Source organism: Variovorax durovernensis (genome assembly GCF_977011995.1).
In genome coordinates this window covers 2,355,878-2,411,497 of record NZ_CDRNCW010000001.1, presented here as the reverse complement: position 1 = coordinate 2,411,497, position 55,620 = coordinate 2,355,878, and the positions used below count along the sequence as shown (strand labels likewise).

Genomic DNA, 55,620 nt, shown 5'->3' with positions numbered 1-55,620 from the left:
GCGGGTGATCGCCAGCAGGGTTCCAAGACCGATACCGGCCGCCATGGCGACCACTACAAGGAAGGCAGTCATCTGCAGGCCCTGCAGCAGGTAGGGCCAGGCGCGCTGCAGGGATACCCAGTCGAAGTCGTAGCCCATCACGCGGTTCCCAGCAATCCGGGCACCCGTGCCCGGCGCTCGATATGGCGCATCAGCACGATCACGCCGTAAGTGATCACCATGTAGATGAGCGTCGCCGCAATGAAGGCCTCGAACGGATGGGCACTGAATTCACTGAGCTGGCGCGTCTGCCCGGTCAACTCCATGAGCCCGATCGTGAGCGCGACGGCTGAGTTCTTGAACACGTTCAGGAAGTCCGACGTCAGCGGCGGGATGACGATGCGCAGGGCCTGCGGCAGGATCACGTGCCGATAGGCCGCCGCGGCCCCCAGGCCGAGTGCCATGGCCGCCTGCTTCTGGCTTCGCGGCACCGACTCGATGCCCGCGCGCACCTGTTCGGCCGCCTTCGCAGCCGTGTACAGGGTGAGACCGACCAGCACGGTCAGGAACTGGTTCGTGGTCGGGTTCATCTGCTTAAGCGCATTGCCCCATTCGAGGGGTAACAGTTCCGGCACGACGAAGTACCAGAGAAACAGTTGCACGAGCAGCGGTGTGTTGCGAAAACAGTGGATGTACACCGTGGACAGGTAGCGCGCGGCCCGATTGGGCAGGGTCCGTGCAACGCCGGCGATCAGGCCGAGGCCCAGGGCCAGTGTCCAGGCCAGCAATGACAGCGCCACTGTCCACAGCAATCCGCGCAGCAGCATCAAGCCGTACAGGCCCTCGCCTGTGACCGATGGTTTGAAGAAGATCAGCCAATCCCAGTTGTAGTGCATCGAGAAAACTACTTAGACGGTTCGTGAGACAGTCGTCGAACGTGTGATGTCGTCGCCTTACAGCGGCTGGTCGTTCGGATGACGCAGGAGCTCTTGCATGTCAGGCGACATCGGGAAGTTGACCGTCACGTTGCCCTTTACGGCAATGGGCTTGAGGAAGTACTTCTCGTACAGCGAGGCGAACTCGCCGGAACGCATCATCCCGGTGATCACGCCGTCGACCAGCTTCTTGAAAGCCACGTCGCCCTTGCGCAGCATGCAGCCATAGGCTTCCTTCTGCTGCGGCACGCCGACCACTTCCCAGTCCGCCGGGTTCCTGGCGCGGGCAATGTTGCTGAAGAGAATGATGTCGTCCTGCGTCGCGGCCACCGCGCGCCCCGTCTCCACGGTCAGGAAGTTCTCGTTGATGTCCTTGGCCAGGATGATCTGGATGCCCCACTTGTTCTTCTCGTTGAGCTGCCGCAGCATGCGCTCCGCCGTGGTGCCCGCGCTGACCACGACGTTCTTGCCGACCAAGTCGGACCAGTGCTTGATGCCGGAGTTCTTGCGCACCAGCAGCCGCGCGCCCACGACGAAGAAGGTCGTCGAGAACGACACCTGGTTCTGTCGCTCCGCGTTGTTCGTGGTCGAACTGCACTCCAGGTCGACGGTCTGGTTGGCCACCAGCGGAATGCGCGTCTGCGGCGTGACTTCCAGGGTCTTGACCTCCAGCTTCGCGAGCTTGAGGTCCTTCTTCACCTGGTCGACCACGCGCTGCGCAATCTCCCAGGCAAAGCCCGCCTGCTTGTTGTTGTCGTCCAGGTAATTGAACGGGATGGAAGCGCCGCGCGTGGCCACCGTGATCGTCCCGGTGTCCTTGATCTTCTTGAGCGTGCCCTCCAGCGAAGGCGCGGTTTGCGCGGCAACACCGGTGCACAGCGCGAGGCCGGCTACGGCGAGAAGGGAGCGAATCAACGCAGTGTGAATGGTCGGCTTGAGAGTCATCGCGGGCTCCAGGTGGCATGGATCAGAGGTTGAAACTCGTTTCGCAGGCGCTCAAGGCGCCCAGCAGTTCGTCAAGCAACGCTTGGGGATCATCCAGGCCGATAGACAGACGAATGACAGGACCTTGGACGTCGCAGAAATTGCGTTTGGCCAGCTCTTCCGCTGGGTAGAAAGCCGCGATGCTGCGCACGCCGCCCCAGCTCGCGCCGATCGAGAACAGCTTCAGTTGCCCGAACAGTGCCCGGTAGGCGTCGTAGGGGCCGTCGAGCAGCTGCAGCGACATCACGCAGCCGGACTGCTTGAAGTCACACGCCCAGAGCGCATGGTCTGGCGCGCCGGGAAGCGCGGGAAAGAGCATCCGGCGCACCAGGGGGTGCGCTGCGAGTCGCTCGGCGATCAACTGTGCGCTGGTGGCCTGACGCTCCATGCGCACCTGCATCGTGTCGAGACCTCGGGCAACCAGAAAGCAGTCCTCAGGGCTCACGGCCAGTCCCATCTGCGACTGCAGGCCGCGCAAGGACTTGTACAGGCCTTCGTCATTGGTCGCGATGCTGCCCATCAACACATCCGAATGACCACCCATGTACTTGGTGCAGGCGTGAATGCACAGGTCGACGTCATGTGCTAAAGCCGCGAAGCCCAGTGGGCTGGCCCAGGTGTTGTCGATGGCCGTAAGTACACCGCGTGTGCGCGCCACGGCAGTGATCGCCGGCACGTCTTCCACTTCCATCGTCACCGTGCCGGGAGACTCCAGCCAGATGAGGCGCGTGTTGGGACGCACGAGCCGTTCGATCTCCGCGCCAATGCGAGGCGGATAGAACTCGACCTCAATGCCGAGCGCCTGCAGCCGCTCCACGGCGAAGGACTTGGCCAGGCCGTAGGCGGCATCGGTCATCAGCAGGTGATCACCCTTCTTGAGCAACGCCAGGAGCGCGCTGCAGATCGCTGCCTGCCCTGAAGGGAAGACAACACAATGTGCGGCGCCGTCCAGTTCGGCGATGCGCGTCTCCAGGGCGCGCTGCGTCGGCGTGCCCGTCGTGCCGTAGCTGAAGCCATCCGGCAGGCGGGTGCGGCGGTTGACGAAATCGTCGAGTGAATCGAAGACGACGGTGGAGGCACGCCACACCGGCGGGACCAGGCTGGCGAATGCGCCCCGAGGAGAGGTGTCGAGATTGGGGATGAGAGAGTTCACGATGGAAGACGGAGCTGTTCGTTGGAAGTGCGATCAATTGGCGGGTGCGGATTCGATGAGCTGCAACGCTTGCTTCATCTGGTCGACGGCCATGTTCTCGAGATCGGTGTAGACCTTCATCTCCACCGACAGGCGGGCGAAGGTTTCCTTGGCCGTGGCGATCTTGGCCGGGTCGTTGGTCTTGGGGTTGGCCAGTGCCGCTTCCAGGCGCTTGTACTCGCTGGTGAGAAAGGCCGGTTGTTCGCCGATGGCGCGCAGGCCCGCGTTGGTCATCGAGCGGATGCGCAACACCATCTTCACATCCGACTGCTCCATCTCGCCCTGCGCGCGCTCCAGTGCGAGCTTCGCTGCAAGCGCTTGCTGGCTGTCCGGCTTCTTGGTGGCGGCGATGGTCTGGAACTTGGCGATGTCGCCGGAAAAATCGTGCGCCCACGCAGGTGCGGCACATGCCAGGACGGTCACTGCAAGAACTGTTTGAAGTTTCATGTCGCTTCTCCGGAAGGTGGCTGAAGACGCCAACTTTAGGACGACGGGGATAATCTGAATCGCGCTCGAAATTCTTTGTCCATAAGCGGTTGTTATATGTTGCTCCGAGAGATCGAGGTGTTCCGTTCCGTGATGTCCGTGGGCTCCGCGAGCAAGGCGGCTGCGCTTCTGGGCGTGACGCAGCCCGCCATCAGCCAGTCGTTGCGCCGGCTCGAGGAAGCGGCTGGCTTCCCGCTGTTTCGTCGGCTGCGGGGCCGCCTGCAGCCAACGCCCGAAGCGCAAGCCTTGCTGGTCGAGGTCGAGCGTGTCTTCGTGGGTCTGAGCAGCATCGAGCACCGCATGCGCAGCTTGAAACGCTTCGGGGTGAACACGCTGCGCATGGCGGTCTATCCGGCCTTCGGCCTGACCTTCGTCCCGCGGGTCCTGTCGCGGCTGGTGGCCGAGCGCCGGGACTCCGAAGCCCGGCCCCAGATCTCGCTGCAGGTGCTCAGTTCGCGAGAGGTCCATGAAGCTGTTCTGGGGCGTCAGGTCGACTTCGGATTGATGGCCGACGAGATGCCGACGACGGGCCTGGAGCATTCCGAGTTCGCGCGCTTCCCAGGTGTCGTGGTGATGCATGCGAAGCACCGACTGACCAAGGCCAAGGCCATCCAGCCGCATCAACTCGCGGAAGAGCCATTCCTCGCGCTCAACCCCGAGGATGCGTCGCGGCGGCGCCTGGAGCGGGCCTTGGCGGACTGCAACGTCGGGTTGAGCGTGCTGGTCGAGACGCCCTACGCGGCGAGCGTGTGCGAAATGGCCCTGAGCGGCATGGGCATCGGCTTTGTCAATCCGGTCACTGCCATGGAATACGCCCAGCGCGGCCTGGTCATCCGTCCACTGTCCCTGGAGGTCTCCTTCGCGGGCGTGCTGGTGCTGCCTCCGGGACAGCCGCTGTCGGGCCTTGCCTCGCGAGTGCTTCAGCTCATGCGCATCCAGCTGGACGAAGACCAGAAGGCCCTTGCAAACCTTCTCAAACCCCGCGCCAAAGGCTGATCACCAGCCTCAATGGCACTTCCAGCGCCCCCACAGCGCCGCGCCTTTCAAAAAATTCTGTGGCGCCATGACGCTCTCTGACATTGTTGTCGGCGCCAACTACAGCCATCCGACCGAGAAGTATGGAGGGGTCCGAATCGTCGATGCCATCTTCAAGCGGACCAAAGATGAAAGGGCGTTGACGGACCAGCACCGTTTCACGACGCGTGCGCTCGGGCCACGAAGGCGGCGTTTCGATGGCGCGGCTACCTTCGCGCGATGGTTGACGCGCGCGTCAACCAATGACGCCTTACGAAACGGCGGCGCACGAGCGGCGCGCTACTCAGCATGCCCTCATTCAGGGGAAGTACGGCTCGGAGGTTCGAGCACTGATCTCCCGTCGAGATCGACAACTGCAGAAATAGAGTCAACTGAGACATCGCAGCAGTGACACGTAAGGCCATCGCATGCGCAGCTCAAGCAAAAGCTGCTCATCGCCTGGGACAGTGCTGCCCAGCACAGAAGCGGCATTCAGATGGCGTTGCTGCACGGCTATTCACCGTACCTCAACCCGCCGAATACCAGTGGGCCTGGCTCAAGAGACATGCGCTGGCGAACTTCTCCTCGGCCGAGCTCAGGGCCACTGCGCGCAACAAGCTGCGCTGCGGTCAATGCCGCCAGTCGATCATCACCTCTTGCTAGAAGCAAGGCAGAGTTGTGGTGATGTCATGTATTGCGTAAAGCTCAATAGGGTCGGAAGCATGGCAATGGGGCGATGAAACGCGAGAACACTTTGCGTACGCCAACGCACAGACGCATGCGTCACGGCAAGGCCAAGCTGCCACATGGCTTCCTTTACCGTTCAAGCATGTCGTGCGGGCATCGCGCATTGGGTGCGCGCATCGCCTTTCGTTCTGCGCTGCATTTGATGCAGATCAAGGTCTTCTGGTGGTGTCCGCATAGCATGAATTGCACGTAAATCGTACGAGTATGAAGCCCTTTTCAAATCATCGCACCAAGCGCAACACCATATTCATGGCGATGCTGGTGTGGGTGTTTGCTCTGGCTTCTGGAATGGTGAATGCCTGCCTACTTGAGGCGCCTGGCAAACACGCCCATACCGGTGCGAGCTACTCTTCGGGCGCTCATCACGCTCATTCCAATGAGGCACTGTCAGGTGATTCCATCGCCGTTGACCATGACGACGACGCGAACGCGTCGAAGGAATCGTGCTTGAAAGCTTGCGACGATGGTTTGAACGCACAGATCAAACTGCAGGCTGGCGTCGATCCGACCGATCCAGGTCTGGCGCCCTTCGTTGTGTTCGCGTGGAATGCAGTGACCCCCATCGCCTCGGCGCCAAGTCGCCTAGATGATCTGCAGATCCGCGTGGTGGGACCGCCTCTCAGACTGCGCTATTCGCGTCTGACGTTGTAGCCGTCGTCTGATGATGACTGACCCAGAGCGCCGTGCTCTGCGGTCCGGGTCGATGCCTTCGTTTCGGCTCCGCTCCAAGGTGGGGCGGCCGATCACGACGCCAGGTGATCCACCGATGCCTGGCGGCGACTGCCCGGCTTTCCAACTCGGCCATCCGCACAAGGAGTCCCCAATGAAATTCGCTCATTTGCTTTCGCTCGCTCTTGCTATTTCCACCATGGGGGCGCCAGTCTGGGCCGCCGATGCGGACCCGCATCAGGACCATCACCCGGCAGCGACTGCTTCGGTGCCCGCCACCAAGGCAATGTCCGGCAAGGCCCGCATGGAATCCCAGATGAAGGCCATGCTCGAAATGCACGACAAGATGATGGCCGCGAAGACCCCCGCGGAGCGAGATGCACTGACACCCGAGCACATGAAGATCATGCAGGATGGCATGACCATGATGAACGGCATGTCCTCCGGCGGGATGGGTGGCATGGGCGGCACGAAGGGCGACATGGCTGCGCGCCATCAGACGATGGAAGCGCGCATGGAAATGATGCAGGCGACGATGCAGATGATGATGGATCGTCTGCCCGCGGCGTCGGCGAAGTAACGGGAGCGCCGACATGACACCCGTCGCCCGCCCTTTCAGCACCGGGATCGCCTTGGCTGGCACCGTCGGTGTGTTCTACGCCCTGTGCACCCTGGTGTGGGTGCTGGCGCCTGGCCCGTTCCTCGGCTTCATGAACAACCTGTTCCACGGCATGGACTTCAGCGGCATGGTGCAGCCGCGGCCGTTCGCGTGGTCAGGGTTTCTCGTCGCGCTGCTGCTGATGAGCAGCTGGGCGCTGATCGCGGGGACGTTCTTCGCCTGGCTGCGCAATCGACTGGCGGTGTGACCCACACCCGCCTTCTGGAGCAACGAATGAATCACGAACTTTCCCACCACGACGCCGAACCCCCGCCGTTCTGGCGCTCTCGCTATGCCGTCGGCTTGGTCATCATGGGCGCCATCGCGACGTACTTCCTGCTGAGCGAACACCGCGCCCACTTTCTCGGCGCCTTGCCGCTCCTGCTTCTGCTGTCGTGTCCGCTGGTGCATGTCTTCATGCACCGCGGCCATGGGGGTAACGGCGGTGGTCACGCACACCACCACGGTGGCGAGCCCACCTCCAACCCGCCGGCAGAAGCACGGCTGCCACCCGCGGGAGACCGACCATGAATCACGATGCGCCGGCCTACGGACTATGGGCGCTGGTCGTCTTCAACTCGGCCATCTTCCTGATGTTCGCGTTCAGCTTCTTCAAGCCGCAGACCGCTCGGGACTGGCGAACTTTCGGGGCCTTCGCCGCCTTTATCGTCGCGCTCTTCGTCGAGATGTATGGCTTTCCGCTGAGCATCTACTTGATGTCCGGCTGGCTACAGACGAAGTATCCGAGTCTCGACCTGATGTCGCACAAGAGCGGCCACTTGTGGTCAACGCTGCTGGGTGAAAAAGGGGACCCACACTTCGGTCCGCTGCACATCGCGAGCTATGTGCTCCTGGCCTTCGGCTTCTACCTGCTGTCCAGCGCATGGAATGTCCTGTATCACGCACAGCGTCGCAATTTACTGGCCACCTCTGGCCCCTATGCACGCATCCGTCATCCGCAGTACGTGGCTTTCGTCCTCATTCTGCTGGGCTTTCTGCTCCAGTGGCCAACGCTGCTCACGCTGTTGATGTTCCCGATCCTGCTCGTCATGTACGGGCGGCTTGCGGTGACGGAAGAAGCGGAAATGCGAAAGCAGTTCGGCGCCGACTTCGATGTCTACGCAGCTCGCACGCCTCACTTCTTTCTTGGCTGGCAGAAATCGAACGTCGGCGCAGGCCTGAAGAGCTGAACCCTGTCACCTAAGGAGAACTCACATGCAAACCCTCAGCTTTGATGTCAGCGGCATGTCCTGTGGAGGCTGCACCGGCAGTATCCAACGTGCGCTCAGCAAAATCGACGGTATCAGTCGCGCCAAGGTCACTTTGAGTCCCGGCATCGCCACGGTGGTGGTCGATCCCACGCGCGTCACGCCCACCCAGATCGAATCGGCAATTAGCCGTCTGGGCTACCCCGCCAAGGCGCGGCCGGCAACGCACGGCGAGCAGGCCACTCAATGAGCAAAAGAAAGCACAAGCACCGCGACGAGGTGCGAGAAGCGGAAGCTACCGCCGTCGGCGGTGCCTCGGGTGGGCGAACGCCCAGGACAGAATCGGCGACGCTGTCGATCTCGCGCGAGGACTACGAAGCCCAGTTGCATCTGCTTCAGGTCGAGCTGGTCAAACTGCAGCGGCACTTCATCGGTTGCGGCGACAAGATTCTGGTGGTCGTCGAAGGGCGCGACGCCGCAGGGAAGGACGGCGGCATCAAGCGCGTCGTCGAGTACCTGAGTCCGCGCGAAACGCGGGTCGTCGCCCTGGGCAAGCCATCCGACCGCGAGCGCCGTGCCTGGTACTTTCAGCGCTATGTCGCCCAGCTCCCGATCGCCGAAGAATTCGTACTCTTCAATCGGAGTTGGTACAACCGCGCCGGCGTCGAGCATGTGATGGGCTTCTGTTCGAAGGACGAGCATGAGGAGTTTATGGCCTCGGTGCCGAAGTTCGAGGAGATGCTCGTCAACTCGGGCATCAAGCTGTTGAAGTATTACCTCGATGTCAGCAAAGACGAGCAATCGCGACGTCTGGCTGAGCGCAAACGCGATCCGCTCAAGCAGTGGAAGAGCAGCCCGATCGATGCGGTGGCCATCAAGCACTGGAAGGCGTATTCCGAAGCACGCGACACGATGCTGCTGCGAACGCACACCGCCGTCGCACCGTGGCACATCGTGCGGGCCGACGACAAGCGTCTCGCGCGCCTGAACCTGATGCGCGACATTCTGTCGCGGCTGCACTACGCCGGCAAGAAAGCCAAGCTCGTGCAGCCCGACCCGGACGTGGCGTTTGAGTTCACGCCGGACTGCATCGCCGCCCAGCGACTCGCCCGTTGAGCCTTGCGCTTCAAGGAACTCGTATGAAAACAATCACCATCGAAGTCGGCGAACTGGTCTCGACCCTGAGCGCGGCGGGTGTCGAACGGCAGCTCTCGACACTGCCGGGCGTGCATCACGCCGACGTGAACTATGTCGCCGGCAGCGCGACGGTGCAGTACGACGAGTCACTGGCGACCCTCGAAATCATCCAGCAGCGCGTGACCGACTGTGGTTATCACTGCAGGGGTGAACTCGTGCCCGCACACGTCTGCGACCCGGCGAGTCACAAGTCGTTTGCAGGTGTTCACGCCGGCCACCCCGACCATCGGGCGCACAGTACCGCAGGTGAGCACGTTGCAGGAAAAGATAAAGAGATGAAAGGGGCGACCACACCGGCGAAGAACGCCCGCGCCGCCCCTGGAGATCACGGCTCGCACCAAGAGCACAGCGGTTCGTCTGCCAAGGACAAAGCCGACATGATGCATGACATGGGTCATGCTGCGGGCATGTCGACGGAGGACATGGCGCACGACATGCGCAACCGCTTCCTGGTGGCGCTGGTGTTCGCCATCCCCGTCTTCCTGTACTCGCCAATGGGTCGAATGTTCGGGGACTTCCCGACGCCCTTCGGATTGGAGCGCAAGCTCTTTCTGTTCATCGTGGCCACTGGCGCCATCGCCTATCCGGTGTGGCCGTTCCTGGTGGCCGCGTGGCGGGCGGCCCGCAACAAGATCGCCAACATGGCGACGCTGATCGTGCTCTCGGTCGGCACCGGCTACGTGTTCAGCGTGGGCGCCACCTTCTTCTATGACGGCGAAGTGTTCTACGAAGCGTCTGCCGTGCTGTTGGTGTTCATCCTGCTGGGCCACTGGCTGGAAATGCGGGCACGTGCTGGCGCTTCGGACGCGATCCGCGCCTTGATGGACCTGGCGCCACCGATGGCCACAGTCGTACGCGCCGGGGTCGAGACGAAGATTCCAACGTCGCAAGTCCGCCCCGGTGACACCGTCGTCATCAAGCCGGGCGACAAGATCCCGGTCGACGGCGAGGTCCTGGAGGGCAGCTCGCAGGTTGATGAGTCCATGTTGACCGGCGAGTCGATGCCGGTGAAGAAGGTCGTCGGCAACGCCGTCATCGGCGCCACCATCAACAAGAGCGGCAGCTTTCGCTATAAAGCCACCAAGGTCGGCGCCGACACGGCGCTGGCGCAGATCGTGAAGCTGGTCCAGGAGGCTCAGAACTCCAAGGCGCCGGGCCAGTTGCTCGCCGACCAAGCGGCGCAGTGGCTGGTGCTGGCCGCCATCGCCGTTGGCCTGCTCACGTTCGGCGTGTGGTTCTGGGTCATGGGCCAGCCCTTGCTGTTCGCGCTGACGCTGACCATCACCGTGTTCGTCATCGCCTGCCCCGACGCGCTCGGACTGGCCACGCCAATGGCCATCATGGTCGGCACTGGCCTGGGGGCGATGAACGGCATCTTGTTCAAGAACGCTGCAGCGCTGGAGAACGCTACGAAGCTGACCGTCATCGTCTTCGACAAGACCGGCACGCTCACGCTCGGACGGCCCGATGTGGTCGAGATCGTCACGGCACCGGATGTCACTGAAACCCAACTGCTGGCCGTTGCGGCCGGTGTCGAGAAGTTCTCTGAACATCCGCTGGCTCAGGCCGTGCTGAAGCGTGCGGGCAGCGCCCCGGCCGAGGTCGCATCAAATTTCAGCAACGTCGATGGACAAGGTGCCCGTGCGACCGTCGGCGCCGAAACCATCCTGCTGGGCAACCGCAAGCTGATGCAGTCCGAACAGGTGAACCTCGATACCTTGGCAGCGCAGGCGACGCGACTTGAGGGCGGCGGCAGGACCGTCGTCCATGTGGCCCGTGCCGGCAAGCTGATCGGCCTTATCGCCATCGCGGACGCAGTGCGCCCCACGTCGAAAGCGACGATTGCCAAGCTGCAGGAACGCGGTGTCAAGGTGGCGATGCTGACCGGCGATAACCAGGCAACTGCCGAGCGCATCGGCAGGGAATTGGGCATCGACATCGTACTGGCCGAAGTGCTCCCCGGCCAGAAGGCCGCCAAGATCAAGGAATTGCAGGACCAGGGCAACAAGGTCGGTATGGTCGGCGATGGCATCAACGATGCCCCGGCGCTGACGCAGGCCGATGTGGGATTCGCGATCGGCGCTGGCACTGACGTGGCCATGGAGAGCGCCCAGGTCGTGCTCATGAAAAGCGACCCTTACGACGTCGTCGGCGCGATCGAGCTGTCACGCGCCACGCTGCGCAAGATGCATCAGAACTTGTGGTGGGCGGTCGGCTACAACGTGATCGCGTTCCCCTTGGCCGCCGGCGTGTTCTATCCGTTCACGCTGTCGCCGGAAATCGCGGCGCTGTCGATGTCGGGCAGTTCGGCGGTCGTGGCCATCAACGCGCTGATGCTCAAACGCACCCGGCTCGATGGCATCAAGAGAGCGCGATCGCCGGCTGCGCCGCCGGTCGATGCGAACGCTCCAACGAGCGTGGCCACATGAGCCAGTCGACACATCCTGTGGGCAGCGCATTACTCGCGGCCACGCGGCCGCTCATGACGCACCATCACGACAAGGTGAACTGAATGTGCTACTCCGCCACGGCCAGTTTCTCTGCGGGTGTCTTGCTGCTCGGGGTCGGAGCGCTCACGCTTGCGTCGGCGCGCCGGCCTCGCGAATGGCCGTTTGCCGCAATCCCGCTGATGTTCGCGATCCAGCAACTGATCGAGGGCGTGATCTGGCTGACCTTCAGCGCTGACGCGCCGGTGCTGAACACCGTCATGACGCATGCGTATTCGTTCTTCTCGCACGTGCTGTGGCCGGTCTACCTGCCGGTGGCCGTGTTGATGATCGAGCCGCCCGGTGGGCGCCAGCGCACACTGAGCGCGCTGGTGGTCGCGGGCGCCGCGGTGGGCGGCTACCTGCTCTACATCCTCGTGGCGTTCCCGGTGGTATCGCGACCGACCGACCAGCACGTCGAGTACGACTCGCCGCACTTCTTTGCGGCTGCGGTGATGACGCTGTACCTGATCTCGACCACGGTGAGCCCGTTGCTGTCCACGCTTCGAAGGGTTCAGGTCTTCGGCGCTCTGGCGCTCCTGTCGTTCGGCGCGGCTTACTACTTCTATGCAACGTGGTTCATCTCGGTGTGGTGCTTCTTCGCAGCCCTGCTGAGCACCGTCATCTACCTCCACTTTGTATGGCGACCCACCGAACGCGGTGGCTCGCAACAGATGCGTGGAGTCCCCGGTCAATCTGACACTTTGGAGAAGACATCATGAGAAAACTATTGACAGCCCTGACCGTAACCGCAGCGTTGACCCTCACCGGCTGCGGCTACAACACATTTCAGACGACCGATGAGCAAGTCAAAGCGAGTTGGTCCGAGGTCGTCAACCAGTACCAGCGGCGCGCGGACCTGGTGCCCAACCTTGTTGCCACTGTCAAAGGTGAAGCGAAATTCGAGCAAGACACGTTGACAAAAGTGATCGAGGCACGCTCCAAAGCCACGTCCATCCAAGCCACACCGGAGTTGGTCAACGATCCCGCGGCGTTCCAAAAATTCCAGGCCGCCCAAGGCGAACTGACCGGTGCGCTGTCCAGGCTGATGGCCGTCTCGGAGAACTACCCCAACCTGCGTGCGAACGAAGGCTTTCGTGCCCTTTCTGCGCAACTGGAGGGCACCGAGAACCGCATCACGGTTGCCCGCAACCGCTACATAGCGTCAGTGCAGGCGTACAACGTGACGGTACGTTCCTTCCCGTCCAATCTCACAGCCAAGGTGATGGGCTACAAGGAAAAAGCCAACTTCGCGACCGAGAACGAAAAGGAAATCTCCAAGCCGCCGAGCGTTGGGTTCGATACGACACCGGCTAAGCCTGCCGGCACCGCGTCTGGGGTGTCCAAGTGACCACAGGCCGGACAGTGCGCGACATTGGCAGAGCACTGCTTCTGGCGTGCGCGCTCGGTTGGTCCGCTTTAGTCGCGGCGCAAGTACCGGTCCCTCCGCTCACAGGGCGAGTCACAGACCAGACTGGAACGCTGACTGCAGAGCAGAAGGCCACCCTGGAGCAAACGTTGACGGCATTCGAAGTCAGAAAAGGAAGCCAACTCTCAGTGCTGATGGTCACTTCAACGGCGCCAGAGGATGTCGAGCAATTCGCCCTGCGGGTCGCGGAGAAGTGGAAGCTTGGCCGCAAGAAGGTCGATGACGGCGCCATCCTGGTCGTCGCGAAAGGCGATCGCACCGTCCGCATCGAAGTGGGATACGGCCTGGAGGGAGCGCTCAACGATCTCACCAGCAAACGCATCATCAGCGAGACCATCCTGCCGCGATTCAAGGTGCAAGACTTTTACGGGGGTATCACGGCCGGCGTTGGGCAGATGATCACTGTCATCGACGGTGAGCCCTTTCCTGACCCGAGCAATGCACCCTCCAGGAGTATCGGCAGTGCTCAACAGTACGCGCCCGTGCTCTTCATTCTCGCCCTCGCCGTGGGCGGCGTGCTGCGCTCCGTGCTCGGCAAAATTCCAGGTTCCCTGGTCACGGGCGGTGTAGTTGCCCTGATTGCCTGGTTCGTCGTTGGTGCAGTGTCGATGGCTCTGGGCGCGGGGGTAATCGCGCTGTTCGTCACCTTGCTCGGTGGCGGGATGCGCGGGCACGGTATGGGCGGTTTGGGCGGCTACTACGGTGGAGGCGGTCGAGGCGGCGGCGGTGTCGGTGGATTCAGCGGTGGCGGTGGTGGCTTTGGTGGCGGCGGTGCGTCGGGGAGGTGGTGATCATGAGAACCCAACGCATCCTGAAGCACTTGCTGACCACACGTGGTCAGGTCACTCGGTGCTTTCCCCGCAGCGCATTGAACGCGATTGAGAAGGCGATCAAGGCCAGCGAGACCGCGCATGCTGGGGAAATACGCTTCGTGGTCGAGGGCGCATTGGATGGCATGCCGCTGTTCAAGGGGCAATCACCCCGGGAGCGAGCCCTCGAACTCTTTGCGCAGTTGCGCATCTGGGACACCGAGCACAACAATGGCTTGCTGATCTATCTGTTGCTCGCGGATCGCGCAGTTGAAATCGTGGCGGACCGCGGCATCCATGCCAAGGTCGGCTCCGAAGAATGGCGCAAGGTTTGCAATCAAATGGAAACGGCGTTCAAGCAATCGAACTATGAAGCTGGCGTGGTCGGCGGCGTGCAGGCTGTGATGCGGCACCTCGTACGCCACTTTCCTGCCGACGATCGCGGGAACGAGCTGCCGGACAAGCCGGTGGTACTGTGAAAAGCACGGATCGAAGCCAGCGCAGTGTCGTTGACGACATTCCCTTGGCCGCGACCACCATGAGTGCGCGCATCTCACCCCGCTACGCCGCGACCTGGATGCTGACGGGTTGCGGCCTCTGGCTTGTGGCGCTAGGGCTCTACTTCATCTTTCTGCGACCGCCCTTGTTGCCGGAAGACACGCGCTTCATGGGCAGCTCGCTGGCTCAAGTTCGGTCTGCGCTGCCTGGCCTGGAGGGATGGCTGCAGCGGGTGTTTGCGGTCATGGGTGGATTCATCGCAGGCGCGGGTGTGTTCACGGTGTTCGTGGCCTGGGCTGCCATGCCGTCAGGATTGAGGGGCACGTCATGGGTCATCGCATTGACCGGGGCGCTGACGGTGGCACTCATGAGTGCAATCAACTTCGATCTCCACTCTGATTCCAGATGGCTGTTGCTCGTTCCTGCGCTGGCCTGGCTCGCGGGCTTGGTGTTCCATATCGCGAGGCGATAGCGACATCGTGACTGACACTGCCGGCCAAGTCGAGTCGAGCGCTACTGCCGCCGAGCCCATGAGAAGAGGCGCGCTGGCGTTGCTGGGCGCCATGGTTTTCATCGTGTCGCTAGGTTACGGTGCGGGACTACCGCTGATTCGGCTCTATCTGTCGCGCTACCTCGATGCTGTGCCGGCGTCCACGGTGGCCTGGCATGTCGGCATGCTGGGCGGCGTCTACCTGTTCGCCTTATTCCTGTTCGCGCCGCTCTGGGGTCGACTCTCGGATCGGCGCGGACGCGTGGGGGTGCTGCTAATCGGCTTCGCCACGTTCCTGGTCGGTAGCACCGCCACCGCGCTGGCCCCGAGCCTGGGCTTCGTCTACGCCGCGCGTTTGCTGGCCGGCGCCGGTGCCGCCGCGATCGTTCCGACAGCGCAAGCCTATATTGCCGACAGCAGCACGACAGTCGATCGCAGCCGCCGCTTCGTGCTGCTGGGGAGCGCGTCCTTCATCGGGTTCCTCGCTGGGCCGGCGTTCGGCACCTGGCTGGCCGGTCCGGTGATGGGAACCGTTGTTGGTGAAATGGGAGGCATGCTGAACTGGCCCGCATTAGCCGTCGCTGTGGCCGGTGTACCGCTACTGCTGTTGACTCGGTTGTGCCTCGGTCGAAATCACGACATCGTCGCAACGCAGGCTGTGGAAGGGGACGAGGCTGAGGACGCTCCGCGCCGGCACTTCGTGCACGCATCGATGCTGCTTGCGGCACTGGCCTCGTTCGCGGTCGGAACCTTTGAGGTGGGCTTCAACCTGTTCGGCAGTCAGACGCTTGGCCTGACCACAGCGACGATGGCTGCGATGTTCATCACCTGCAGCTTGGCGATGCTGGCAGCGCAGTCAATGCTGCTGCTGTCGTCAGTGCGTCGCCGTGTCGATCAGCGCTGGGTGGCCGCCGCGTTCGCCGGCTCGGCGCTCGCCCTGACGTTCATCTCACTGGTGCCTGGTGCGGGCTCGCTGGGGCTAATGATCGCCGTGGTGGCCACCGGTGCCGGAATGGTCGGGCCGGTGCTGTCGTACGAGTTGCTGGAGCGCAAGGCGGGCGCAGCGGGCGCGCTTCTCGGGCGCCAGGCCGCCGCGGGCAATCTTGGCCAAGCGCTCGGCTCGATGGGCGCGGGCTCATTGTTCACGCTAGCGCCGATGGCACCGTTCTGGGCAGCTGCTGCCATTCTCATGCTCGGGGCTGTGCTGTCGCTGGTCTGGTGGGGTCCGACCCGAATCCGCGAAATCGCTGCCAGGAAACTGACAGATGCCAGGGGCGGTGCAACGGCCGCGGGTTCGTCTGCCCCTTGAGGCTACCGTCGGAGCAATGACCAGCTTTAACTTATTTCCGTATGCCGCATCCATGACAACCTGAAGCGCGCTCACGCGCTATCCGATCAAGTGCTTGATCGGAGATTGGTTACATCGCCAAGATGGACGAGGCCCTGCGCAAGCGGATGCGCGCTGGACGCCTGATGTTGGTGGGCATCGACTTGCCAACTCAACCTGTTGTAGCCAGTGCCACGATGTGCGCGGCGATCTGGCTGCGATGCGTATCCTGCGCTGTGAAGCCAGCCCAGCCTCATCGGTTCTTCAGTTCAATGCACTGCCCACAACCAGCTGAGCGACGGTCAACGCCGTCAGTCGAGCATCACGGCCTGCTGGAAGCAGGCAGCGATATGGTGATGTCGTGGCTACGCAATGCTCCAGCGAGCGGAAACCGGTGGTGCTTGCTGAGCTATTCGGTGACCACCGCAGACTTCGCTCCGGCGCCCGCGTCACGGCCTCTTCTCAAGCGTAAGGCATTGGTGATGACGGACGCAGAACTCAGGCTCATCGCCAACGCCGCGATCATCGGTGACAGCAGCCAGCCCGTGAACGGGAACAACACGCCCGCGGCCAACGGCACGCCGAGGGCGTTGTAGAGGAAGGCGAAGCCGAGGTTCTGCTTCATGTTGGCAATAGTCTGCTCGGAGATGACACGCGCCTGCGCAATGCCTCGCAGATCGCCCTTGACCAGCGTCACCTGGGCGCTGTTCATCGCGACGTCCGTGCCGGTCCCCATCGCCACGCCGACGTCGGCCTTGGCGAGCGCGGGGGCGTCGTTGATGCCGTCACCCGCCATCGCGACGATGCGGCCTTCGCGCTGCAGCTTGTCCACCAGCGCGAGCTTGTCGGCGGGTTTGACTTCTCCATGGACCTCATCGATGCCCAACCTAACCGCGACGGCCCGGGCCGTGGTCAGCCCGTCGCCGGTCGCCATGATGACCCGCATGCCCGAGGCCTTGAGCGCAGACAGCGCCTCCATTGAGGTGGCCTTGATCGGGTCCGAGACTGCAAGCAAGCCGGCAGGCTGGCCTTCCACCGCCAGGAACATGACGCTGGCGCCCTCAGCCCGCATCGTCTCGGCCTGCGGCTTGAGGTCGTCGACCCGCACGCGCAACTGTTCCATGAGCGCCGTGTTGCCGAGCGCCAGCTTCCTGCCGCCCACGGCGCCGCTCACGCCGATGCCGCTGCTTGATTCGAAACCGTCGGGCGTGTCCAGCGTCAGGTTGCGCTCGCGCGCTGCCCGCACGATGGCATCGGCCAGGGGGTGTTCGCTGCCCTGGTCCAGGCTAGCCGCGAGGCGCAGCACCTCGTCCTCGGTGAAGCCCGGCGAAGGCACCGCGCGTTCGAACTGGGGGCCGGCCTTCTGTCAATGTCCCCGTCTTGTCGACGATCAGGGTGTCCACCTTGCGGAAATTCTCGATTGCGGCGGCATCGCGGAACAGCACGCCTTGCGTCGCCGCCTTGCCTGTGGCCACCATGATCGACATCGGCGTCGCCAGACCGAGCGCGCAGGGGCAGGCGATGATGAGCACGGCCACCGCGTTGATCAGACCGTAGACCCAGCTTGGCTGCGGTCCAAACAGTCCCCAGGCGAAGAACGTCAGCACCGCGATGCCGATGACGGTCATGACGAAGTAGCCGGCGACCTGATCGGCCATTCGCTGCATCGGCGCCCTGGAGCGCTGAGCCTGCACGACCATCTGCACGATGCTGGCGAGCACGGTCTGGGAGCCGACTTTTTCCGACTGCATGACCAGTGCGCCGTTGGTGTTCAGCGTCGCGCCGATGAGCTTGTCGCCAACGCGCTTGGTCACAGGCAGCGGTTCGCCGGTGAGCATCGACTCGTCTACCGCGCTGCCGCCTTCGATCACCACGCCGTCCACGGGCACTTTCTCCCCTGGCCTGACGCGCAGCTTGTCTCCGACGTGCACGTGGCTGATGGGTACGTCTTCCTCGGTGCCATCGGCGCCGATCCGGCGGGCTGTCTTGGGCGCGAGACCCAGCAGCGACTTGATGGCCGCGGAGGTTTGCGAACGTGCCTTGAGCTCGAGGATCTGGCCCAGCAAGGTGAGCGAAATGATCACCGCGGCCGCTTCGAAGTAGACCGCCACACGTCCCATCGACACGAACGATGCGGGAAACACGCCGGGCGCCACCGTGGCCACGACGCTGTAGACAAAGGCTGCGGCGGTTCCAAGACCGATCAGGGTCCACATGTTCGGGCTGCGATTCGCGACGGATTTCACCGCACGCTCGAAGAATGGCCAACCGGCCCACAACACGATTGGCACGCTGAGCACGAGTTCGATCCAGCTCTGCGTGCCCATCTCGAACCACTGCAGTCGGTGGCCGGCCATCGCAAGCAGCGTGACGATGACGGTGAGCGGCAACGTCCAGATGAAGCGTCGCTTGAAGTCTTTCAGCTCGGGGTCTTCACCCTCGTCAAGCGTCGGCATCTCGGGTTCCAGCGTCATGCCGCACTTGGGGCAATTGCCCGGGTGATCCTGTCGGATCTCCGGGTGCATGGGGCAGGTGTAGATCGCGCCTGCGGGGACGGGTTGCGTGGGTTCCGCAGGCGCAAGAACGAGCGGAGCTGTCCGCGGTGCGCTGCGCTTCGCGTACTTTGCCGGGTCGGCCTCGAACTTGGCCTTGCAACCCGCACTGCAGAAGTAGACCGGCTCGCCTTCGTGCTGCAAGACATGCGGGGACTGCGCGGTCACCGTCATCCCGCAAACGGGATCCTTCAGAACCGCATCGGTCTCATGTGAAGGTTCTCCAGCGGTGGTCGGGTGCGCGCCATGATGCCCCTTGTGGTGTTCATGCAGGTTGGAAGGCGTAGGGTTCATTTGAGTTCTCCAACGAAAAATTGGCCGGATGCGCGCCCTCGGCGCGTCCAGTCCACATTGGCCTGCACGAGACATCAGCCGATTGAGGCCGGTGTCCCATGCGTGGCGGATCAATTCGGCGGGTAGCCCGCTTCCGTCAGGGCCGCAGTCACGGACGCGCGGTCCTCGCTGCTGTCGACGCGAACAGTCTTGGTCGGCAGGTCGACCTCGATCTTCGCCTGAGCGTCCAGATTCTTGACAGCCTGGGCGATCCGGCTCGCGCAGCCGCCACAGGACATCGACTGGATGATGAACTCTTGCATGAGGGACTCCTTGTTTGAAAGTGATTCCAGTGTCAGGCTTGACATCATGTGAAGGTCAAGCGGTCGCCGCCCAATCCCCAAACAGTGTGGTTCCTTGCATTCAGGTTTCCACCTCCAGGACCATCATCAGGCCACCGCCTCCGTCCTGCTCGACGTTGTTGTTGGTCGTGTGATGCGGTATGTGGCAGTGGACCAGCCACTTGCCAGGCCGGAGTGCCTTCCAGATCACGTCGTAGCGCTGGCCCGGTCCGACATTGACGGTGTCGGCCTGGAAGCGCGCCGATTCCGGCAGGACGTAGCCGTCCCTTGCGACGACGGTGAACGGGCCGCCATGCACGTGCATGGGGTGTACAAAGTTGTTGTTGCTTCCAACGAAACGTAGCTTGATGGTCTCGCCAACCTTCATCTTCACGGTGTCGGTGGCGGGAAAGGCCTTGCCATTGATGGTGAAGTAGTTTGGCAAGCCGCCTTCCATCAGCATTGCCGGGTACGTCAGGCCTTCGCGCTTGAGCCATTCCTGCAACTGCAGCACGTACTCATGGTCCGTCTTCGGCGCCTGTTCGGCATTCTTGGGGTCGATGATCAGTGCGCCGTACAAGCCGAAGGCCTGTTGACGGTCCACATGGTCGTGCGAGTGATAGAAAAACGTTCCCGCCTGCTCGGTCGTGAACTCATAGGTGTAGGAGCCGCCCGGGGGAATCGGCTTCTGCGTGATCTTGGCTGGCCCGTCCATCTCGTTGGGAAGAATCAGCCCATGCCAATGCACGGTGGTGCTTTCGGGCAGCCGGTTCGTCACCTTGATGCGCACCCGATCGCCTTCGATGACGCGAATCCTCGGGCCCGGGATCGTCGCGTTGAATGCATAGCCCTCGACCGTCACATCCGGCAGGATGTTCCACCGGATAACGCTGGTCTCGAGGTTGAAGACCTTGACACCGTTGTCCAGCGTGGGGACCAGGTCCACATCGCCGCGGGCTTGGGCCCCGGCGATGTGCGCGACCTGGCGCGGGTGGATGGCCGACATGTCGCGCATCGCATCGCCCGGTGTGTCCCACCCCATGATCATGGACGGCGGCATGATGGCGCCGCGCACATCCTTGTTCGACAGGCGCATGTTCACGAACATCGCGGGCATCGTCATGCCGGCCAAAAGCATGAGCGTCGTGGTCATCGTCACAGCCGCCAATTGCGGCCGGGTCACGTTCGGCCGCATGCCGTGACTCGCATGGTCTGATTTGTCGTGCGATTTGTCTTGCACGGGTTGAGCGCTCTTTTCGTGGCCCGCATGCGCCGCGTGGCCCTGATCGGCGTGTCCGCCCTGAGCGCTGTGCTGGACTGAGGAAGCGGCAACTGCGACAGAGGCTTGGCCATGCGCATGGACTTGTGCGTGGTCGGACGCCGCGCTCGCGCCGGATTGTGCCTCTGCTTTTTTCTCGGGTCGGCGTTCGGTCATCAGCCCGTGTTTCAGCTTCCTGGACACCATCCAGACGTTCACTGGATAGGCCACCGCAAATCCGACGGCCACACCCAGCGACATCACGCCCCAGAAGATGAGCTCGGTGGGATCCATCGCTCGCATGTCGCGGCCCATCATCAGCAGTGCCATCACCGGGGCCATGCCCGCCATCATCGCGTTCATGCTGATGAATTCGGGCATGAACGACTTCTTGACGTTCTCCCAATAGGTGCCGCCCATCATGTTCTTCATGAAGAGCGACTGAAAGATGAAGAGGCCGAACGCGAAACCCGCGACGTACTCCACGATGAGGTCGATCCACATCGGAAGGCCCAGCACCGCGGTCACGACAGCCGCGAGAATGATCCCGGTCGCATCGCCCGCAACGCAGTGGATCGTCGAGCCCACACCCTGTTTCCAAAGCGGCTTGACGAACTCCTCATGCTCTCCTGGGGCTGGCTCCTTGTCTGCCATCACGTACAGCAGCAGACCCACGGGCCCCAAATACAGGGTGACGAGGATGAACCCCCACTTCATCACCACAGGCTCGGGGTTGTTCCTCAACTGGTCCCAAGCCACGTAGGCCGTCGACAGCGCGGCCAAAACGAACCAGACGGCCAGGAAGTAGTCGATGGGTTGAACGAACATGGGGATCCCCGGAGTTTGGGTTCAGGCCCGCACGATGCTGCCGCCGGTCACCTTCCGCCATGCGAACCGGGCGAGCCCTGAAAATTGATGCGAGCGTGCCCCTGCGCGAGGGCACCGCCTTACCGCTCAGGGGTTCTTTTTCATCCACGCATCCAGTTGCGCGATTTCCTTGGTTTGATCCTTGATGATCTTGCGTGCCATCGCTTTGAGCTCCGGCGATTTTCCGTGCGCGATCTCTGGCTTGGCCATCTCGAGCGCTTGCTGGTGATGCATCTTCATCAGCATCGCGAAGTCCTTGTCGGTGTCGCCCGACATCTTCATCTTCTGCATGCCGTCCATGCCGCTCATCATGGACTTCATCATCTCGTCCGATCCGCTGCCCTTTTGCATTTGCGCGGAAGACATGACCATTGGCGCCGGTGAAGTGGAGGGTTGAGTTTGCGCCGTCGCAGTCAGCGCAAAGGCCGCGAGCGCAGAGGCGCTCGCCAAGGTCTTGAAATACAGGGAGGTCATGGTTTTCCTTGGTGGTGTGAAATCAATGGGCCATTTCCAGGCACGCGACCGCGCAGGCTCGACAAGCCTTGGCGCAGGCTTGGCAGTGCGGCGCCTGGTGCTTGTCGCATTCCTGCGCACAGGCTTCACAGATGTCGGCACACAGCCCGCAAACTTCTGTTGCGTACGCGCTGCCACGGGCGATCGCCGCGGCGGCGAACTGACAGATTGCCACGCAATCCATGTCCAGCGCGATGCACCGGGACATCATCTTGACGTTGTCCTCTTTCAAGCAGGCCGCCGCGCAGCGATTGCACGCGACGGCGCACTCGTTGCACGCCTCGATACAGGCAGAGTCGGTTTCATGTGACACGGCTGTCTCCTTTTGCGCAGCGGCCGAAGGTCGGCGAAGAGGGGCGATGCAACCGCCCCGGCATGCGCGACGCAACGGGTCGCGGGTGAAAAGAGCTCCAATCAAACGATCGGCGTGTGAATCGACGTGACGGCGATGCGGATGTCGACCGTGCGAAGGCCTGAACCTGTGTGCAGGGTGCCGAAGACGCGAGCAGCCGTCTGTCGGACGCCAGCCCGGTCATGGTTGCGAATTGCCGACGCCTTCATCGTTTGCTCCGCCTGGACTTCCTGGATGCAGTCGAGCGGAGGGTTCCCCGACCTCTGTACCCGTTCGATCGGTTTTTCCGGTGTTTGCGGCGCTGCCAGCACACGATCGCCGCGAAAACGATCACTCCCATGATCCACGCGATGAACATGGTGCTCACCACATTCTCGGAAACCCACCGGCCTGTCACGTACATGCGTCACCTCGTTTGGCTTGTCGGCCACTGGCAGGTACGCGAGGTACGCGCGCGGCGGCAGCAGAAGTGGGATAGGACGTACTGAATAGGCCGCATGGTGATTTCAGGCAGGTTGCCGACCGAGGCTCAGTGCAGGCCCGCGATGTAGTCGGAAACGGCCTTGATTTCGCGATCATTGAGTTTCGCTGCAACGCCACTCATTGGCATGCTGTTGAGTCGTCCCCCATCGCGAAACGCGGTCAGCTGAGCGGCGGTGTACTCGGCGTGCTGTCCGCCCAGTCGCGGGTACTGGATCGGGATGCCGGCGCCGTTGGGACTGTGACAGCCCGCGCAGGCCGGGACACTGCGGTCCCCGATGCCACCGCGATAGATCCTCTCGCCCAGCGCCACCAGATCCTTGTCTTTCGCAAACCCCGGCTTGACGGGCTTGGAACCCAGGAACCAGGCGACGTCGCGCATTTCCTGCTCGGACAGCATCGCGGCCATGCCGCTCATGACCGGGCTCTTGCGTTTGCCGGATTTGAACTCCTGCAGTTGCTTGACCAGGTACTCCGGATGCTGCTGAGCCAGTTTGGGATTGGCGGGGATGGCCGAGTTCCCGTCCGCGCTGTGGCACGCGGCGCACGACTTGCCATTGAAAACGACTTCACCGTTCGCAATATCGGGTTTCGCCGATTTGGCGGGGGCTCTTTCGGTCGGCACCGGTGCGGCAGGATCGGCAGCGAAAGAGAAGCCGGAGGAAAATCCACCGAGCGCGGCTAGCAAAAGAGGCACGAACAATTTCATGGAGTGCTTAGGTTTGTGGGTGGGCTGGCTGCAAAGATGGCTGGAGATCGTGCGCAGGCCCCGTCAGTCGCGCGGTGCTCGTGCATGCGATAACACGCGAACGGGTGTGCCGCACCTGACGACGTTGGTCGAAACGATGTCGCCCAACTCGACGGATGTCGCAGGATCCAGCATCACGATGTGCGCGTGGCGCTGGCCCGTGGAACGATCGAGCAGGATGGCGAAGCGCTGTGATGCAAGTTCGTCGGCGCCGGCCTTCTTCCTGCAATCCGTGCGCCCGCTGCGCTGAATCTCGCTCGCGCGGCCGATCTCGACAATTTCGCCTGTACGCCAGCCGTTCTGAAAATCGCGGTGCTGCCGGTAGAAATCGGCGCAGCCCGTCAGACCGGCGGAGATCACCATAACGAGAATCCCGCTCGCAAGAGCATGCGCCATCACGATGGTGCAATGCCTCGTCTTCTCCGTGTCGACGGCAGACAACGTAAATCCCGATCCGCCAGGACTGACCACGGCGCATCGACGCTTTGGCTTGCGTCGCTCAAATGGCAAAGTAAAGGCCACTGAATGTCGGGAAGCATCGCTCGGAAAATCCCGGCAGGTAGAGTGACCGCTCGGGAACCTGCCACTGGTCGCGCAGGGTGTAGCCCAGCGCTTCGATTTCCTTGATGAAGCGTTGGCGGTTGTAGACGTGCATCGGCGCAAAGCAGCCTGCGCCGAGGTTCTGTGCCGTGACGTAGTCCTGGCCGTCGTAGAGTGGCAGCTTGTTCAGCAGGACATGCCGTGGTCGCGTGTCGCACCGTTGAAGCAGATCACCGGGGCGCGCATTCTCGACATAGTGCAGGGCGCCGGCCGACAACCAGATGTCGTTGCCGTGCAGCGCCTGCGACAGATCCTCGGCGAAACTCAGTCCAATGGCCTCGGCCTGGCTGGCTATTTCCCGCCCGACGGCTGCGATCGCGGGCACTTCGACGACGCGCCACGACAGGCCCTGCGGCATTTCGAAATAGCGGCGATAGGCGTGGAAGTGAACTCCCACCGAGCCGCCGATGTCGAGCAACTTGGTGGCACCGTCCCTGAACGCGCGTTCGAGCCACCACATCACGGGGTAGTCGTACGCAAACACCTTCTTCGTGCGGACATTCACGTACTCTTCCGCCAGGGCTGCGTGGTCGAATTCCGGACTGTCAGGCAGCCAATCCCGCGCTTCGGCAAAGCTGTTGAACAGGCCGAAGTAGCTGCCGAATCCGGCCTCGGAGAAGAACTGCTGGCGTCGCCAGCGCTGCAACGCCGGCCGGGTGACCGGTCCCTCCAGGATCTGCCGAACGACTTGCGAAGCACTCGAGTAAGCCATTCTTTCCTCCATCCTTCCGATAGTCGCCGCCCGTTTATTTTTTACGCGCTCAGCGGGCCGATTCGATCTTCGTGACGACGATCTTGCCGTCGATCTTTTCCGCCTGGAAACGGACCTTGGCGCCAGTCTCGACCTTGTCGAGCATGGCGTCGTCCTTCACCCCGAACACCATCGTCATGCCGGGCATGTCGAGGTTCTTCAGCGGGCCGTGCTTGATCGTGAGTTTCTTGTTGTCCTTGTCCACCTTGCGGATCTCGCCTTCGGTGAGGTCGGAGGCTGCGGCCGCATCCGAGCCGCCAGCCGCTGGTGCCTTTTCGGACATGCCAGGCATGTCGGCCGTGGGTTTGGAGGATTGCGCGCTGGCCGCGCCAGCGAATGAGAGTGCGGCAACGAATGCCAAGAGTGCGATGCGGGTGTTGGTCATGAGGATCTCCTGTGCTGTGAATAAATTTGGAGTGCCGCCGCGTCCCGATGGTGGCCCGCGGCGGGAGCGTCGCGCTTACTTCCCGGTCTTGGTCACGTTCACGGCGCCCTTCATGCCGGCGTCGTAGTGGCCTGGCTGCAGGCATGCGAAGTCGACCTTGCCGGCCTTGGTGAACTGCCAGACGATCTCGCCGGTCTTGCCCGCGGCCAGCGTCACCATGTTCGGATCGGAGTGCTCCATCTCCGGGTTCTTTTTCATGACTTCGTAGTGCTCCTTGAGCTCCTTCTCGGTCCCGATCACGAGCTCATGCTTGAGTTGGCCGGAGTTCTTGATGACGAAGCGCACGGTCTCGCCTTGCTTGACGCTGATGTCGGCCGGCGTGAAGCGCATGCTGTCGGTCATGTCGACGTTGATCGTGCGCGTCGATTTCGTGGCCACGCCGGGCTTGCCGATCGCCTCGTTGGCATCGTGGCCGTGACCACCGGCGTGGGTGCCGGATGCCGAAGCGCCGGCGGCGGCCAAGGCAACGAGTGCCGCGAGAGCTGTGTTGCGGAAAGTGTGTTTCATGGGTTTTTCCTTTGAAAGTTGGAGGTTGGAACGGAGGGTGAGAAAACTAGTGACTCGAATGGCCGCTGCCGGGCTTTCGAATCTGGACTTCGATGTTCTTGGCGGGCATGTTCTGAGCAGGCATCGCTGCGGCGCCAGCGCCGCGTTGGCGCGAGGTCTCCGGCGGCGGCCCGTTCAGTTCGTAGGCGACGGTGCCCTTCGGGTGCTTGAACCAGCCGGGGTTCGAGTAATCGCCGGCCTTCTGGTTTTTGCGCACCTTGACCATGCTGAACATGCCGCCCATCTCGACCGAGCCGAACGGGCCTTCGCCGGTCATCATTCGCGCGGTGTTGTCGGGAATCGGCATTTCCATCTCGGCCATGTCGGCCATGCCGCGCTCGCCCATGACCATGTAGTCGGGCACCAGGCTTGTGATCTGCTTGGCCACATCCTTGTGGTCCAGGCCAATCATGGTCGGTACGTCATGGCCCATCGCGTTCATCGTGTGATGGCTCTTGTGGCAGTGGAAGGCCCAGTCGCCTTCCTCGTCGGCCAGGAATTCGATCTGGCGCATCTGGCCGACGGCGACGTCGGTGGTCACCTCGTACTGGCGCGATGTCTTGGGCGTTGGGCCGCCGTCGGTGCCCGTGACCAGGAACTCGTGCCCGTGCAAGTGCATCGGGTGGTTCGTCATCGTGAGGTTGCCGATGCGGATGCGCACCTTGTCGTTGAGCCGCACGTTGAGCGAGTCGATGCCCGGAAAGATCCGGCTGTTCCAGGACCACAGGTTGAAGTCCAACATTGTCATGATCTTGGGCGTGGCGCTGCCAGGCTCGACGTCGTAGGCGTTGAGCAGGAACACGAAGTCGCGGTCGACCTTGTCGATCAGCGGGTGCTCGGCCTTCGGGTGCGTGACCCAGAAGCCCATCATGCCCATCGCCATCTGCGTCATCTCGTCCGCATGCGGGTGGTACATGAAGGTGCCAGGGCGGCGCGCCACGAACTCATAGACGAAGGTCTTGCCCGGACGGATCGGTGGCTGGTTCAGTCCGGCGACGCCGTCCATGCCGTTGGGCAGGCGCTGGCCGTGCCAGTGCACGCTGGTGTGCTCGGGCAGCTTGTTGGTCACGAAGATACGCACGCGGTCGCCTTCGACCACCTCGATGGTCGGGCCCGGCGACTGACCGTTGTAACCCCACAGATTGGCCTTGAAGCCGGGCGCCATCTCGCGCACCACGGGCTCGGCCACCAGGTGGAACTCCTTGACGCCGTTGTTCATGCGCCAAGGCAAGGTCCAGCCGTTGAGCGTGACCACGGGGTTGTAGGGGCGTCCGCTCGAAGGCATCAGCGGCGGCATGGTGTTGGGCGTGGTCTGGAGCACGGGCTCGGGCAAGGCGGCCATTGCCACCTTGCTCACGCTGGCCGCGGCGATGGCGCCCGTGATGGCGCCCGCACCGCTCAAGAAATTGCGTCTGTTTTTCATGTCATTCAAATCAGTTGGAGAGCTCAGGTAGTGGGCTCAGTGGGCCGCGCCAGCAGAGGCGCCTTCGCCACCCGAACTGGCCATCGAGGCGCCCATGGACGTGGGCTTGCCCATCACCGAAGCCGCCAGCGCGGCATCGGCGAGCCAGAACTGCTGCTGGGCATTGATCGCGTTGGTCACGCTGGCGATCTGGTCGCGCGCCTCGGCCAACAGCTCGAAAACGCCGATCAACATGCCGTTGTAGCGAAGGACGTTCTCGTCGGCCATCGCCTGGCGCAATGGGACGATTTCGTCGCGGTAGTGCCGTGCGATGTCGTAGGCCGTGCGGTAGGCCGAGTAGCCCTCCCGCAGCTGCGAAGAGGCACCGCGCACGGTGGCGTCGTAGCGGTTGGCTGCGGCCAGCGACTGCGCGTTCAACATGTCGCGCTGCGCCGACCCCCAGTCGAACAGCGGCAGGCGGATGTCGAGCTCGAAGCCTCGGCGGGTGCTCTTGGTGTTTTCCGCGTTGTCGAACACGGTGTCACGCCGACCGCCCACCTCGACGTCGACGAAGGTCGACAGCAGGTTGATGCCTTGCGATTTGCCTGCGACATCCAGTTGGGCGCGTGCCAGTTGGACATCCAGACGCTGTTCGGTCGCGGTCGCCGCGACTTCCTTCGCCTCGCGAGGGGCCTTGGGCAGGTCGGGCAACCGTTCGGGCAAGGTCAGTTTGGTGGCCTGCTCATCGTTCAACCCCAGGACACGAACCAACTCTTCGCGCGCAGCGGTGGTGGCGTGCTGTGCAGAGGCGAGCTGGGTCGTCGCGTCGGCGTAGAAAACCTGTTGGCGTGCACGCTGCAGCTTGGAGAAATTCCCAATGAGCTGCATCCGGCGCGCGAGCTCGGCGCTGGCTTGGGCCGACTTGTTGACTTGCTCGGCGTACTGCAACGACTGCTGTGCGGCGACCGCACGGACCCAGGTTTGCTTGACCTGCGTGACCTGGTCGACCACGGCACCGGTCAGTTGGACTTTGGCTTGGGCGGCCTGGCTCCTGGAGATCGACAGACGTTTCGGCAGCAGAATCAGGTCCACCAGCCCGAAGGACAGCAGACGCCCAAGCTCAAGCTCGCTGTTGAGGCGCATGCGCTCGAACGTGAAAATCGGATTCGGCAACCGGCTGGTCTGGTTGGCTGCGGCAATGTCGCCCCAGCTCTGGGCAATCAAAGCCTGGACGGACGGGCTGTTGGCCAGCGCGAGTTGGACCGCGTCGTTCTGCGACAGCGGTTTGGCGAGCAATTCCTGTGACAGCGCGGCGCGGCGGTCACGCTGCTCCTGGGTCCGGCTGAGTTCGAGCGTGCCGCCGGTGAATTGCTGCGCGTTGGTGTTCGTGTCCTTCAAGGCGTCGTCGATACCGACCGAGGCGCACCCCGCCAGGAAAGCAGCGGCAACGGCAAGGGCCGTCAAACGAAGGACGCGCTTCATGGCTTCTCCTTCTTTGCAGGCATGGGCATCGAATGGCCTGGCGGCGCGGCAGGCGCAGCGGCGGCGCCCTTGGCCGAATCGGCCTCGGCTGCACTGGAGCCTGACGCCTCCTTGGCGTAGGCCTGCCAGCCACCGCGGCGGTAGACCGTCTCGTTGGCTTCTTTCCAGGGGATGGGCTTTTCGTCGGCAAAGGGCTGATAGCCCTCGAGCGCGGACTTGTAGGTCAGGACGGTGGGCGCCGTAGCCTCAGCGGATTTCGCGGGCGCGGGTTGCGCCACCGCGACAGCGGCACCCAGGGTCGCCAAAGCGGAGAACGCAGCCAAGGCGGGAAAAGCTGCCAACCAACGGGTCGGCGATGAATGGAACATGGAGTCCTCGCAAGTTCATGAACGGAGTACGTCAGAGCTGCCCGAAAAGGCATGACGCAGGTGATGCATGAGCGTTCGCGGCGGCCCGTGACGCGGGTCACAGGCGCACGAACGCGTTAAGCGCGAGGAGGTTTGTCGAGAACGCGCGGAGCGAGCGTGGCCACCGTGATGGCTGGCTCCGCCAGGTCGGCTTTGGGAAGGTCGTGGAAGACGGCCACGTCCATCGTGCTGGTCAGCGCCGTGGCATGGCATGCGCCGCAGGTGCCGCACTTGTGCATCGCATCAGGCTCGGCATTCGCTGTCTTGGCGGTGCTGTCCTTTGTGGGAGGCTTGGCAGCCTGTGCCGCCTTGTGCTCGTGATCGCCGTGCCCGTCCGCATGAGGGTGCTGGGCATGGTCGTGCGCGCCGGGCTGTGCGAGCGACATTTCGGCCGCCGCGCCGGCGTGGCCAGGTCCGCAAAAGACCATGGCTGCCGCCGCGTACCCCTGGAAGGGCACGGCGAACATCATGATCCAAAGGACGAACAGGCGAACCCGGTGCATGCGGCGAATTCTAAATGGAGCCGTGTGTCAGGAGGCCTGTATGGACATCCAGTTTTGTGCGCAACCCTCAGGGCTGCGCTTGTGCGCGAGCCTTGCTCGCATCACCTCTGGGCGCTGGCAGGGGCGCACCGAGCCTTGCTGCGGCATCCCAGTTGGGTTGCTTCTGCGCGGCTTCCAGTTCGGCCACCACTTCGGCGCGCGACTTGGCGGCTCCGACCTTCGGCGTACTCATCGACCCCCAGCGCAGCATGCTGGCCCCGGCAGGGGTTTTCTGCGCGGCCGCGAGTTCGGCGGACACCTCAGCCTGGGATCTGGCCGGCCCGGCTTCCCCTGGGTGATAGGCCACGCCGGCTTCGTTGGGCGCGAAGTGGGACGGGCCTTCCGCGTAGGCCGCGAACGGCGCAACGAAGGCAACGCCCACGCCGGCGGCGAGTGCGAACGAGAGGATTTGACGGTTCTTCATGATGGTCTCCTTCAACGGTTTGCTCAATTTCGTGAACTGCACTGAACTCACCGGGATCGACACGCGAGCCGGCGATGCCAGTCACCTGGCTGGCATGCAATGACTCTAGGAAGCCAGTCCGCCAATCACCCGCCACCTGGATTACAAAGAAGTAATCCACACGCGCGACCGCGCGCCGTAGCATTCGACGATGCGCATCCTGGTCATCGAAGACGAACAAAAGCTTGGCGACTATCTCGTGAAGGGACTCTCCGAGAGCGGTTTCGTGGTCGACCTCGCGCGCACGGGCATCGAGGGGCGCAGTCTCGCGCTCGATGGAGACTACGACCTGCTGGTGCTCGACGTGATGCTGCCGGGCATCGATGGTTTTGCCGTCCTGGAGGCCGTACGCAAGGCCAAGTCGATGCCCGTGCTGATGTTGACGGCGCGCGACGAGGTGGTCGACCGGGTGCGCGGACTGCAAAGCGGCGCGGACGACTACCTTGCCAAGCCTTTTGCGTTCTCCGAATTGCTCGCGAGGATCCAGGCCCTCCTGCGGCGCGGCAAGCTCCATGAGGTGTCCAACTACGCGCTCAGGGACCTGAGCCTCGATGTGGTCGCGCGCAAGGCGACGCGCAACGGGCACCGCCTGGAGCTGACCGCCAAGGAGTTCGCGCTGCTGACCCTGCTCATGCGCCGCCAGGGCAATGTGCTGTCGCGCACCCAATTGGCCGAGCAGGTGTGGGACATGAATTTCGACAGCGACACGAACCTTGTGGAAGTGGCGATCCGGCGATTGCGCAGCAAGATCGACGATCCTTTTGAAGAGAAGCTGCTGCACACGGTGCGCGGCATGGGGTATGTGCTGGAGAGCCGGCAGGGCAGCGGATCGTGAGCGCCGCCAAGACCGCCGTGGAAGGACTGGGCCAAGCCACCGAGATCGTGGCAGTCGCGCCAGAGGGGGCCGTCACCGCGCCTGCGCAGGGCACTGGATCCATCCAGGCCGCACTGTCGCGCTGGTTTGCAGCCCAGGCCTTCATCGGTCTCAGCCTGGTGTGTGTGGGGATCTATGCCGTCACCGCCTGGAGCTTCCAGGTCAAGCAGGCCAGCGAATTCGAGCGACAGTCGGAGCTCATCAAGCACCTGATCCAGGAGTCGCGCGATGACCCGGGGCGTGACGGACTGCGCCACAAGCTGGATGACTTTTTCTCGACCCATGCGGAGATCAGTCTCGTGTTGCGCCTCGGCAACGAGATCGTCTATTCGTCCGCGCCGGTTCGGACCTCGGGGCGCTGGGTGTGGATGCCGACGCAGGAGCAGCCGATGCCGTCGGGCGACGCCGCGATGCAATTGCAGCTTGGCATCGACGTTCAGGAGGACGCGAAGCTCCTGGCCCGGCTGGCCTGGACCTTGGTGGGCGCGGTCGTCCTCGGCTCGGCGGTCATCTCGCTGACCGGTGCCTTGCTGGTGCGTCGGGGGATGCAGCCACTGAAGAAGCTCGTTCTGCAGACCGCCGCAACCGGACCCGCGCATCCGGGACGGCGGATCGATCCCTCCCCGTATGCCTCTGAAATCACTCCCTGGGTCGCACAGTTCAACGCGGTGCTTGACCGGGCCGAGCAGGCCTATCAGCAGTTGGAATCGTTCAACGCGGACGTGGCGCACGAACTGCGCACGCCGCTGGCCAACCTGATCGGGATGGTGGAAGTCGAGCTGGCGCGGCCAAGATCGGTCGAGGAACTGCACGACGCCTTGTTGTCGGCGCTGGAAGAAGCACGGCGTGTCTCTGCGATCGTGATCGACATGCTTTTCCTGTCCCATGCGGACCGCGGCGCGGTGGCCCGCCGCTCGGCGCCGGTCAGCCTGGCCGACCAGGTGCGCACGGTGCTGGATTTTCATGAGGCGACGCTCGAGGAGGTAGGGCTGAAGGTCCAAGTCAGCGGCGACGCGCGCATAGGCGTCGACGCCGGTCTGGTGCGCCGGGCACTATCGAACCTGTTGAGCAATGCGAGCCGGTATGCGGCGCCAGGCTCGACCATCGCGGTCGTGATCGACACGCAGCCCGACGGTGTTTGGGTCAAGGTCGCCAACCGGGGCGAGCCTGTCCCCGCCGACGTGCTGCCCAATCTTTTCAAACGCTTCTTCCGGGCGGAGCGCTCCCGCACCGACTCGTCAGAGCACCATGGGCTGGGCTTGGCGATCGTCGCCGCGATCGCGCGCATGCACGGCGGGCAGACCCGCGCCACCTCCCGATCGGGCGTCACCGAAATCAGCTTCTCTCTGGGGTTGCCCGAAAGCTGATTCGACCTGGGCCGCGCGCCGCTTTGACGCGCCATCCGCAGCCCTCAACCGCGCGGGCGTTGCGGATCGTCTTCTTCGATGTCAGCGTCCAATGCGCCATCGTCGTGCAGCGGGTCGGCCTGCGCGTCCCTTGCCGCATCCAGACTCTGGGCGACGAACGACGCAAACGGCTTGATGTCACCCTGGCCGCTTGCCGCATTCAGCGCCGCCATGTACCGATCGCGATCCTCAAGGCGCAGTACTGTCCAGGGAAAGCCGCCCGAGGCCAGCATCGTGTTCATGATGAAGCGCCCGAGCCGGCCATTGCCGTCCATGTACGGGTGAATGAAGACGAACATGAAGTGACCCAGCACCGCGCGCACCGCGGTCGAGCGTTCGTCGCGCAGCAGTTCGAAGAGCACGGGCATCATCTCGCGCACGGCTTCGCGCGGCGGTGGCACATGTTGCGCGTTGCGAATGTAGACCTGATGCCCGCGGTAGCCCGCCAGGTCCGTCGCCGCCAGAAGCCCAGCGGTAACGCTGGGCGCGAACATCGCGCGAAACCAGGCGCCATGATCGCCCTTGAGGACATCACCGGCGTTTGCGCCGCTGAAGATCTTCCGGATGGACACCTTGACCTCGTTGTGCGCCAGCCAGTAGCCGTGCGCCGCCATCGCATCTCTGGACTGCCGGTCCTGCTCGTGGATGTCCTCGTTCCAATCCCCGCCCGCCACGCGACGGATCAGTTCCGGCGTGACTCTGTAGCCTTCGATGGACAGCGAATGGTAGGCATCGGTGACATAGACATCTTCGACCGCCTGCATGAATGCGTCGACGTCGCCCGGCGACCCGGGCTCCTGCTGCGGGAAGTCACCCATCACGTCGTCGCGCATCGAAGCCCACATGAGTCGCAGTCTGGAGACATAGGGAGACTCGATGCGGTCGCCCGGGACAATCCTCGGCGGGATCTCGAACGGATTGAATTCAGTGACCTGGTTGCCCAAAGCGCGCATGAATCCCAGGATGTCGTCCGCGATCGCACCTCGGCCCACCGCCCGGAACGCGCCGGCAAGCCGCCCGGCGATCGTGCTGTGGTTGCCCTCGGCGAGCAGCCGGCTGAGTTCCGAGGCATCGCTGATGGACAGCAGCGCGACCTGCGCGTCCTGGGCGGAAGCCCTGAAGAAGTTCTCCGGCGCCTTCAAGAGAGCTTGGGCCAGCGTCATCGTGCGGATGTTTCCGACGCTGTCGCGTCGGTCGGGCCCAGGAAAGTCTCTCGCCTGATAGTCCATCAGCGAGAACCCGTTCGGCAAATCCAACACGCCGTTCTTGCCCAGTGGCGAGTGAATGACAACCTGTTGGGGCAGCAAGGTCGTGCCGGCGTGCAGTTTCAGCGAGTACTCCGCCGACACGCACCAGTCGGCGCCGAACCTGGCGTTGCAATAGGCGGCAATGAAGTCCTTCATTCCAGCAATCCAGGGCGTCGTGTCGCCGGCCTTGGCCGAAGGGCTGGCGGACATGTACCAGCCCTGGATCACCGGCTGGAGATACCTCGCGGCGAGCAGCGCCTCGCGGTCGGTGCGGGAAAACAGGCTCGTGTTGAACACGCCATGGCCCTGCGCCTGAAGCGCATGCAGCGCTTCCAGGGCCGTGGCCAACCGCCGCTGCGCAGGGGTGGCTTTACGCGAAACCGAGGTCGGATGGGTTGCCATGTTTCATGCTCGCACAGTCGGTGGGAGGCGCCGATGGCGCTCGATTGCTAGATTCTTATGCTATTTGGTTGCTAGATTTCATTGTATATTGATTGCTAGATTAAGTTGCTTTTCGAATGCCAGAGATTTATGAGAAGGCGTCGCACCTGATTTCGGCGCCCCGTGCTTCAATCGCAGCGTCGCGCCATGCGCCCCCATCTCATCCTGTCCATGTCCATCGGTCTTGAAGTTCTCATCGGTCACTGGAAGACCGATCCATTGAGCACCTACAACTCGTGGTTTCTGTGGGAAGAGAGGCTGAAAAACTTCCGATCCATCCGCCGGGGCCTGGCCCAGGTGGTCAAGGACATCGACGCCGGCACTTTCGGCAGCGCGTTTCGCGGCTCCTCGCTCGAGACCGTCGTCGGGTCGGTGGCGGAGCAACGCCAGATCTTCAAGGGCGCCGACCACGCGTTTCTCTGGAAGCCGAAGTTGCGCATTCCCGACATTTACGAGAACGCCGCCAATCAGCGTGCCTTCGCCCGGCTGCTGCATGCGTGCGACTGCTGCGACAGCGCCGAGGAGGTGGTCGAGGCCATCCGCCGCATCGACGCGCATCGGATCAAGGGCCTGGGGCCCGCTGTGGCGAACCTGCTGTACTTCGTTCATCCAACGATCGTGATGCCGTTCAACACGGCGATCGTGAAAGGCTACAACGCCGTCACGGGCAGCAACGTCAAGCTCGGCAAGTGGGACCACTACCTTTCCATGCGCGAGGGCTGTCTTCGGCTGAATGCGCAGCACCGCCGGCTGCTGTCCAATGACATGGGAGCACTGGCCGGGTTGCTCTTCGATGTCGGCTCGGGCCGGTACACGGCGCCGCCGCGTAGCGACGACGTCGCGGCTGTTAAGGGCTGGGAGGCCGACCTCGAGAAGGTGCGTGAGGCATCGGCCGCTGCCCACAAGCGCTGGGCCGCAGAGCGCGAGAGCGACGCGACCCATACCGAGATCCAGGGATGGCTGCGAGACCTGGGCAAGGCACTCGGCTACGGCGTGTGGATCGCCTCCAACGACCAGGGCCGCGGCTATGCAGGCGGGCGCCTCGGCGACGGCTGCCTGACGCAATTGCCTTCGGGCGCCCAGCCCGGCCTGGATTCGGTCCGTTTGATCGACGTCATCTGGGTGGAGGCCGACAACTCGAAAATCACCGCGGCCTTCGAGGTGGAGCACTCGACCTCCATCTACTCGGGCATCGTGCGGATGCTCGATCTTGCGCTGGGCACCGAGTTGGGCGCCGGCGTGTCGATGTTCCTGGTAGCCCCCGACGCGCGGCGCGACGATGTGCGGCTGCAGTTGCGTCGCCCGGCGTTCTCGCGCGTGGCCGAGCTCGGCATCCGGTATCTGCCCTACAGCGAACTCGGCAACCACCGCGAAGCGATTGGCCGGTTCGGATCCGGCCTGAAGCCTTTGGCCGAGATCTCACATTTGCTGTGATCCAGAGTCCCGTTGCCGCGGGTGGCCTACTTTCAAGAAGGAGTCGAGGACATGTCTTCTGCAAAGCGAGACTTCGAGCAATTCGTCCAGTGGCTGCATGGGCAACCTCGGGGTATCGCCGATGACGTGAAGCGCCTGGCGAACTTGGCCCTGGCCAACTTCGACGGCGTTGCACGCACTTCGAACCGTCAGTCGCAGAGAGCAGGTTTCCTTGCCGAACTCTGCCGTCGCGATCTTGCAGATTCTCCGGCCGACATTCCGGCGATCGTTGCCATCGCAGCAGCCCAGGATTGGGCGTGGGCCCGACTGAATCGTTTGCGGGTTGGGCCCTTCAGAGGCTTTCGCCAAGCCGAAGATTTCGATCTCAGCAGGCGTATCACCTTGATGTACGGCCCGAACGGAAGCGGCAAGAGCAGTTTCTGCGAAGCCTTGGAATTCGCGCTGCTCGGCAGTGTCGACGAGGCGGAAGCGACACGCCTTGGCACCGACGCATATCTGGCGAATGTCCACGAGCGCCGATTCGTCGCACCTGTACTCAGCGCGAGGGATGCACGCGGCCAAGTCGTCAATCTGCGGCCCAACCAGGATGTGCACCGGTTCTTGTTCGTGGAGAAGAACCGAATCGATTCGTTCTCGCGATTGGCGTCCAGGGCACCAGCCGAGCGCTCCGCGCTGATCGCCACGCTTTTCGGGATGGACCAATTCAACGACTTCGTGGGGAATTTCAACGATTCCATGGATGCGAAGTTGAAGCTGACGGCCGTCAAACAGAGGCAATTGGCCATTGCGCGCGCCGCCCTGACCCAAGACCAGCAGATCCTGGACAGAGAAAGAGAGGCAATCGCGGCCTTGGATCTGGAAGACGCCGCCTTGGCCGCCGAGTTGCAACCGGATCTCGCCTTCGACGCCATGCAGGCCTACATCGGGACGGCGCAGGCGCCTGGACGGCTGCAAGAGCTTTCGGCGCTGATCGATCAGGTTCATCCGGTCACGGTGGGCGTGTCGCGCGCAGACGCCCAGTTGCGCTTGACCGAGGCAACAGAAAAGCAGGCCGAACTTGATGCTCGCGAGGAAGAGCTACGGGGCAAGGGCGATGAAATCTCCTTCCAGGAGCTCTACACCGCCGTTTCGAAACTGCGCAAAGCCGACAGCGCGACGTGCCCCGCGTGCGACACCCCGCTGACAGAAGTCGTTCACGATCCGTTCGTCAAGGCGGTCGATGGTCTCGCGCAGCTTCGCGAACTGGCGCTGCTACAGACCGCGCGAGATGCGGCGCGCACAGCACGCGACGCGGCCTCGACAGCGCTGCGCGCAACGCTCGACAGACTGCGGAGGTTCGAGGACGAAGAGTTGGGCGACGCAGCTCCCGCACGAGCACCCCTACAGATCGAAATTGCCAGCCCGTGGTGGACTGCGCTGCAGGAACCAACCGACGGCGGTGCAACGCCATTCGAGCGGCTCTGCGCAGCGGCGGACCGCGCCGAATTGCGCGATGCCGAGACGAGGACTGCCGCGGAAGAGCGTGCGCAGAGAATCCGCGAGCGGGACAAGTTGCAAGGGCTGAAGGAACGCGTCGTGGCCCAGGCCTCCAAGCGGCAACAGCTGGCGCTCTCGGTCGACGCGGCACGCGCACGCGTGGCCACATTCGACGAGCAGAACGCGACGCTCATCGAGGAGGCCGAAGCCGAGAAAACAGAGATTGGACTCGACAGTCGAATCGGCGTGGCGTACGACGCATTTCTTCGCTTGCTCAGGCAGTACCGCGACGGCCTGCCGGCGCAGTTGATGGCGGGACTGAACGAGTCGGCGATGGCGCTCTACAACGACTTCAACCGGCAGGACCGCAACGAGGACAAGCTCGCCGCGCTGTTCCTGCCGACTTCGAACGCGATGCGCATTCAGGTCGCCTTCCGTGGCAACCCCGAGCGTCGGCATGACGCACTGCAAGTTCTCAGCGAAGGGCACATCCGGTGTCTTGGACTGGCGGTGTTGCTGGCCAAGGCGACCGCCATCGGCGCACCGGCGATCGTCTTCGACGATGCGATCAATGCCATCGACACCGACCATCGCCAAGGGATCCGTGAAACCATCTTCGATACGCAGCGCTTCGCCGACACGCAGCTCATCGTGACCTGCCACAGCCAGGAGTTCATCAAGGACATCCAGAATCACTTGCTGCCGGCTCACCGCAACGACCTGCAAGTGTATGGAATCCGTCCGCACGGAGGCGACTACCACCCGGTGATCCATGCCGACCCGCAGATTCGCAGCTATCTGGTGGAAGCCCGGGCAGCCATCGACGGCATGAACGATCGCGGCGCCCTGGCGGCGTCCCGCCAGGCCTTGGAGATGCTCAGCGGCCGAGTCTGGAAGTGGTTGATCAACCACGACCACGGCAACCTGTCCATTTCCATGCGCCGACCGGGTGCGGAGCCGGAGTTGCGGAACCTGTGCGACCAGCTTCTCAGCAAGGCCAGGGCACCCGGATTCGCCCATCAGGACAAGGCGGAGGTGATCGCATGCCTCCAGACTCTCCTGGCCGCCAACGCGCACGTCTGGACCTACCTGAACAAGGGAACGCACGAGGAAGAGGATCGCGAGGACTTCGAGCCGGGAACTGTCGAGTTGGTGGTCGGCACGCTTGAGCGTCTGGATGCTCTTGTGCTGGGACGCGCCGTGGCCCCCCAACGGGTGCCCGTGGCACCCGCCGCCGGTGCCTGAAGGCCACGTGACCCGGCGCGCTTGACGGATGACATAACTGTAATCTGCGCGTGCGGTAACTCGCGGACCCGCGGCCTAGAGTTGGGACATCGGAAAGACAAGCCAAGCGCTTTTCACTTCCGAAAAGGCCCATCTTCCCACTGCCAAAGGACCAATCATGAAGACTTCACTCAAGACCTCTCTCACGCTGGCCGCACTGCTTGGTGCGATCGCTGGCCCCGCACTGGCCGGCAACTATGCCGAAGGTGACCCCCGCCCCGTTGCGCTGACTTCCAGCACCAGCCGCGCCGCGGTTGCCTCGGATACGCAGCGCTGGCTGCAGAGCGCGGCCGACCAGGGCTACCCCGAGGGCAATCCGCGCGCTGTCGTCAGCGTTGGCGCGAACAGCAGCGCCGTCGTCCAGGCCGACACCTTGACCTGGATTCGGTCGGGCCTGGCCGCCGCCACCAACGGCGAGGCGGGCGCCGACGTGTCGCGTCCCGCGTACAGGCAGGCCGCCGCCGAGTACGCACGGCTGCGCAACGGCCCCGAGTTCGGGGCCCTGGTGGAACGCATCACGCGGCAGGGTTCGCAGTCGGCTGCGACCGCCAGCCGCTGATGGATCGGCGCACCGACCTGGAGCGCTCCATACCGCAAGCCGCGTGCATTGGCGCGACTTGCGGGCTTTCCTGAACCACAGGGCCTAGAATTCGCGAAACTACCTCGCGTACCCACAGCATCGCAGCGTTTCACGCGTTCTATCATGGCCCCCATTGCAACCCTGTCCGAGCACGGTCATGGCACACCCTGCGCCACGAACGTGCTTTGGTCTGCATTGCCAAGGACGCGGTCATGACACGCCGGCTGGTGCATCTGATCGCCCGCGGACTGGTCGGTGTGCTGCTGTTCGCGCAGCTGGCGATCGCCGCCTATGCGTGCCCTGCGCTCTCATCGGACGCCATGACCACGGATCCGGCGGGCGCGATGCAGATGGCCAGCGATACGACCGCGGTGGTCCATGCAAGCACCGACGAGGCCACGCAGTCGCCTCCCTGCGGCGACATGGCCGGCATGACAGAGGCAGGCTCCGCCAACCTGTGTGCCGAACACTGCAAGTTCGGCCAGCAAAGCGACCATGCGTCCACGCTGACGATCCCCGTCGCGCTGCTGGCGCCGCTTCTCCTGACGCCTTGGGCACCCGAGGCGACACAGCCTCCACGCCCTGCAGCGGCTTCCTTGAGTGCACTGGTTGCGGCCTCGCCCCCGCACGCCATCCTGCACTGCGTCTACCGAACTTGATCCACTGACCGACGCTGCGCCGACGGCTCTCGCGAGCCGGGACGGCGCATCGGTCGTGCCGTGCCGTCCGCACAGGTTTCGCCTGGCGTGGCGTAGCGGCCCGACACTTGACCCCTCGGGGGTTGTTGTCAGGAGATCGCATGTTCACCGTTTTTTCCCCCGCCAGACCGAATACACGGCGCTGGCCCCGTCATTGGGCTGTGGCGTTGACGCTTTGCGTTGGCGCCCTCGGCCTCGGCGCCCAGGCGCAACAGTCCCCACAGGCGCTCACGCTCGACTCGGCGCTGCGGCTTGCCGAAGAGCGTTCGCGCCAGCTCGTCGCGCAGGACGCGGCCGCCGGTGCCGCGCGTTCCATGGCCGTGGCCGCCGGGCAATTGCCCGACCCCGTGCTGAAGGCCGGGATCAGCAACCTGCCAGTCAACGGCAGCGATCGTTTCAGCCTCACGCGCGATTTCATGACCATGCGCTCGATCGGCGTGATGCAGGAATTCACCCGCGCGGACAAGCGCCAGGCGCGCGCGGCGCGCTTCGACCGGGAGGCCGAAGCTGCCGAAGCCGCCCGCGCAGTAGCCTTGGCCAATCTGCGGCGCGACACCACCGTGGCCTGGCTCGAGCGCTACTTTCAGGCGCACATGCGCGACCTGCTGCAGAACCAGCGCGCGGAGTTGATGCTGCAGATCGAGGGCGCGGAAGCCGCCTACCGAGGCGGTAGAGGCACACAGGCCGACGTCTTCGCGGCCCGCTCGGCATTGGCACAGCTGGATGACCGCATTCTTCAGCAAGATCGCCAGATCGCCACGGCCCAGACGCGCCTGGCCCGATGGATCGGGCGCAGCCATGTTCAGCTGTCGGGCAAGCTCCCGGAGTTGGCGACGGTCCGGCTCGACACCGACCATCTGGAAAGCCAGATCGAGGCCCATCCGCAGATTGCGTTGATGGCGAAGCAGGAGGCCGTGGCGCGCGCCGAAGCCGACATCGCTCAGAGCAACAAACGTTCCGATTGGACCGTCGAGCTGATGTACAGCCAGCGCGGCCCGTCCTACTCGAACATGGTGTCTCTCAACGTGTCGATTCCACTGCAGCTCGACCAGAGGAACCGGCAGGACCGGGAGCTTGCTGCCAAGCTCGCGACGGCTGAGCAGATGCAGGCTCAGCGCGAAGAGGCCACCCGCGAGAACACCGCCGAAGCGCTCTCGCTGCTGCAGCAATGGCAGAGCAACCGCAAGCGCCTCACGCAATACGACAGTGCCCTGATCCCGCTGGCGGCCGATCGCACCCAGGCGGTGCTGGCCGCGTACCGCGGCGGCGCGGCAACCCTGAGCGCGGCGCTCGAGGCGCGACGCACGGAGATCGACACGCGCATGGAACGCCTGCGCCTCGAAATGGAAACCGCCGCCCTATGGGCCCAACTCGAATTCCTGATTCCCGCCGGCCAGCCGGCCGTCACTGCCGACGCGCCGGCAACAACCATAGACGCCAAGGAACCACAACAATGAAAACCAAGCCCTTCTTCCTTGGATTGATCGCCGCAGCGGTCCTCGCTGCGGCCGCAGTCGGCGCGTACACCCTCGGATTGCAGCGCGGCAGGAGCATGGCCTCGGAACCCGCCGCCGACGGGAGCCCGGCAGCGACCATCCCCCCGGCGGCAACCCCGGCTTCCCCCAACGAGACGGGCGAAGACGCCACCCGGCGCCACATCGCAGCGGGCCTCAAGGCCGGCGACACCGACCCGGCCAACGGCAAGAAGATCCTCTACTACCACGACCCCATGGTGCCCGGAAACAGGTTCGACAAGCCGGCCAAGTCGCCCTTCATGGACATGATGATGTCGCCGGTCTACGCAGGCGGCGATGGCGACCAGAACAGCGTGACGGTGAGTGCGCGCGTGCAGCAGAACCTGGGCGTGCGAACCGCTCTCGTGTCCGAGGGCACCGTGTCGCCGCAAGTGACCACCGTCGGCAGCATCGCCTTCAACGAGCGCGACCAGGTCATCGTGCAGGCCCGGGCGACCGCCTACGTCGAACGCCTGAACGTGCGCGCCACGCTCGATCCGGTCAAAAAAGGCCAGCCACTGGCCGAGCTCTATGTCCCGGAATGGATCGCGGCACAGGAGGAGTTCCTGTCGGTTCAGCGCATGCGCGGCACGGACCTGGCCTCGCTGGTCGACGGCGCGCGCCAACGCATGCGCCAGGTCGGCATGAACGATGGGCAGATCGAACTCGTCGCTCGCAGCGGTCGCACGCAGCCGCGCATCACGTTGGTCGCGCCCATCGGCGGCGTCGTCACGGAGTTGGCTGCGCGCGAAGGCATGACGGTGAGCGCCGGCACCACGCTGTTTCGCATCAACGGCCTGGCCACTGTCTGGGCCAATGCCGAAGTGCCCGAGAGCCAATCGGCGCTGGTGCGACTGGGCGCCCGGGTGCAGGCCCGAACGCCTGCCGCGCCCGGCGAGACCTTCGACGGCAAGGTGCAGGCCATTCTTCCCGATGTGAATCCGGCGACGCGCACACTGAAGGCACGCCTGGAGCTGGCCAATCCGACCGGCAGGCTGGTGCCCGGCATGTTCGTGTCGATGCAGTTCACGGACATGCGTGCCGACAAGGCGCTGCTGATCCCGACCGAAGCCGTCATCCAGACGGGCAAGCGCGCGGTTGTCATGCTGGCGGAGGACAACGGCCGGTTCCGGCCGGTCGACGTCGAGATCGGCCTGGAAACCGGCGGCCAGACCGAGATCAAGCGCGGGTTGCAGGCCGGCCAGCGTGTCGTGGTGTCCTCGCAGTTCCTGATCGACTCGGAGGCCAGCCTCAAGGGTGTCGAGGCGCGCCTGAATGCTGCGCCCGGCGCTGCAGCGCCTATCGCCGCTGCTCCCGCCGCAACGGCTGCAGGGGCTCCGAGGCATGTGGGCGAAGGCAAGGTGGAAAGCATCACCAAGGACGCGATGACCTTCTCGCACGGGCCGATCCCGACGATGAAGTGGGGCGCGATGACCATGGAGTTCAAGCTGCCGCCCGGCGGCGCGCCAGGCAGCCTGAAGCCCGGCGACCGCGCGAGCTTCGAGTTCTTCATCGACACGGACGACCTGCCGCAGCTCACCCGGGTGACACCCATGGCAACGGCTCCCATGGCAGGCACCTCTGCGGACTCCAAGGCCCCTCCAGTCGCTACGCCAGCTGCGCCCGCAACCCCGGGAAGCAAGCCATGATCGCCAAGCTGATTCGGTGGTCCATCGCCAACCGCTTCCTTGTGCTGCTGGCCACGGTGATGCTCAGTGCGTGGGGCGTGTATTCTGTCCTGCGCACACCGTTGGACGCGCTGCCCGACCTCTCGGACGTGCAGGTCATCATTCGCACGACCTATCCCGGCCAGGCACCGCGCATTGTCGAGAACCAGATCACCTACCCACTGACCACCACCATGCTGTCGGTGCCGGGCGCGAAGACGGTCCGCGGTTATTCGTTCTTCGGGGACTCGTTCGTCTATGTGCTGTTCGAGGACGGTACCGATCTCTACTGGGCACGCTCGCGGGTGCTCGAATACCTGAACCAGGTGCAGTCACGCCTGCCGGCGGCTGCCAAGGCCTCGCTCGGCCCCGATGCCACCGGCGTGGGGTGGATCTATCAGTACGCGCTGGTCGACCGTGGCGGCACACAGGACGCCTCGCAGCTGCGCGCCTTGCAGGACTGGTTCCTCAAGTACGAACTGAAGACCGTGCCCAACGTGGCCGAGGTCGCCTCGATCGGTGGCATGGTGCGCCAGTACCAGGTCGTGCTCGATCCCGAGAAGCTCGCCGCCTACCGCATCCCGCACACCAAGGCGGTGGAGGCGATCCAGAAAGCCAACCAGGAAACAGGCGGCTCGGTGCTCGAACTCGGCGAGGCGGAATACATGGTGCGCGCCTCGGGCTACCTCCAGGGCCTGGAGGATTTCCGCAAGATTCCGTTGATGACGACGGATGCAGGTGTGTCGGTGCGGCTGGGAGACGTCGCGCGCATCCAGGTCGGGCCGGAGATGCGCCGCGGTATCGGCGAGCTCGATGGTGAAGGCGAAGCCGTCGGTGGCGTGATCGTGATGCGCTCGGGCAAGAACGCGCTGGAGACCATCACCGCCGTCAAGGAAAAGCTCCAGACCCTGCAGGCCGGTCTGCCCAAGGGAGTGGAGATCGTGCCGACCTACGACCGGTCCAATCTGATCGAGCGGGCGGTCCGCAACCTGGGCTTCAAGCTGCTCGAGGAATTCATCGTTGTCGCGGTGGTGTGCTTCATCTTCCTGTTCCACCTGCGTTCCGCGTTCGTCGCGATCGTCTCGCTGCCGATCGGCATCCTGGCGGCGTTCATCGTGATGCGCTACCAGGGCGTCAATGCCAACATCATGTCGCTCGGCGGCATCGCGATCGCCATTGGCGCGATGGTCGACGCGGCGGTGGTGATGATCGAGAACGCCCACAAGCACATCGAGAAGTGGAAGCACGATCATCCGGACCAGACGCTGCATGGAGAAACCCATTGGCGTGTGATCGCGGACTCGGCCGTCGAGGTGGGCCCCGCGTTGTTCTTCTCGCTGCTCATCATCACGCTGTCGTTCATCCCTGTCTTCACGCTGGAAGCCCAGGAAGGGCGGATGTTCTCGCCGCTGGCCTTCACCAAGACCTACGCGATGGCGGCGGCAGCCGGGCTCTCGGTGACGTTGATCCCGGTGTTGATGGGCTATCTGATTCGCGGCAGGATTCCCGATGAGAAGACCAATCCCTTGAACCGGCTGCTCATCGCCGTCTATCAGCCGCTGTTGAACGCGGTACTGCGCTGGCCCAAACTGACGCTGGCGGGCGCCGTGGTCGTGTTGGTGCTGAGCCTTTGGCCGCTGCAGCACATCGGTGGCGAGTTCATGCCGCGCCTGGACGAGGGCGACCTGCTCTACATGCCATCGGCATTGCCGGGGCTGTCGGCGGGCAAGGCCGGCGAGTTGCTGCAGCAAACCGACCGGCTGATCAAGACGGTTCCCGAAGTGGCGAGCGTCTATGGCAAGGCCGGACGTGCGGAGTCGGCAACCGATCCGGCGCCCATGGAGATGTTCGAAACGACCATCCAGTTCAAGCCGCGCGAGCAGTGGCGCGCCGGCATGACGCAGGACAAACTGGTCGAGGAGCTCGACCGTATCGTCAAGGTGCCCGGCCTGACCAACATCTGGGTACCGCCGATCCGCAACCGCATCGACATGCTCGCCACGGGCATCAAGAGCCCGGTGGGCGTGAAGGTGGCGGGCACTGACCTTGCCACCATCGACCGCATCACCGGCGAGATCGAGCGCGTCCTTAAAGACGTTCCAGGCGTGTCGAGCGCCTTGGCCGAGCGGCTCACAGGCGGCCGCTACGTGGACGTGAACATCAAGCGCGACGAGGCAGCGCGGTTCGGGATGAACATCGCCGACGTGCAATCGGTCATCGCCTCGGCGGTGGGTGGCGAGAACATCGGCGAGACGGTCGAAGGCCTGCAGCGTTTCCCGATCAACGTGCGCTACCCGCGCGAGATCCGCGACTCGCTGGAGCAACTACGGGCCCTGCCGGTCGTCACCGAGCGCGGCGCGCGACTGGTGCTCTCCGACGTGGCGGACATCCGCGTCACCGACGGGCCGCCGATGCTGCGCAGCGAGAACGCACGGCTGTCGGGCTGGGTCTATGTGGACATTCGCGGCAGGGACCTGCGTTCGGCGGTGCAGGACATGCAGCGCGTGGTTGCGAAGGAAGTGAAGCTGCCGCCGGGCTACGCGGTGTCGTGGTCCGGCCAGTTCGAGTTCCTCGAGCGCGCCACGGCGAAACTGAAGGTGGTGGTGCCGTTCACGCTGCTCATCATCTTCGTGCTGCTGTACCTGACCTTCAAGCGCTTCGACGAAGCTTTGCTGATCATGGCGGCGCTGCCGTTCGCGCTGGTCGGGGGGATCTGGCTGCTCTACCTGCTCAGCTACAACCTGTCTGTCGCCGGCGCGGTCGGATTCATCGCACTCGCGGGGGTGTCGGCGGAGTTCGGCGTGATCATGCTGCTGTACCTGAAGCACGCCTGGGACGAGCGCGTCGACGAGGGCAAGACAAGCACCGACGACCTGCTGGACGCGATCCGCGAAGGCGCGGTGCTTCGCGTGCGCCCCAAGGCCATGACGGTGGCGGTCATCCTGGCGGGCCTGTTCCCGATCATGTGGGGAACAGGCACGGGCTCGGAGGTGATGCAGCGCATTGCCGCACCGATGGTGGGCGGCATGATCACGGCCCCGTTGCTGTCGATGTTCGTCATTCCCGCGGCGTACCTGCTGATGCGGCGGCCACGCGAATGACGAACATCGGCACGCACCTCGCCGCGCGTTCTGGAGAAAAGGCCATGGCCCAGCCTGATCGCCCGCAACGACGCCGCATCTCTTTCGGCGCTGCGGTGCTCCTGTACCTGTTTCTTGCTTTGTTCGGCACGGCAGCGCAGGCGTCGATGCCTGTTTCGCAGGAGGACGGGCGGACGGCACGCGCGGTCACTCAGGTCGCGGCGGGACCTGTTGTTGTCGCAGTCATGGGCGTGGCCACAATGCCTGTGGCCATGGATGCCATGCCCTGCGCGCTGTGCTACAGCGCCCCGGCGCCATCGCTGCACACGGTCGGTGGTGAGTGCCGCGAACATGAGGCCGCGGCGTGGCCGGTGCATGTGGCGTCGGTACCGGATGGGGAGTATTTCGACGAGGGAGGTCGGTACGTACGGTTGCCAGTGCGCATCCTGTACTGCCGGTGGCTGGATTGATCGGCGATGGCGAGCGTTGCGGCTCGCTTTTGTTTCCTTCCGATCAATTCCAGGAGTTCATCATGAAAAAGTCATTCCTCATCCTCGTCAGCACCCTGACCTTGGGCGTCGCCTTGCCCGCTCTGGCGGGTCCCGATTTCCAGGTCATCGAGAAAGCGCGCAAGTCCCAGCAGGTGGCTGCCGCCGAGCGCCGCGCCGACATGCTCTCCGGCAAAGGCTCGCCGAACTGCCCGCCGCCGCCCCTCGTACTGCCGCTGGACCACGGTCCACGCGCACTGACCACGCCGGGAGAAAACCGCCAGCGCCGGGCCCGCTATGAAGCCCAGTTGAGGGCGTGCAAACGTGCCCTCGTAGTGCTTTGAGCGCCCGGCGCAGACCCGCGTGTTCCGGGCGCCGAAGCACAAGCGCTGTAGGTCGAAGCCAAACGCGTTCGTGGGTCTCGGCTCAACGGGATCTTTCTCGCACGGCACATTGCCGACCATCAGCGCATTACAGCCAGCCTTCCGGTGCGAATTCGCTGGTGAGCAGCAACCAGATTTTTTGCCAGAATTCCGACTCGGGTTCGTCCGGATGAATGGGCCCCTCGCCGCCGGCCGGTGTGATCCATTCGATCGCCTGTCCTTCGGACAGCCGTAGTTGATGCGCCGCCTGCATTTTGGACAATGCGGAAAGACGTGCAGCATCTTCGGCAACTTCCGCAACATGGATCGCTAACGCGCTTTCGGTGTTGATGCGATCGGAGCGAGGGTCGAAATTCATCGAGCCGACGAACAACTCCTTTCTGTCGATCACCAACGACTTGGTATGCAGTCCCCCCACAGACAGTCCAAAGAGCTTGCGCTGCTCTTCACGCCCGGCGCGCTGCGGGCTCAACTCGAACAGCGCAACACCGGCCGTCAGGAGCGCTGGTCTATAGCGCCGATAGGCCCCGTGTACGAGTGGCTGATCGGTCGACGCTAGTGAATTGGTCAACACACTGACCTTGACACCTCTGCGAGCCGCTTCGGCCAGGAGGTCCACGCCGGCTCGCCCCGGAATGAAATAGGGTGAAGTAAGCAATATTTCCCTTGATGCGGCACGGATGTGCTCCAAGGCGTTGAGCCTCACGAGGTTAGAGCCGTGCTCTTGTCTTCCCTGTGTCTGTGATGCGGAAAGCGCCTTGCCAGGCAGGTCTGCGTAGGATTCCCCGTCGCCCCACGCCAGATGCACACGGCCGGCAGCGAACTCCTTCGCGACCGATGAGCGGCCCAGTGCGTCTGGTGCATCGCCCCCCCCCAGCGCCGGAGCCGATGCTGACTGGGTCAGCGTCTCGAAGCGATCGCGCAGCGCGTGCGCGGGCGCCGACCGCGCGGCGACGTGTTCGATAGGCACAGTGGCGGCGCTGTTCCAGTAGAGGTCGAACTGGCGAGACATGTCACCGACGACTTCTCCTGCAGCCAGCACGTCCAGGTCGATGAAGTTGCCCGCGTCATTGCGCGTGAAGTATTCATCGCCAATGTTGCGCCCCCCGGTGATCGCCCAGGCTGCATCTGCGACGAACAACTTGTTGTGCATTCGGTGGTTCAAGCGACCGAGGAAAAATGGCGATGCCGCAAATCGAGCGAACACGCCGCCAGCCCTCAACGCGAACGGGTTGAAAAGCCGCACCTCGACGCGCTCGTGCGCGGCCAAGCATGCCAGCAGTTCGTCCTGACCCTGCGTATATAGATCGTCGATCAACAGGCGCACTCGAACTCCCCGCGCCGCGGCATCTCGCAAGGCCCGCATCATCTCGCGACCCGTGGAGTCGGATTGAAAGATGAAGTACTGCAGGTCCAACGACCGCGTGGCCAATCGCGCAAGCTCAAGGCGTGCCTGCAGCGCGTCCGGCCCGGAGGGCAGCAAGCGAAAGCCACTGGCTCCTTGCTCCGCGCGTGAGGCTTCTACGACTTTGGACAGCGGTGCGTCTACCGAGGCGGCAAGTGTGTGAGTGGGCGACGACGGGGGCGACGGGGGCAACCCGAGGCAGCCAGACAAGGCGAGCAAGGTGCTCGCCATCGCAACGCGCCAAAGGGGAGCCGGTCTGTTCAAAATCTGTTGCTTCATGTCGAGCGGTCTTGCCGCACAGGAAAGTTGGAGAGCACAGCCATCGATCAAGCCGAGGAATTTAAGCCGAGTTTCGGCAAACGCGGGCCGCGGTCGCTGAAAAGACGCGCCACCTATCCCGGATGCTGACTCCTCTCACTTTGGCCCCGCAAGATGATGATGCGCTGCGTTCCATGCGACGCGAAGAGGTGCATTCAAGCGCCTGAGATCATGTGAAAGCGATGCCGCCGTTCGATCGTTCCAGACACGGGTGCGACGGCAGATGAAGTATTTGTAATCCACCTGTGCGGCAATCGACGGGTTGGATTTTTAGACTGACGACAGGGAGATCAACCGACGGCCTACCGAGCGCATCCGGGCTGTCATGGCTTTTGGGCCCGGCATGCACTCACACGGTCAAAGGAGAGTGTCATGTCGTCAAAACGTATAGGTTCAGCGCTTGCCATGGTCATTGGCGCAGTTGTTCTCGCGCCCCCGACCTACGCGGAGCCGTCCCACTTCGCGCCAACGGAAGCGGGGGTGGTCTACCACCCCGAGCATGCAGGGCCGGCCAAACCCCGAGCCCAGATCACCGCAGAACTCGAAACCGCTCAGAAGCATCCGTTCTGGACATGGGCGAGTCGCTATGGCGCCCCATGGCCTGTCGCCAAGAGCGGTCCGGGAAAGACACGCGATGAAGTTCGAAAAGAGACCCTTCAGGCTATGCGAGACGGCACCATTCCGTCCGGCGAAAGATAGTCGCAAGCGCACCTGCTGAGTAACAACTGAGGAGAGCTGCTTCCTCAGCAGGTGCCCACATCGATTGCCGTGCTGGCTCGCCACGCGCCCGGAGAGTGACGCGGCGGGACTACGGAACGCGAGGTTGCGCGCGTGCGCTATGGACTGCAACAGTTTTGCTGCCCTTGGATTGGCGGGCATTTCACCGAACCGAACGAACAGAACACACAGCAGTCGCCGGATTTCGGACGAAGCAAGATCTTACAGTTCTCGCATTCGTAGAAGAACTGACAGGCGTCCACAGGCATCTCCTCCCGCTTCGCGTGGCCGCAGTGTGGGCATGTCAGCACGGACTCGAAGCTAATTGCGCCGTGCACGCCTTGTCCTCGCGTCATTGGTGCGCCCTCCCAATCTCGCAGCCATTCCCACGGCATCTCCTGTGCGCTGGCGACAGAAGATCCCACAGCGATACGCCAACCATCGAGCCCAGCCCAGCGTACAGCAACTCGGCGGTCCACCATCGGCCGAAGAAGAGCAGCATGGCCGCGAGCACCATCGTCGGACCGATCATTCCCATCAAGCCGCGACGCAATTGACGATGGCGATACCAGCCGACGGCATTGGCCACCAGGGCAACGCCGGCGAACAGTGGCAGCAGGGTGGTGAGAAACAGGCCTTCGTAGCCGCTGAAGATACCAAGGCCCGCCGCGGCCCCCAGGCTTGCCAGAGCGGGGAAACACGCTGGGCACGCCGCGGCCGAGACAATGCTGCCCAAGGCGCCGACCTTGTCGGCCGTTCGTGCGATCCATTCCATCGAGTGCATCCATGTTTTTCGAGGAGTTCACAATACTTCCGTAGTCAAGTACGGAGTCAAGCGGCATGGATCAACTAAGCATCGGCGTATTCGCGCGGGCCGCAGGGGTCAATGTTGAAACCATCCGGTTCTATCAACGCAAGGGGCTGCTACCGCGACCGGACCGGCCTTACGGCAGCATCCGGCGATACGGCCAGAAAGATGTGGCGAGAGTTCGGTTCGTGAAGTCCGCGCAGAGCCTCGGCTTCAGCCTCGACGAAGTGGCCGGATTGCTGACATTGGAAGATGGCACGCATTGCGGCGACGCTCGTCAACTCGGGGCACAAAAACTTGCCGATGTGCGTGCGAGGCTGGCGGACCTTCATCGTATTGAATCGGCCCTGTCGACATTGATTGACGACTGCTGCAGGAACGGCGCCAGACTATCCTGCCCGTTGATCGAGGCGCTGCAAGAGTAGCGCCGTGGGATGTTGAGCAGGTCGCCGCAGAAGATCGGGCTGCGGCTTCGTTCGATCGCATCGATCCACAGCAATCAACCGAAGGAGTTTCGCTGTCAATTCTGCAAGGCATCCAGCAATGGGCGCAGCGTGTCAAGCGGGATGCGGTGACGCTGTGGTTCGCCTATCGGCATCCAAAAACCCCCTGGCACGTAAAGGCGCTTGCTGCATTCGTCGTCGCCTACGCTCTCAGCCCGATCGACTTGATCCCGGACTTCATTCCCGTGCTGGGGTATCTGGACGATGCGCTCTTGTTGCCCGGTCTGATCTGGCTGACGATCCGACTGCTGCCTCGGGAAGTCCTCGCTGACTGCCGCGTCACGGCGGACGAATGGATGAGCCGCGGTGAAAGCAAGCTGCGCAGTCTTTGGGGTGCTGCGCTCATCCTTGTGATTTGGGTCGGTGCCGGCGTTGTGTTGTGGAGATGGCTTCGACAAGGCTAGGCCGATCAATGAACATGACGTTGGGCCGCACCTGGCCCGCTACTTCATGCCACAGTTGCGTGGTCGGCCGTATCGGAAAGCACCATGAAGGAGTTCTGCTGGTGTTGCTTAGCCGAGGGGCCGCTTGTTGCGAGATGCTTACACGGGGCCAACGGTCTGTGATGCTGAAGTACGGTCTCGTGATGTACCGCGCCTTGTACGCATGATGCCAAGGTGACGAGACGCACTACCGGCAGCCAACGATTCCAGCTTGAAGTACCTGCTTGAGCAAACCTGATGAGCGCCGCTCCCTTGCATGATCCCCGCCTTGGTCTCGCGCGGCTGCTACCCACCGGGGTCGAACCAGGAGCTTTACCGCTGCTTGTCGCCCGAGGCCTGCGCGCCTTCAGCGACGGGTACATGGCGGTCCTGCTGCCGGCCTATCTGCTGTCGATCGGACTAGGCACGCTGGAGGTGGGCATCCTGAGCACGGCGACGATGCTGGGCTCCGCGTTGGCCACGCTCGCCGTCGGAGCCTGGGGATACCGCTTCGCCGGCAGACGGCTGCTGCGCGGTGCCGCCTTGCTGATGGCCGCCACTGGACTGGGCTTCGCGGGCTTGTCATCGTTCTGGCCGTTGCTGGTCGTCGCGCTGGTCGGCACGCTCAACCCCAGCTCTGGCGACGTGAGCGTTTTCCTTCCGCTGGAACATGCGCGCCTGGCAGCGGCGGCTCAGGGTCACGCGCGAACCGCGCTGTTTGCACGCTACAGCCTCGTGGGCGCGCTGTGCGCCGCGCTGGGGGCCTTGGCCGCCGCCGTGCCGGACTGGTTGGTGCGACACAGCGAGTTCGCGCGCCTGGATGCACTGCGGGGGATGTTTGTCGTGTATGCCGCGATCGGGTTGACCGTCTTTTGGCTCTATCGGAACCTGCCGGCGCACACTGGAGGCAGCAACCCAGACAGTCCTCCTGTTGCACCGGCGCCGCTCGGCGCGTCACGTCGCGTAGTAGTGCGGCTGGCGGCGCTCTTCAGCGTCGATGCCTTCGCTGGCGGGCTGACGGTCAACGCCCTGATGTCGCTCTGGTTGCTCGAACGGTTCGGCTTCTCGCTCACCCAGGCAGGCGTGTTTTTCTTCTGGACTGGCTTGATGGGCGCGGCGTCGCAACTCGCCGCGCCGGTGGTTGCGCAGCGCATCGGGTTGCTCAACACCATGGTCTTCACGCACCTTCCGGCCAACGTCTGCCTGGTGTTGGCTGCGCTGTCGCCCAACCTGCCGATCGCGCTGGGCCTGCTGACGATCCGCAGCGCACTGTCGTCGATGGATGTCCCCACGCGGACGGCTTACGTGATGGCTGTCGTGACGCCGGCCGAGCGCGCCGCAGCAGCAAGTTTCACGGCAGTGCCCCGGAGCTTGGCCGCAGCCCTCAGTCCGACAATCAGCGGCGCGCTCTTCGCGGCCGGCTGGATCTCGCTGCCGCTCATCGTGTGCGGGCTGCTCAAGATCACCTACGACCTCACGCTGTGGCGCGCCATGCGACGGGATCGACTTGATGGGGAGTAACCGCCCGTCGCGCAGGGATCCGCTTGCTTCCGTTCGGCAAGAAACATCTCGCTCCGCATGGCTTTTACTTCGGGCGCCGAACGATCAAAAATCACCTCCATGAAACGCCTGCATGGTGATTCCTTGGTCAATCGCTCGGCCTTGCGGTCGGCGTTCAAGCAGCTTGAGCGAGTCGCTGCTTCAGTGCTGCTGGTCATCGGCGCAGCCGCGCTGATTGGATGGCTGGTCGTCGAGCTTTACGTCAAAGCGGTCACGGCAGATTGACCGCTGTAATCGGGCACAGTGACGCGTTCCCGCCCTTTCACTCTCACGACGGCCAGCGCGGATGATCGTCGTCGATGACGTAGACGTGGGCATGCCGTGCACTGCCGTCGCCGGTTGAATGTGCCTGTTGCAGATGCGGATGGTCGCGAGGCAGATCGTCATGACTGTGCGGGATTTCTGCCGTGTCCTGTTCGCGCCAAAGGTAGGCCGCAAGCAATACCGCAGCGCTCGCCAGCAGGCCAAGCGCGACAAAGCTCATCGCCACTCCGGCCGTGGCGCCGAGCCACCCCGCCAGTGGATAGGTGATCAGCCAGCACGCATGCGACAAGGCGAACTGTGCGGCAAAGAGCGCCGGCCGGTCTTCTTCGTGCGAGGAGCGCCGGAGCAGTCGCCCGGACGGTGTCTGCGCCAGCGAGTAGCCCAGGCCGAGAACGAACCACAGCGGCAGCAAGGCCGCATATCGGGTGGCGGCCACGAAGCCCACAAGAAGACCGACGGCAATCAGCCCAGCGCCACTTAGCATGACACGCCGCTCTGGCAGACGTTCGAGCAGCTTGGGCAACGCCAATGCGACGAGCATGGAGCCGGCGCCGAAGAGCGCGAGCGCCATCGCAGTCGAAGTCTGTGTCAGGCCGAAGCCAGATTGAACGATCACCACGGTATTGACGATCACCATCGCGCTACCGGAGGCGATCGCGAGATTCAGGGCGAGCAGGCCCTGCAGGCGCGGCGTGGCCAGGTAGATGCGCAGTCCGCGTGTGGTGCGCTCGTAGATGCCGCGCTTCGGAGGTACCTTGGCCTTCGACAGTACCGCAGAGACAACCAGCGCGGCCGAAGCCAGGAAGCCCACGACAGTGCCGCCGAACAGGCTGTGATAGCTCACGACGGTCAGGAGCAGCACAGCCAACGCTGGGCTCGCGAGGCTTTCCAAGTCATAGGCCAGACGGGACAGCGACAGCGCGCGGGTGTAGTCCTCCTCCTTGGGCAGCACATCGGGGATGGTCGCCTGGAAGGTGGGCGTGAACGCGGCCGAGGCCGACTGCAGCACGAAGATCAGGATGTAGATCTGCCAGATCTGGGTGACAAACGGCAGAGAGAGCGCCACGACGGCGCGCACGAGGTCGAGCGCGACGAGCACAGCGCGGCGTGGCAACCGTTCGGCAAAGGCCGAGGCGATGGGTGCAACGCCGATGTACGCGACCATCTTGATCGCCAGTGCAGTGCCCAGCACAGCGCCGGCGTTGGGGCCGGCCAGATCGAAGGCCAGCAGGCTCAACGCGACGGTCGCGAGACCGGTGCCGACCAGCGCGATCACCTGCGCGAAGAACAAGTGTCGGTAGGTTCTGTTTCGTAGTACGTCCAGCATGTAGCGCCTTTTCTTGATTCCTTGGAGTTTTCTCGGCGATTCAGGCAACGATCAGGAAGTCGCGGCGATTTGTGGCGCCACGTCTCCCGCGCAACTTCGCAGCTTGACATAGACAGGCGCACCTTTTTCGAAGCGCGCCTCAGGCGGCAACGCAACGATGCGTGTCCTGCGGTGGTTGAAGTCCACATAGGACAGCAATGCGTACGTCCGCGTGGCCAATTGTTCGGCCGTCGCACTGCTGCGACAGTCGTTGAGAGAGGACTGTCGCAGCGCTGAGGCGGCGCCAATTTCCTCGACCCGCGCCTTGCGCCAGCCATCGCTGAAGGAATACCTTCCCTCGTAGACGGTGGCGCAGCCCGCGAGCGCAGCGCCGATGAGGCCAACAGCCGCACCCATGGCGCGGCGACGTTGAATGTTCATGGTCGATCTCCGATGGCCCGCGGTCCGGCATGCACCCCGCCCACAGGCCATGCAGACGTCACTTTCCCGAGAAGTTCGAGGCGATGTAGTTGCCCGGCAGGCTGAGGAAGACGTAGAGCGTGCTCTTGTCGGCTGCCGCAACGGCCGTGTTCTTGAAGCTCACCTTCCACTCCTTGCCCTTCTTGCCGTCGATCTGTTCGACCTTCTCCACCTTCACGGCTTCCCAGCTCTTGTCGAGCTTGCCGCCGCTGACCAGCGAGGCCTTGCGCTGGGCGGCGCAATCGACCACGACCTTTTCCGATGCCGGCGTGCTGCCATGGAAGTGGCAGCTGCCGCCCTCCGAAGCCATGGCGGAACCAGCGCCGGCGAGGGCTGCAAACGAGGCCAGGGCCATCGCGATTTTCTTCATTGAGTCATCCTTTCTTGATGATGGTTAGTCGAGGGAATCCCTGCCAGGATCGGCAGTCTTTCCAATCTCCATGTCCTCGTGCGCGTGGTTGTGCTCTTGGTCTGGGAAACGGAAACCGTTGGGATCTGAGTCGTGCTGGTAGCCATGCAGTTGCATGAGCAGCAGCAACACGCCGGCGTAGACCAGCGCAAGGTTGGCGGCGAAGCTGAAGCGCCGGAACGACGGGCGATGACGCCAGAGCGCCAGCAGTGCGACCATCGCGGCCAACGCGGCGATCTGGCCGATCTCGACGCCGAGGTTGAAGCTCAGGATGCGAATCAGCATCGAGGTGCTGTCGTCGCCGAGCGGAAGCTGTTGCAGCCGCGTCGACAAGCCGAAGCCGTGCAGCAGTCCGAAGCCGAACACCGCGACCAGCAGGTTGGGCGACTTCATGTTGAAGTACTTCTGGAAGCCGCCGTTGTTGTCGAAGCCCTTGTAGATGACGCTGATCGCGATGATGGCGTCGATCAGGTAGTAGTTCCAGGTGATCTTGAAGTACGTCGCGAACACCAGGGTGATGCAGTGGCCCAGCGTGAAGACGGTGACGAACTTGGCCACGTCCCTGAAGCTCGTGAGGAAGAACACCACGCCGAACAGGAACAGCAGGTGGTCGTAGCCGGTGAGCATGTGCGTGGCGCCAAGGCCGACGTACTGCAGGTAGCCGCCGCTGAGCATGCGCTGGCGGTCGGCTTCCGAGATGCCGTGAGCGAGCACGTCAAATGGCAG

The 55,620-nt window shown here is 63.6% G+C and carries 59 protein-coding genes and 2 pseudogenes (2 of these 61 only partly in view); 31 read left to right on the top strand and 30 right to left on the bottom strand.

Going from position 1 to position 55,620, the window contains the following annotated elements; all coding sequences use genetic code 11:
* The 5 genes in view from ACWV14_RS11585 to ACWV14_RS11565 are tightly spaced (at most 57 nt apart) and all read right to left on the bottom strand, a layout consistent with a single transcriptional unit that may run on beyond the window.
* Positions 1-138: the 5' end (the start) of an amino acid ABC transporter permease gene (locus tag ACWV14_RS11585; RefSeq protein ID WP_454909485.1), read on the bottom strand. It extends 552 nt beyond the left edge of the window; the window shows 138 of its 690 coding nt (coding positions 1-138); it begins with the start codon at positions 136-138; its stop codon lies off the left edge, out of view.
* Positions 138-875 (bottom strand): amino acid ABC transporter permease, encoded by a 738-nt coding sequence (locus ACWV14_RS11580; protein WP_454909484.1) that lies wholly within the window; start codon positions 873-875, stop codon positions 138-140. Before ACWV14_RS11580 ends, ACWV14_RS11585 begins: the two co-directional genes overlap by 1 nt.
* A 57-nt stretch (positions 876-932) precedes the next feature.
* Positions 933-1,859 carry a transporter substrate-binding domain-containing protein gene (locus tag ACWV14_RS11575; protein WP_454909483.1) on the bottom strand — a complete coding sequence of 309 codons (927 nt, stop codon included), beginning with the start codon at positions 1,857-1,859 and terminating at the stop codon, positions 933-935.
* 22 nt (positions 1,860-1,881) lie between these two features.
* Positions 1,882-3,051, bottom strand: a complete 1,170-nt coding sequence (locus ACWV14_RS11570) for a trans-sulfuration enzyme family protein (protein WP_454909482.1) — start codon at positions 3,049-3,051, stop codon at positions 1,882-1,884.
* 33 nt (positions 3,052-3,084) lie between these two features.
* A complete protein-coding gene (locus ACWV14_RS11565) occupies positions 3,085-3,537 on the bottom strand; it encodes a hypothetical protein (RefSeq protein WP_454909481.1) in 453 nt (150 codons plus the stop codon).
* Positions 3,538-3,633: 96 nt separating this feature from the next.
* On the opposite strand from ACWV14_RS11565, the gene ACWV14_RS11560 reads away from it, so the two are divergent.
* From ACWV14_RS11560 to ACWV14_RS11485, 16 genes and pseudogenes are all read left to right on the top strand, one after another.
* Positions 3,634-4,572: a LysR substrate-binding domain-containing protein gene (locus ACWV14_RS11560; protein WP_454909480.1), complete on the top strand. Its 939-nt coding sequence runs from the start codon at positions 3,634-3,636 to the stop codon at positions 4,570-4,572.
* A 448-nt stretch (positions 4,573-5,020) separates the two neighbouring features.
* Positions 5,021-5,253, top strand: a pseudogene (locus tag ACWV14_RS11555) (IS630-like element ISCARN39 family transposase); the annotation flags it as partial.
* Between the two features lie 288 nt (positions 5,254-5,541).
* The gene (locus ACWV14_RS11550) at positions 5,542-5,988 is read left to right on the top strand and encodes a hypothetical protein (RefSeq protein WP_454909479.1); all 447 of its coding nucleotides are present in this window, start codon (positions 5,542-5,544) and stop codon (positions 5,986-5,988) included.
* Positions 5,989-6,103: 115 nt separating this feature from the next.
* Positions 6,104-6,586 (top strand): hypothetical protein, encoded by a 483-nt coding sequence (locus ACWV14_RS11545; protein ID WP_454909478.1) that lies wholly within the window; start codon positions 6,104-6,106, stop codon positions 6,584-6,586.
* A 13-nt stretch (positions 6,587-6,599) separates the two neighbouring features.
* Positions 6,600-6,872 (top strand): DUF5676 family membrane protein, encoded by a 273-nt coding sequence (locus ACWV14_RS11540; RefSeq protein WP_454909477.1) that lies wholly within the window; start codon positions 6,600-6,602, stop codon positions 6,870-6,872.
* 26 nt (positions 6,873-6,898) lie between these two features.
* Positions 6,899-7,195 carry a DUF2933 domain-containing protein gene (locus ACWV14_RS11535; RefSeq protein ID WP_454906582.1) on the top strand — a complete coding sequence of 99 codons (297 nt, stop codon included), beginning with the start codon at positions 6,899-6,901 and terminating at the stop codon, positions 7,193-7,195.
* A complete protein-coding gene (locus ACWV14_RS11530; protein ID WP_454909476.1) occupies positions 7,192-7,854 on the top strand; it encodes a methyltransferase family protein in 663 nt (220 codons plus the stop codon). Before ACWV14_RS11535 ends, ACWV14_RS11530 begins: the two co-directional genes overlap by 4 nt.
* A 25-nt stretch (positions 7,855-7,879) precedes the next feature.
* Positions 7,880-8,122 (top strand): heavy-metal-associated domain-containing protein, encoded by a 243-nt coding sequence (locus ACWV14_RS11525; protein WP_454909475.1) that lies wholly within the window; start codon positions 7,880-7,882, stop codon positions 8,120-8,122.
* Entirely contained in the window at positions 8,119-8,988 is an 870-nt protein-coding gene (gene ppk2 / locus ACWV14_RS11520) for a polyphosphate kinase 2 (RefSeq protein WP_454909474.1), read from the top strand. Before ACWV14_RS11525 ends, ppk2 begins: the two co-directional genes overlap by 4 nt.
* A 23-nt stretch (positions 8,989-9,011) precedes the next feature.
* Positions 9,012-11,498, top strand: coding sequence for a heavy metal translocating P-type ATPase (locus tag ACWV14_RS11515; RefSeq protein ID WP_454909473.1), 2,487 nt, complete (start codon positions 9,012-9,014; stop codon positions 11,496-11,498).
* A gap of 83 nt (positions 11,499-11,581) precedes the next feature.
* Positions 11,582-12,277 (top strand): DUF6629 family protein, encoded by a 696-nt coding sequence (locus ACWV14_RS11510; protein WP_454909472.1) that lies wholly within the window; start codon positions 11,582-11,584, stop codon positions 12,275-12,277.
* Positions 12,274-12,906: a LemA family protein gene (locus tag ACWV14_RS11505; RefSeq protein ID WP_454909471.1), complete on the top strand. Its 633-nt coding sequence runs from the start codon at positions 12,274-12,276 to the stop codon at positions 12,904-12,906. Before ACWV14_RS11510 ends, ACWV14_RS11505 begins: the two co-directional genes overlap by 4 nt.
* Positions 12,903-13,775, top strand: coding sequence for a TPM domain-containing protein (locus ACWV14_RS11500; protein ID WP_454909470.1), 873 nt, complete (start codon positions 12,903-12,905; stop codon positions 13,773-13,775). Before ACWV14_RS11505 ends, ACWV14_RS11500 begins: the two co-directional genes overlap by 4 nt.
* A gap of 2 nt (positions 13,776-13,777) precedes the next feature.
* Complete coding sequence (locus ACWV14_RS11495) at positions 13,778-14,272, top strand: TPM domain-containing protein (RefSeq protein ID WP_454909469.1); 495 nt, start codon at positions 13,778-13,780, stop codon at positions 14,270-14,272.
* Positions 14,273-14,316: 44 nt separating this feature from the next.
* Positions 14,317-14,763, top strand: coding sequence for a hypothetical protein (locus tag ACWV14_RS11490; RefSeq protein ID WP_454912746.1), 447 nt, complete (start codon positions 14,317-14,319; stop codon positions 14,761-14,763).
* A gap of 91 nt (positions 14,764-14,854) precedes the next feature.
* Positions 14,855-16,090 carry an MFS transporter gene (locus ACWV14_RS11485; protein ID WP_454912745.1) on the top strand — a complete coding sequence of 412 codons (1,236 nt, stop codon included), beginning with the start codon at positions 14,855-14,857 and terminating at the stop codon, positions 16,088-16,090.
* Between the two features lie 427 nt (positions 16,091-16,517).
* On the opposite strand, the pseudogene ACWV14_RS11480 reads toward ACWV14_RS11485, so the two are convergent.
* The 16 genes and pseudogenes from ACWV14_RS11480 to ACWV14_RS11405 form a co-directional block, all read right to left on the bottom strand.
* Positions 16,518-18,954 (bottom strand): annotated as a pseudogene (locus ACWV14_RS11480) (heavy metal translocating P-type ATPase).
* Positions 18,955-19,064: 110 nt separating this feature from the next.
* Positions 19,065-19,256, bottom strand: coding sequence for a heavy-metal-associated domain-containing protein (locus ACWV14_RS11475; protein ID WP_454909867.1), 192 nt, complete (start codon positions 19,254-19,256; stop codon positions 19,065-19,067).
* Positions 19,257-19,356: 100 nt separating this feature from the next.
* Positions 19,357-21,315: a DUF4396 domain-containing protein gene (locus ACWV14_RS11470; protein ID WP_454909868.1), complete on the bottom strand. Its 1,959-nt coding sequence runs from the start codon at positions 21,313-21,315 to the stop codon at positions 19,357-19,359.
* A gap of 171 nt (positions 21,316-21,486) precedes the next feature.
* Entirely contained in the window at positions 21,487-21,873 is a 387-nt protein-coding gene (locus ACWV14_RS11465; RefSeq protein WP_454909869.1) for a DUF305 domain-containing protein, read from the bottom strand.
* 22 nt (positions 21,874-21,895) lie between these two features.
* Entirely contained in the window at positions 21,896-22,225 is a 330-nt protein-coding gene (locus tag ACWV14_RS11460) for a four-helix bundle copper-binding protein (protein ID WP_454906605.1), read from the bottom strand.
* 101 nt (positions 22,226-22,326) lie between these two features.
* Complete coding sequence (locus tag ACWV14_RS11455; RefSeq protein WP_454906607.1) at positions 22,327-22,695, bottom strand: hypothetical protein; 369 nt, start codon at positions 22,693-22,695, stop codon at positions 22,327-22,329.
* Positions 22,696-22,793: 98 nt separating this feature from the next.
* The gene (locus ACWV14_RS11450) at positions 22,794-23,453 is read right to left on the bottom strand and encodes a c-type cytochrome (RefSeq protein ID WP_454906609.1); all 660 of its coding nucleotides are present in this window, start codon (positions 23,451-23,453) and stop codon (positions 22,794-22,796) included.
* Between the two features lie 63 nt (positions 23,454-23,516).
* Positions 23,517-23,933: a hypothetical protein gene (locus ACWV14_RS11445; RefSeq protein ID WP_454906611.1), complete on the bottom strand. Its 417-nt coding sequence runs from the start codon at positions 23,931-23,933 to the stop codon at positions 23,517-23,519.
* 58 nt (positions 23,934-23,991) lie between these two features.
* Positions 23,992-24,804, bottom strand: a complete 813-nt coding sequence (locus ACWV14_RS11440; RefSeq protein ID WP_454906613.1) for a methyltransferase, TIGR04325 family — start codon at positions 24,802-24,804, stop codon at positions 23,992-23,994.
* Positions 24,805-24,853: 49 nt separating this feature from the next.
* Entirely contained in the window at positions 24,854-25,228 is a 375-nt protein-coding gene (locus tag ACWV14_RS11435; RefSeq protein ID WP_454906615.1) for a copper-binding protein, read from the bottom strand.
* 75 nt (positions 25,229-25,303) lie between these two features.
* Entirely contained in the window at positions 25,304-25,795 is a 492-nt protein-coding gene (locus tag ACWV14_RS11430) for a cupredoxin domain-containing protein (RefSeq protein ID WP_454906617.1), read from the bottom strand.
* Positions 25,796-25,841: 46 nt separating this feature from the next.
* A complete protein-coding gene (locus tag ACWV14_RS11425) occupies positions 25,842-27,257 on the bottom strand; it encodes a multicopper oxidase family protein (RefSeq protein ID WP_454906619.1) in 1,416 nt (471 codons plus the stop codon).
* Positions 27,258-27,293: 36 nt separating this feature from the next.
* Positions 27,294-28,718 carry a TolC family protein gene (locus tag ACWV14_RS11420; RefSeq protein ID WP_454912744.1) on the bottom strand — a complete coding sequence of 475 codons (1,425 nt, stop codon included), beginning with the start codon at positions 28,716-28,718 and terminating at the stop codon, positions 27,294-27,296.
* Complete coding sequence (locus ACWV14_RS11415) at positions 28,715-29,041, bottom strand: hypothetical protein (protein WP_454912743.1); 327 nt, start codon at positions 29,039-29,041, stop codon at positions 28,715-28,717. Before ACWV14_RS11415 ends, ACWV14_RS11420 begins: the two co-directional genes overlap by 4 nt.
* A 161-nt stretch (positions 29,042-29,202) precedes the next feature.
* On the bottom strand, positions 29,203-29,628 hold the full coding sequence (locus ACWV14_RS11410; protein ID WP_454912742.1) for a hypothetical protein: 426 nt from the start codon (positions 29,626-29,628) through the stop codon (positions 29,203-29,205).
* Between the two features lie 67 nt (positions 29,629-29,695).
* Positions 29,696-30,091, bottom strand: coding sequence for a hypothetical protein (locus ACWV14_RS11405; protein WP_454906621.1), 396 nt, complete (start codon positions 30,089-30,091; stop codon positions 29,696-29,698).
* Positions 30,092-30,281: 190 nt separating this feature from the next.
* On the opposite strand from ACWV14_RS11405, the gene ACWV14_RS11400 reads away from it, so the two are divergent.
* Together ACWV14_RS11400 and ACWV14_RS11395 are read left to right on the top strand one after the other, a co-directional pair.
* Positions 30,282-30,965 (top strand): heavy metal response regulator transcription factor, encoded by a 684-nt coding sequence (locus ACWV14_RS11400; RefSeq protein WP_454906623.1) that lies wholly within the window; start codon positions 30,282-30,284, stop codon positions 30,963-30,965.
* The gene (locus ACWV14_RS11395; protein WP_454902660.1) at positions 30,962-32,371 is read left to right on the top strand and encodes a heavy metal sensor histidine kinase; all 1,410 of its coding nucleotides are present in this window, start codon (positions 30,962-30,964) and stop codon (positions 32,369-32,371) included. Before ACWV14_RS11400 ends, ACWV14_RS11395 begins: the two co-directional genes overlap by 4 nt.
* 44 nt (positions 32,372-32,415) lie before the next feature.
* Here the strand turns inward: ACWV14_RS11395 and ACWV14_RS11390 are convergent, their stop codons facing one another.
* Both ACWV14_RS11390 and ACWV14_RS11385 read right to left on the bottom strand, forming a co-directional pair.
* Positions 32,416-34,059, bottom strand: a complete 1,644-nt coding sequence (locus tag ACWV14_RS11390; RefSeq protein WP_454906625.1) for a Fic family protein — start codon at positions 34,057-34,059, stop codon at positions 32,416-32,418.
* Between the two features lie 78 nt (positions 34,060-34,137).
* Entirely contained in the window at positions 34,138-34,302 is a 165-nt protein-coding gene (locus ACWV14_RS11385) for a hypothetical protein (RefSeq protein ID WP_455342731.1), read from the bottom strand.
* Between ACWV14_RS11385 and ACWV14_RS11380 the strand changes: the two genes are divergently transcribed.
* From ACWV14_RS11380 to ACWV14_RS11340, 9 genes are all read left to right on the top strand, one after another.
* Positions 34,270-35,532 (top strand): type II restriction endonuclease, encoded by a 1,263-nt coding sequence (locus tag ACWV14_RS11380; protein ID WP_454906627.1) that lies wholly within the window; start codon positions 34,270-34,272, stop codon positions 35,530-35,532. The genes ACWV14_RS11385 and ACWV14_RS11380 overlap by 33 nt on opposite strands.
* A gap of 51 nt (positions 35,533-35,583) precedes the next feature.
* Positions 35,584-38,253, top strand: a complete 2,670-nt coding sequence (locus ACWV14_RS11375; RefSeq protein WP_454906628.1) for an AAA family ATPase — start codon at positions 35,584-35,586, stop codon at positions 38,251-38,253.
* Between the two features lie 157 nt (positions 38,254-38,410).
* A complete protein-coding gene (locus ACWV14_RS11370; protein WP_454906630.1) occupies positions 38,411-38,851 on the top strand; it encodes a hypothetical protein in 441 nt (146 codons plus the stop codon).
* Positions 38,852-39,084: 233 nt separating this feature from the next.
* The gene (locus ACWV14_RS11365) at positions 39,085-39,531 is read left to right on the top strand and encodes a hypothetical protein (RefSeq protein ID WP_454906632.1); all 447 of its coding nucleotides are present in this window, start codon (positions 39,085-39,087) and stop codon (positions 39,529-39,531) included.
* A gap of 140 nt (positions 39,532-39,671) precedes the next feature.
* Entirely contained in the window at positions 39,672-41,027 is a 1,356-nt protein-coding gene (locus ACWV14_RS11360; RefSeq protein WP_454906634.1) for a TolC family protein, read from the top strand.
* Positions 41,024-42,733 (top strand): efflux RND transporter periplasmic adaptor subunit, encoded by a 1,710-nt coding sequence (locus ACWV14_RS11355; protein ID WP_454906636.1) that lies wholly within the window; start codon positions 41,024-41,026, stop codon positions 42,731-42,733. Before ACWV14_RS11360 ends, ACWV14_RS11355 begins: the two co-directional genes overlap by 4 nt.
* On the top strand, positions 42,730-45,852 hold the full coding sequence (locus ACWV14_RS11350; protein ID WP_454906638.1) for an efflux RND transporter permease subunit: 3,123 nt from the start codon (positions 42,730-42,732) through the stop codon (positions 45,850-45,852). The genes ACWV14_RS11355 and ACWV14_RS11350 overlap by 4 nt, the downstream gene beginning before the upstream one ends.
* Positions 45,849-46,301 carry a hypothetical protein gene (locus ACWV14_RS11345; RefSeq protein ID WP_454906640.1) on the top strand — a complete coding sequence of 151 codons (453 nt, stop codon included), beginning with the start codon at positions 45,849-45,851 and terminating at the stop codon, positions 46,299-46,301. Before ACWV14_RS11350 ends, ACWV14_RS11345 begins: the two co-directional genes overlap by 4 nt.
* A complete protein-coding gene (locus ACWV14_RS11340; RefSeq protein ID WP_454906642.1) occupies positions 46,289-46,663 on the top strand; it encodes a hypothetical protein in 375 nt (124 codons plus the stop codon). Before ACWV14_RS11345 ends, ACWV14_RS11340 begins: the two co-directional genes overlap by 13 nt.
* 127 nt (positions 46,664-46,790) lie before the next feature.
* On the opposite strand, the gene ACWV14_RS11335 is transcribed toward ACWV14_RS11340, so the two are convergent.
* The 3 genes from ACWV14_RS11335 to merC all read right to left on the bottom strand — a co-directional run bounded on the left by ACWV14_RS11335 (position 46,791) and on the right by merC (position 49,917).
* On the bottom strand, positions 46,791-48,386 hold the full coding sequence (locus tag ACWV14_RS11335; protein ID WP_454906643.1) for a phospholipase D family protein: 1,596 nt from the start codon (positions 48,384-48,386) through the stop codon (positions 46,791-46,793).
* Positions 48,387-49,261: 875 nt separating this feature from the next.
* Complete coding sequence (locus ACWV14_RS11330; RefSeq protein ID WP_454906645.1) at positions 49,262-49,498, bottom strand: GDCCVxC domain-containing (seleno)protein; 237 nt, start codon at positions 49,496-49,498, stop codon at positions 49,262-49,264.
* Entirely contained in the window at positions 49,495-49,917 is a 423-nt protein-coding gene (merC, locus tag ACWV14_RS11325) for an organomercurial transporter MerC (protein ID WP_454906647.1), read from the bottom strand. The genes ACWV14_RS11330 and merC overlap by 4 nt, the downstream gene beginning before the upstream one ends.
* 65 nt (positions 49,918-49,982) lie before the next feature.
* Between merC and merR the strand changes: the two genes are divergently transcribed.
* The 4 genes from merR to ACWV14_RS11305 all read left to right on the top strand — a co-directional run bounded on the left by merR (position 49,983) and on the right by ACWV14_RS11305 (position 52,660).
* Positions 49,983-50,375, top strand: coding sequence for an Hg(II)-responsive transcriptional regulator (gene merR / locus ACWV14_RS11320; RefSeq protein WP_454906649.1), 393 nt, complete (start codon positions 49,983-49,985; stop codon positions 50,373-50,375).
* 92 nt (positions 50,376-50,467) lie between these two features.
* Positions 50,468-50,857 carry a YkvA family protein gene (locus tag ACWV14_RS11315; protein ID WP_454907830.1) on the top strand — a complete coding sequence of 130 codons (390 nt, stop codon included), beginning with the start codon at positions 50,468-50,470 and terminating at the stop codon, positions 50,855-50,857.
* Between the two features lie 276 nt (positions 50,858-51,133).
* Positions 51,134-52,396, top strand: coding sequence for an MFS transporter (locus ACWV14_RS11310; RefSeq protein WP_454906651.1), 1,263 nt, complete (start codon positions 51,134-51,136; stop codon positions 52,394-52,396).
* A 57-nt stretch (positions 52,397-52,453) separates the two neighbouring features.
* The gene (locus ACWV14_RS11305; RefSeq protein WP_454906653.1) at positions 52,454-52,660 is read left to right on the top strand and encodes a hypothetical protein; all 207 of its coding nucleotides are present in this window, start codon (positions 52,454-52,456) and stop codon (positions 52,658-52,660) included.
* A gap of 43 nt (positions 52,661-52,703) precedes the next feature.
* On the opposite strand, the gene ACWV14_RS11300 is transcribed toward ACWV14_RS11305, so the two are convergent.
* The 4 genes in view from ACWV14_RS11300 to ACWV14_RS11285 are tightly spaced (at most 58 nt apart) and all read right to left on the bottom strand, a layout consistent with a single transcriptional unit that may run on beyond the window.
* Positions 52,704-54,026 (bottom strand): MFS transporter, encoded by a 1,323-nt coding sequence (locus ACWV14_RS11300; RefSeq protein WP_454906655.1) that lies wholly within the window; start codon positions 54,024-54,026, stop codon positions 52,704-52,706.
* Between the two features lie 51 nt (positions 54,027-54,077).
* Entirely contained in the window at positions 54,078-54,446 is a 369-nt protein-coding gene (locus ACWV14_RS11295) for a hypothetical protein (RefSeq protein WP_454906657.1), read from the bottom strand.
* Between the two features lie 58 nt (positions 54,447-54,504).
* The gene (locus ACWV14_RS11290; RefSeq protein ID WP_454906659.1) at positions 54,505-54,855 is read right to left on the bottom strand and encodes a DUF6488 family protein; all 351 of its coding nucleotides are present in this window, start codon (positions 54,853-54,855) and stop codon (positions 54,505-54,507) included.
* 24 nt (positions 54,856-54,879) lie between these two features.
* Positions 54,880-55,620 carry the 3' portion of a HupE/UreJ family protein gene (locus tag ACWV14_RS11285; protein ID WP_454906661.1) on the bottom strand. It continues 63 nt past the right edge of the window, so 741 of the gene's 804 nt are visible here — the last part of the coding sequence; the start codon falls outside the window, past its right edge; it ends in the stop codon at positions 54,880-54,882.

Excerpts from the sequence above, each read along its gene's own strand:
- ACWV14_RS11450 (WP_454906609.1), bottom strand. The coding sequence starts at position 23,453 with ATGAAATTGTTCGTGCCTCTTTTGCTAGCCGCGCTCGGTGGATTTTCC.
- ACWV14_RS11465 (WP_454909869.1), bottom strand. The coding sequence starts at position 21,873 with ATGACCTCCCTGTATTTCAAGACCTTGGCGAGCGCCTCTGCGCTCGCG.
- ACWV14_RS11290 (WP_454906659.1), bottom strand. The coding sequence starts at position 54,855 with ATGAAGAAAATCGCGATGGCCCTGGCCTCGTTTGCAGCCCTCGCCGGC.
- ACWV14_RS11335 (WP_454906643.1), bottom strand. The coding sequence starts at position 48,386 with ATGAAGCAACAGATTTTGAACAGACCGGCTCCCCTTTGGCGCGTTGCG.
- ACWV14_RS11565 (WP_454909481.1), bottom strand. The coding sequence starts at position 3,537 with ATGAAACTTCAAACAGTTCTTGCAGTGACCGTCCTGGCATGTGCCGCA.
- ACWV14_RS11495 (WP_454909469.1), top strand. The coding sequence starts at position 13,778 with ATGAGAACCCAACGCATCCTGAAGCACTTGCTGACCACACGTGGTCAG.
- ACWV14_RS11575 (WP_454909483.1), bottom strand. The coding sequence starts at position 1,859 with ATGACTCTCAAGCCGACCATTCACACTGCGTTGATTCGCTCCCTTCTC.
- ACWV14_RS11420 (WP_454912744.1), bottom strand. The coding sequence starts at position 28,718 with ATGAAGCGCGTCCTTCGTTTGACGGCCCTTGCCGTTGCCGCTGCTTTC.
- ACWV14_RS11510 (WP_454909472.1), top strand. The coding sequence starts at position 11,582 with ATGTGCTACTCCGCCACGGCCAGTTTCTCTGCGGGTGTCTTGCTGCTC.
- merR (WP_454906649.1), top strand. The coding sequence starts at position 49,983 with ATGGATCAACTAAGCATCGGCGTATTCGCGCGGGCCGCAGGGGTCAAT.
- ACWV14_RS11405 (WP_454906621.1), bottom strand. The coding sequence starts at position 30,091 with ATGAAGAACCGTCAAATCCTCTCGTTCGCACTCGCCGCCGGCGTGGGC.
- ACWV14_RS11535 (WP_454906582.1), top strand. The coding sequence starts at position 6,899 with ATGAATCACGAACTTTCCCACCACGACGCCGAACCCCCGCCGTTCTGG.
- ACWV14_RS11310 (WP_454906651.1), top strand. The coding sequence starts at position 51,134 with ATGAGCGCCGCTCCCTTGCATGATCCCCGCCTTGGTCTCGCGCGGCTG.
- ACWV14_RS11475 (WP_454909867.1), bottom strand. The coding sequence starts at position 19,256 with ATGCAAGAGTTCATCATCCAGTCGATGTCCTGTGGCGGCTGCGCGAGC.
- ACWV14_RS11305 (WP_454906653.1), top strand. The coding sequence starts at position 52,454 with ATGGCTTTTACTTCGGGCGCCGAACGATCAAAAATCACCTCCATGAAA.
- ACWV14_RS11530 (WP_454909476.1), top strand. The coding sequence starts at position 7,192 with ATGAATCACGATGCGCCGGCCTACGGACTATGGGCGCTGGTCGTCTTC.
- ACWV14_RS11330 (WP_454906645.1), bottom strand. The coding sequence starts at position 49,498 with ATGACGCGAGGACAAGGCGTGCACGGCGCAATTAGCTTCGAGTCCGTG.
- ACWV14_RS11485 (WP_454912745.1), top strand. The coding sequence starts at position 14,855 with ATGGTTTTCATCGTGTCGCTAGGTTACGGTGCGGGACTACCGCTGATT.
- ACWV14_RS11425 (WP_454906619.1), bottom strand. The coding sequence starts at position 27,257 with ATGAAAAACAGACGCAATTTCTTGAGCGGTGCGGGCGCCATCACGGGC.
- ACWV14_RS11435 (WP_454906615.1), bottom strand. The coding sequence starts at position 25,228 with ATGACCAACACCCGCATCGCACTCTTGGCATTCGTTGCCGCACTCTCA.
- ACWV14_RS11580 (WP_454909484.1), bottom strand. The coding sequence starts at position 875 with ATGCACTACAACTGGGATTGGCTGATCTTCTTCAAACCATCGGTCACA.
- ACWV14_RS11440 (WP_454906613.1), bottom strand. The coding sequence starts at position 24,804 with ATGGCTTACTCGAGTGCTTCGCAAGTCGTTCGGCAGATCCTGGAGGGA.
- ACWV14_RS11540 (WP_454909477.1), top strand. The coding sequence starts at position 6,600 with ATGACACCCGTCGCCCGCCCTTTCAGCACCGGGATCGCCTTGGCTGGC.
- ACWV14_RS11550 (WP_454909479.1), top strand. The coding sequence starts at position 5,542 with ATGAAGCCCTTTTCAAATCATCGCACCAAGCGCAACACCATATTCATG.
- ACWV14_RS11545 (WP_454909478.1), top strand. The coding sequence starts at position 6,104 with ATGCCTGGCGGCGACTGCCCGGCTTTCCAACTCGGCCATCCGCACAAG.
- ACWV14_RS11380 (WP_454906627.1), top strand. The coding sequence starts at position 34,270 with ATGTCCATCGGTCTTGAAGTTCTCATCGGTCACTGGAAGACCGATCCA.
- ACWV14_RS11410 (WP_454912742.1), bottom strand. The coding sequence starts at position 29,628 with ATGCACCGGGTTCGCCTGTTCGTCCTTTGGATCATGATGTTCGCCGTG.
- ACWV14_RS11350 (WP_454906638.1), top strand. The coding sequence starts at position 42,730 with ATGATCGCCAAGCTGATTCGGTGGTCCATCGCCAACCGCTTCCTTGTG.
- ppk2 (WP_454909474.1), top strand. The coding sequence starts at position 8,119 with ATGAGCAAAAGAAAGCACAAGCACCGCGACGAGGTGCGAGAAGCGGAA.
- ACWV14_RS11525 (WP_454909475.1), top strand. The coding sequence starts at position 7,880 with ATGCAAACCCTCAGCTTTGATGTCAGCGGCATGTCCTGTGGAGGCTGC.
- ACWV14_RS11515 (WP_454909473.1), top strand. The coding sequence starts at position 9,012 with ATGAAAACAATCACCATCGAAGTCGGCGAACTGGTCTCGACCCTGAGC.
- ACWV14_RS11355 (WP_454906636.1), top strand. The coding sequence starts at position 41,024 with ATGAAAACCAAGCCCTTCTTCCTTGGATTGATCGCCGCAGCGGTCCTC.
- ACWV14_RS11365 (WP_454906632.1), top strand. The coding sequence starts at position 39,085 with ATGACACGCCGGCTGGTGCATCTGATCGCCCGCGGACTGGTCGGTGTG.
- ACWV14_RS11345 (WP_454906640.1), top strand. The coding sequence starts at position 45,849 with ATGACGAACATCGGCACGCACCTCGCCGCGCGTTCTGGAGAAAAGGCC.
- ACWV14_RS11295 (WP_454906657.1), bottom strand. The coding sequence starts at position 54,446 with ATGAACATTCAACGTCGCCGCGCCATGGGTGCGGCTGTTGGCCTCATC.
- ACWV14_RS11370 (WP_454906630.1), top strand. The coding sequence starts at position 38,411 with ATGAAGACTTCACTCAAGACCTCTCTCACGCTGGCCGCACTGCTTGGT.
- ACWV14_RS11390 (WP_454906625.1), bottom strand. The coding sequence starts at position 34,059 with ATGGCAACCCATCCGACCTCGGTTTCGCGTAAAGCCACCCCTGCGCAG.
- ACWV14_RS11430 (WP_454906617.1), bottom strand. The coding sequence starts at position 25,795 with ATGAAACACACTTTCCGCAACACAGCTCTCGCGGCACTCGTTGCCTTG.
- ACWV14_RS11400 (WP_454906623.1), top strand. The coding sequence starts at position 30,282 with ATGCGCATCCTGGTCATCGAAGACGAACAAAAGCTTGGCGACTATCTC.
- ACWV14_RS11360 (WP_454906634.1), top strand. The coding sequence starts at position 39,672 with ATGTTCACCGTTTTTTCCCCCGCCAGACCGAATACACGGCGCTGGCCC.
- ACWV14_RS11505 (WP_454909471.1), top strand. The coding sequence starts at position 12,274 with ATGAGAAAACTATTGACAGCCCTGACCGTAACCGCAGCGTTGACCCTC.
- ACWV14_RS11560 (WP_454909480.1), top strand. The coding sequence starts at position 3,634 with ATGTTGCTCCGAGAGATCGAGGTGTTCCGTTCCGTGATGTCCGTGGGC.
- merC (WP_454906647.1), bottom strand. The coding sequence starts at position 49,917 with ATGGAATGGATCGCACGAACGGCCGACAAGGTCGGCGCCTTGGGCAGC.
- ACWV14_RS11375 (WP_454906628.1), top strand. The coding sequence starts at position 35,584 with ATGTCTTCTGCAAAGCGAGACTTCGAGCAATTCGTCCAGTGGCTGCAT.
- ACWV14_RS11300 (WP_454906655.1), bottom strand. The coding sequence starts at position 54,026 with ATGCTGGACGTACTACGAAACAGAACCTACCGACACTTGTTCTTCGCG.